At 69.4% G+C, this 57516-nt stretch carries 47 protein-coding genes and 1 pseudogene (2 of these 48 running past the window's edge); 20 read left to right on the plus strand and 28 right to left on the minus strand.

What is annotated here, in order from left to right; translation table 11 throughout:
* The 4 genes from ACFWNN_RS20515 to ACFWNN_RS20530 form a co-directional block, all read left to right on the plus strand.
* Positions 1-923, plus strand: the 3' portion of a protein-coding gene (locus tag ACFWNN_RS20515; protein WP_382441558.1) for an ATP-binding protein. 49 nt of this gene lie to the left of the window's left edge; 923 of the gene's 972 nt are visible here — the last part of the coding sequence; the start codon falls outside the window, past its left edge; it ends in the stop codon at positions 921-923.
* A 414-nt stretch (positions 924-1337) separates the two neighbouring features.
* Positions 1338-2897 (plus strand): DUF4153 domain-containing protein, encoded by a 1560-nt coding sequence (locus ACFWNN_RS20520; protein ID WP_382441508.1) that lies wholly within the window; start codon positions 1338-1340, stop codon positions 2895-2897.
* 100 nt (positions 2898-2997) lie between these two features.
* Positions 2998-6735: a Pls/PosA family non-ribosomal peptide synthetase gene (locus tag ACFWNN_RS20525; protein ID WP_382441509.1), complete on the plus strand. Its 3738-nt coding sequence runs from the start codon at positions 2998-3000 to the stop codon at positions 6733-6735.
* Positions 6732-7928 carry a M1 family metallopeptidase gene (locus tag ACFWNN_RS20530; RefSeq protein ID WP_382441510.1) on the plus strand — a complete coding sequence of 399 codons (1197 nt, stop codon included), beginning with the start codon at positions 6732-6734 and terminating at the stop codon, positions 7926-7928. Before ACFWNN_RS20525 ends, ACFWNN_RS20530 begins: the two co-directional genes overlap by 4 nt.
* Here the strand turns inward: ACFWNN_RS20530 and ACFWNN_RS20535 are convergent.
* From ACFWNN_RS20535 to ACFWNN_RS20555, 5 genes are read right to left on the minus strand one after another with little or no spacing between them, the layout of a single operon-like run.
* A complete protein-coding gene (locus ACFWNN_RS20535; RefSeq protein WP_382441511.1) occupies positions 7925-8227 on the minus strand; it encodes a hypothetical protein in 303 nt (100 codons plus the stop codon). The two genes, ACFWNN_RS20530 and ACFWNN_RS20535, sit on opposite strands and share 4 nt — an antisense overlap.
* Positions 8217-8855 carry an NUDIX hydrolase gene (locus tag ACFWNN_RS20540; protein WP_382441512.1) on the minus strand — a complete coding sequence of 213 codons (639 nt, stop codon included), beginning with the start codon at positions 8853-8855 and terminating at the stop codon, positions 8217-8219. Before ACFWNN_RS20540 ends, ACFWNN_RS20535 begins: the two co-directional genes overlap by 11 nt.
* A gap of 18 nt (positions 8856-8873) precedes the next feature.
* Positions 8874-10034, minus strand: a complete 1161-nt coding sequence (locus ACFWNN_RS20545) for an adenylosuccinate synthetase (protein WP_382441513.1) — start codon at positions 10032-10034, stop codon at positions 8874-8876.
* On the minus strand, positions 10031-11011 hold the full coding sequence (locus tag ACFWNN_RS20550) for a hypothetical protein (protein WP_382441514.1): 981 nt from the start codon (positions 11009-11011) through the stop codon (positions 10031-10033). The genes ACFWNN_RS20545 and ACFWNN_RS20550 overlap by 4 nt, the downstream gene beginning before the upstream one ends.
* A gap of 2 nt (positions 11012-11013) precedes the next feature.
* Complete coding sequence (locus ACFWNN_RS20555) at positions 11014-12021, minus strand: adenylate cyclase (RefSeq protein WP_382441515.1); 1008 nt, start codon at positions 12019-12021, stop codon at positions 11014-11016.
* Positions 12022-12594: 573 nt separating this feature from the next.
* Between ACFWNN_RS20555 and ACFWNN_RS20560 the strand changes: the two genes are divergently transcribed.
* Positions 12595-13680 (plus strand): mechanosensitive ion channel family protein, encoded by a 1086-nt coding sequence (locus ACFWNN_RS20560; RefSeq protein WP_382441516.1) that lies wholly within the window; start codon positions 12595-12597, stop codon positions 13678-13680.
* Here ACFWNN_RS20560 and ACFWNN_RS20565 read toward each other — a convergent pair.
* The gene (locus tag ACFWNN_RS20565; protein ID WP_382441517.1) at positions 13677-14024 is read right to left on the minus strand and encodes a MerR family transcriptional regulator; all 348 of its coding nucleotides are present in this window, start codon (positions 14022-14024) and stop codon (positions 13677-13679) included. The genes ACFWNN_RS20560 and ACFWNN_RS20565 overlap by 4 nt on opposite strands.
* 42 nt (positions 14025-14066) lie before the next feature.
* On the opposite strand from ACFWNN_RS20565, the gene ACFWNN_RS20570 reads away from it, so the two are divergent.
* Positions 14067-14747, plus strand: a complete 681-nt coding sequence (locus ACFWNN_RS20570; protein ID WP_382441518.1) for an alpha/beta fold hydrolase — start codon at positions 14067-14069, stop codon at positions 14745-14747.
* A gap of 100 nt (positions 14748-14847) precedes the next feature.
* Positions 14848-15123, plus strand: a complete 276-nt coding sequence (locus ACFWNN_RS20575) for a hypothetical protein (protein WP_382441519.1) — start codon at positions 14848-14850, stop codon at positions 15121-15123.
* A 51-nt stretch (positions 15124-15174) separates the two neighbouring features.
* Here ACFWNN_RS20575 and ACFWNN_RS20580 read toward each other — a convergent pair whose 3' ends face one another.
* Complete coding sequence (locus tag ACFWNN_RS20580; RefSeq protein ID WP_382441520.1) at positions 15175-18417, minus strand: S8 family serine peptidase; 3243 nt, start codon at positions 18415-18417, stop codon at positions 15175-15177.
* A 279-nt stretch (positions 18418-18696) separates the two neighbouring features.
* Positions 18697-19212 (minus strand): hypothetical protein, encoded by a 516-nt coding sequence (locus ACFWNN_RS20585; protein ID WP_382441521.1) that lies wholly within the window; start codon positions 19210-19212, stop codon positions 18697-18699.
* A gap of 174 nt (positions 19213-19386) precedes the next feature.
* Between ACFWNN_RS20585 and ACFWNN_RS20590 the strand changes: the two genes are divergently transcribed.
* Complete coding sequence (locus ACFWNN_RS20590) at positions 19387-20073, plus strand: hypothetical protein (RefSeq protein WP_382441522.1); 687 nt, start codon at positions 19387-19389, stop codon at positions 20071-20073.
* Positions 20074-20339: 266 nt separating this feature from the next.
* Here the strand turns inward: ACFWNN_RS20590 and ACFWNN_RS20595 are convergent, their stop codons facing one another.
* The gene (locus tag ACFWNN_RS20595; protein WP_382441523.1) at positions 20340-20759 is read right to left on the minus strand and encodes a cupin domain-containing protein; all 420 of its coding nucleotides are present in this window, start codon (positions 20757-20759) and stop codon (positions 20340-20342) included.
* A 71-nt stretch (positions 20760-20830) separates the two neighbouring features.
* Here ACFWNN_RS20595 and ACFWNN_RS20600 point away from each other — a divergent pair, with 71 nt between their 5' ends.
* Genes ACFWNN_RS20600 through ACFWNN_RS20615 form a run of 4 tightly spaced genes read left to right on the plus strand, consistent with a single transcriptional unit; the run spans position 20831 to position 24378 of the window.
* Positions 20831-22486, plus strand: coding sequence for an FAD-binding dehydrogenase (locus ACFWNN_RS20600; protein ID WP_382441524.1), 1656 nt, complete (start codon positions 20831-20833; stop codon positions 22484-22486).
* A gap of 57 nt (positions 22487-22543) precedes the next feature.
* Complete coding sequence (locus tag ACFWNN_RS20605; protein ID WP_382441525.1) at positions 22544-23023, plus strand: NADPH-dependent FMN reductase; 480 nt, start codon at positions 22544-22546, stop codon at positions 23021-23023.
* Positions 23020-23487 carry a flavin reductase family protein gene (locus tag ACFWNN_RS20610; protein ID WP_382441526.1) on the plus strand — a complete coding sequence of 156 codons (468 nt, stop codon included), beginning with the start codon at positions 23020-23022 and terminating at the stop codon, positions 23485-23487. The genes ACFWNN_RS20605 and ACFWNN_RS20610 overlap by 4 nt, the downstream gene beginning before the upstream one ends.
* A gap of 48 nt (positions 23488-23535) precedes the next feature.
* Positions 23536-24378 carry a helix-turn-helix domain-containing protein gene (locus ACFWNN_RS20615; RefSeq protein ID WP_382441527.1) on the plus strand — a complete coding sequence of 281 codons (843 nt, stop codon included), beginning with the start codon at positions 23536-23538 and terminating at the stop codon, positions 24376-24378.
* On the opposite strand, the gene ACFWNN_RS20620 is transcribed toward ACFWNN_RS20615, so the two are convergent.
* Together ACFWNN_RS20620 and ACFWNN_RS20625 are read right to left on the minus strand one after the other, a co-directional pair.
* Positions 24365-25372 (minus strand): hypothetical protein, encoded by a 1008-nt coding sequence (locus tag ACFWNN_RS20620; RefSeq protein WP_382441528.1) that lies wholly within the window; start codon positions 25370-25372, stop codon positions 24365-24367. The two genes, ACFWNN_RS20615 and ACFWNN_RS20620, sit on opposite strands and share 14 nt — an antisense overlap.
* A 57-nt stretch (positions 25373-25429) precedes the next feature.
* Positions 25430-27139: an FAD/NAD(P)-binding protein gene (locus ACFWNN_RS20625; RefSeq protein WP_382441529.1), complete on the minus strand. Its 1710-nt coding sequence runs from the start codon at positions 27137-27139 to the stop codon at positions 25430-25432.
* 190 nt (positions 27140-27329) lie between these two features.
* Between ACFWNN_RS20625 and ACFWNN_RS20630 the strand changes: the two genes are divergently transcribed.
* From ACFWNN_RS20630 to ACFWNN_RS20645, 4 genes are all read left to right on the plus strand, one after another.
* Positions 27330-28430 (plus strand): LLM class flavin-dependent oxidoreductase, encoded by a 1101-nt coding sequence (locus tag ACFWNN_RS20630; RefSeq protein WP_382441530.1) that lies wholly within the window; start codon positions 27330-27332, stop codon positions 28428-28430.
* Complete coding sequence (locus ACFWNN_RS20635; RefSeq protein WP_382441531.1) at positions 28427-28894, plus strand: GNAT family N-acetyltransferase; 468 nt, start codon at positions 28427-28429, stop codon at positions 28892-28894. Before ACFWNN_RS20630 ends, ACFWNN_RS20635 begins: the two co-directional genes overlap by 4 nt.
* Before the next feature lie 245 nt (positions 28895-29139).
* On the plus strand, positions 29140-31173 hold the full coding sequence (locus tag ACFWNN_RS20640; RefSeq protein ID WP_382441532.1) for a putative bifunctional diguanylate cyclase/phosphodiesterase: 2034 nt from the start codon (positions 29140-29142) through the stop codon (positions 31171-31173).
* Between the two features lie 66 nt (positions 31174-31239).
* On the plus strand, positions 31240-32067 hold the full coding sequence (locus ACFWNN_RS20645; protein ID WP_382441533.1) for a S1C family serine protease: 828 nt from the start codon (positions 31240-31242) through the stop codon (positions 32065-32067).
* Here the strand turns inward: ACFWNN_RS20645 and ACFWNN_RS20650 are convergent.
* The 3 genes from ACFWNN_RS20650 to ACFWNN_RS20660 form a co-directional block, all read right to left on the minus strand.
* Entirely contained in the window at positions 32064-33278 is a 1215-nt protein-coding gene (locus ACFWNN_RS20650) for an ATP-binding protein (protein WP_382441534.1), read from the minus strand. The genes ACFWNN_RS20645 and ACFWNN_RS20650 overlap by 4 nt on opposite strands.
* A 94-nt stretch (positions 33279-33372) precedes the next feature.
* A complete protein-coding gene (locus tag ACFWNN_RS20655) occupies positions 33373-34605 on the minus strand; it encodes a class I SAM-dependent methyltransferase (protein ID WP_382441535.1) in 1233 nt (410 codons plus the stop codon).
* Positions 34606-35856, minus strand: coding sequence for an FAD-binding oxidoreductase (locus tag ACFWNN_RS20660; protein WP_382441559.1), 1251 nt, complete (start codon positions 35854-35856; stop codon positions 34606-34608). It abuts the gene before it with no gap.
* A gap of 170 nt (positions 35857-36026) precedes the next feature.
* On the opposite strand from ACFWNN_RS20660, the gene ACFWNN_RS20665 reads away from it, so the two are divergent.
* Positions 36027-37562, plus strand: coding sequence for an acyl-CoA dehydrogenase family protein (locus tag ACFWNN_RS20665; RefSeq protein WP_382441536.1), 1536 nt, complete (start codon positions 36027-36029; stop codon positions 37560-37562).
* Between the two features lie 4 nt (positions 37563-37566).
* On the opposite strand, the gene ACFWNN_RS20670 is transcribed toward ACFWNN_RS20665, so the two are convergent.
* The 6 genes from ACFWNN_RS20670 to ACFWNN_RS20695 all read right to left on the minus strand — a co-directional run bounded on the left by ACFWNN_RS20670 (position 37567) and on the right by ACFWNN_RS20695 (position 46768).
* Positions 37567-40290 carry a hypothetical protein gene (locus ACFWNN_RS20670; RefSeq protein ID WP_382441537.1) on the minus strand — a complete coding sequence of 908 codons (2724 nt, stop codon included), beginning with the start codon at positions 40288-40290 and terminating at the stop codon, positions 37567-37569.
* Positions 40291-40501: 211 nt separating this feature from the next.
* On the minus strand, positions 40502-41653 hold the full coding sequence (locus ACFWNN_RS20675) for an acyl-CoA dehydrogenase family protein (RefSeq protein ID WP_382441538.1): 1152 nt from the start codon (positions 41651-41653) through the stop codon (positions 40502-40504).
* Between the two features lie 5 nt (positions 41654-41658).
* Positions 41659-43572 (minus strand): acetyl/propionyl/methylcrotonyl-CoA carboxylase subunit alpha, encoded by a 1914-nt coding sequence (locus ACFWNN_RS20680; RefSeq protein WP_382441539.1) that lies wholly within the window; start codon positions 43570-43572, stop codon positions 41659-41661.
* 2 nt (positions 43573-43574) lie between these two features.
* On the minus strand, positions 43575-45164 hold the full coding sequence (locus ACFWNN_RS20685) for a carboxyl transferase domain-containing protein (RefSeq protein WP_382441540.1): 1590 nt from the start codon (positions 45162-45164) through the stop codon (positions 43575-43577).
* A 138-nt stretch (positions 45165-45302) separates the two neighbouring features.
* A complete protein-coding gene (locus ACFWNN_RS20690) occupies positions 45303-46088 on the minus strand; it encodes an SGNH/GDSL hydrolase family protein (RefSeq protein ID WP_382441541.1) in 786 nt (261 codons plus the stop codon).
* Positions 46089-46288: 200 nt separating this feature from the next.
* Positions 46289-46768 carry a hypothetical protein gene (locus ACFWNN_RS20695; protein ID WP_382441542.1) on the minus strand — a complete coding sequence of 160 codons (480 nt, stop codon included), beginning with the start codon at positions 46766-46768 and terminating at the stop codon, positions 46289-46291.
* A gap of 121 nt (positions 46769-46889) precedes the next feature.
* Between ACFWNN_RS20695 and ACFWNN_RS20700 the strand changes: the two genes are divergently transcribed.
* Entirely contained in the window at positions 46890-47462 is a 573-nt protein-coding gene (locus tag ACFWNN_RS20700; RefSeq protein ID WP_382441543.1) for a TetR/AcrR family transcriptional regulator, read from the plus strand.
* A 37-nt stretch (positions 47463-47499) separates the two neighbouring features.
* Here the strand turns inward: ACFWNN_RS20700 and ACFWNN_RS20705 are convergent, their stop codons facing one another.
* From ACFWNN_RS20705 to ACFWNN_RS20715, 3 genes are read right to left on the minus strand one after another with little or no spacing between them, the layout of a single operon-like run.
* Positions 47500-48120, minus strand: coding sequence for a response regulator (locus tag ACFWNN_RS20705; protein ID WP_382441544.1), 621 nt, complete (start codon positions 48118-48120; stop codon positions 47500-47502).
* Complete coding sequence (locus ACFWNN_RS20710) at positions 48117-49244, minus strand: sensor histidine kinase (RefSeq protein ID WP_382441560.1); 1128 nt, start codon at positions 49242-49244, stop codon at positions 48117-48119. The genes ACFWNN_RS20705 and ACFWNN_RS20710 overlap by 4 nt, the downstream gene beginning before the upstream one ends.
* Positions 49244-50335, minus strand: a complete 1092-nt coding sequence (locus ACFWNN_RS20715; RefSeq protein ID WP_382441545.1) for a DUF418 domain-containing protein — start codon at positions 50333-50335, stop codon at positions 49244-49246. The genes ACFWNN_RS20710 and ACFWNN_RS20715 overlap by 1 nt, the downstream gene beginning before the upstream one ends.
* 364 nt (positions 50336-50699) lie before the next feature.
* Here ACFWNN_RS20715 and ACFWNN_RS20720 point away from each other — a divergent pair.
* Positions 50700-50933 (plus strand): annotated as a pseudogene (locus ACFWNN_RS20720) (hypothetical protein); the annotation flags it as partial.
* 1354 nt (positions 50934-52287) lie between these two features.
* Here ACFWNN_RS20720 and ACFWNN_RS20725 read toward each other — a convergent pair.
* The 4 genes from ACFWNN_RS20725 to ACFWNN_RS20740 are packed head-to-tail and all read right to left on the minus strand — an operon-like array spanning position 52288 to position 55828.
* Positions 52288-53310, minus strand: a complete 1023-nt coding sequence (locus ACFWNN_RS20725; protein ID WP_382441546.1) for an acyltransferase — start codon at positions 53308-53310, stop codon at positions 52288-52290.
* Positions 53307-54008 (minus strand): alpha/beta hydrolase, encoded by a 702-nt coding sequence (locus tag ACFWNN_RS20730; protein ID WP_382441547.1) that lies wholly within the window; start codon positions 54006-54008, stop codon positions 53307-53309. The genes ACFWNN_RS20725 and ACFWNN_RS20730 overlap by 4 nt, the downstream gene beginning before the upstream one ends.
* A 51-nt stretch (positions 54009-54059) precedes the next feature.
* Positions 54060-54713: a response regulator gene (locus ACFWNN_RS20735; protein ID WP_382441548.1), complete on the minus strand. Its 654-nt coding sequence runs from the start codon at positions 54711-54713 to the stop codon at positions 54060-54062.
* Positions 54710-55828 (minus strand): sensor histidine kinase, encoded by a 1119-nt coding sequence (locus ACFWNN_RS20740; RefSeq protein WP_382441549.1) that lies wholly within the window; start codon positions 55826-55828, stop codon positions 54710-54712. Before ACFWNN_RS20740 ends, ACFWNN_RS20735 begins: the two co-directional genes overlap by 4 nt.
* Before the next feature lie 120 nt (positions 55829-55948).
* Between ACFWNN_RS20740 and ACFWNN_RS20745 the strand changes: the two genes are divergently transcribed.
* Positions 55949-56455 (plus strand): hypothetical protein, encoded by a 507-nt coding sequence (locus ACFWNN_RS20745; protein ID WP_382441550.1) that lies wholly within the window; start codon positions 55949-55951, stop codon positions 56453-56455.
* Here ACFWNN_RS20745 and ACFWNN_RS20750 read toward each other — a convergent pair.
* Positions 56427-57516 carry the 3' portion of an erythromycin esterase family protein gene (locus ACFWNN_RS20750; RefSeq protein WP_382441551.1) on the minus strand. The gene runs 38 nt beyond the window's last position, so the window shows 1090 of its 1128 coding nt (coding positions 39-1128); the start codon falls outside the window, past its right edge — the gene reads right to left on this strand; its stop codon occupies positions 56427-56429. The genes ACFWNN_RS20745 and ACFWNN_RS20750 overlap by 29 nt on opposite strands.

Below are 57516 nucleotides of genomic sequence, written 5' to 3' on the forward strand. Positions count from 1 at the left end.
GCATCGTGATCGTGGTGTCCGGGTGTGTCTCGTTCGCCTACTTCCGGTACGTGACGGGGTGGTTGCCGGCCCAGACGACGCTGATGGCGTTGATCCTCGGGCTGCTGACCTCGCAGTTGCTGGCGCACGGCATGACTTCGCCGTTGCGGGAGATGACCTCGGCCGCTCGTTCCATGGCTTCCGGGGACTACTCGCGGACCGTGCGGTCGACCTCGTCGGACGAGGTCGGGCAGCTGGCGGAGGCCTTCACGGTGATGGCCGCCGACCTGGCCGCCGCCGACCAGCAACGACGTGAGCTGATCGCGAACGTGTCGCACGAGCTGCGGACGCCGATCTCGGCGTTGCAGGCGGTGCTGGAGAACGTGGTCGACGGGGTCGCGGTGGCCGATGCCTCGACCATGCGGACGGCTTTGGCCCAGACCGAACGGCTTGGGCGGCTGGTGACGGAGTTGCTGGACCTGTCGAAGATCGATGCCGGGGTTTTGTCTCTGAACCGGGAGACGTTGTCGGTGTCGTCTTTGGTGGCCGACGTGGTGGCAGAGGCCTCGGTGGCCGCGCCGTCGGCTTCCTTCTCGATCGACGTTGCCGGGGATCTGACTGTTTTCGCTGACGGGGAGCGGTTGCACCAGGTGTTGGTGAACCTGGTGGACAACGCGGCCCGCCACGGACCCACCGGGGGGTTGGTGTCCGTGGCGGGGTACGCGTCCGCTGCCGGAGTGGTGCTGGAGGTGCGCGACGAGGGGCCCGGTATCGCCCCGGCCGACCGGTCGCGGATCTTCGAACGGTTCACCCGAGGGGAGAGGGCGGGCGGTGGCGGGACCGGGCTCGGACTCGCCATCGCCCGGTGGGTGGTGGACCTGCACGGTGGCGTGATCGCCGTCGTGGACCCCGGATCGTGCATCCGGGTGACTTTGCCTCGTTGACCTTGGCTTTCTGAGCGTGCCCGGCCTTGGGTGGCCGTGGTGCGGTGATGACGCACGCCCTCGTTTGGGCTTTGGGAGAGAGACATGAGTGACTCGACGGGCTCGACGCCTTCTGGGAAGGGTTCGAGGCGGCCGAAGTACCGGAACTTCCGGAAGGTCGGGTATCGGCCGACTGCCGGAGGCGGGGAGCCGGCGGGTGCTGGGGGTTCGCCGGACCCCGTGGAGGATGCGGGTGCGGCGGGCGCGGCGGCTTCGTCGGACAGGCCTGGCGGAGGTGCCGAGGCAGGCTCGCGCAGGGGTACCCCTGGATCGGAGTCCCCCGCGACCCAACCTACTCAGGAGGTCCGACAAGATCCGTCGGACGAGGAGAAGGCTGAGGTCAAGAAGGTCGCGGACCCCGTCACCCCGGCCGCCGTGCCCACGCCTCCCCTGCAACCCGCCGAGGTCGTCACCGCCACCCTGCCCCCGGCCTCGCCCTGGCAGGCCCCTCCCCGCTACCCGGCGGCGGCCGCGGCCATGCAGACCCCGGGCCTGCCCTTCATGCCCTGGTGGCGTCCGCCCACCACGGGTGCGCCGTCGAAAGCCCTGATCGCAGGACTGGCCGCGGGCCTCGCCGGGGCGTTCCTGGCCGTGCCCAACAACGGCATCGGCTGGTTCCTCGCCGGTCTCGTCGGCATCGGCGGTGTGCTGTTCTACGCCGGCAAGCCGACCGTCGAGCGGGCGTTGTGGCTGGCTGCCTCGCTCGCGTTCCTGGCGATGGGGTTCCTGCGGGCCGCGGAGTGGGTGTTCGTGCTCAGCATGCTCGCCTCGTTGTTGTGCGGGTCGATCGCCATGGCGGGTGGCAGGACGGTCAAGGGGCTCGTGTTCGGGGCGATCGGCGTCGGGCTGGGTGGGCTGAGGTCCATTCCTTGGGTGGCCAAGGGGTTCAAGCGACGCGGGCCGGTCGGGATCCGGCCGTTCATCTCCGTCGGCGTGGCGCTGGTCCTGCTGCTGGTGTTCGGGTCGTTGCTGGCCGGGGCCGACAAGGCGTTCGGCGACTTCTTCGAGAGCCTCATTCCCGAGCTCGAGATCGGCGAGTACGTCCGGATGGCGTTCTACGGAGTCGTTGCGGCGCTGGGGGCGTTGGGGGCGTGCTACCTGGTGGCGGCGCCGCCGGAGATCGACGAGGACTCCGAAGGAAAGCCCGGGTCGTTGCGGCTCAAGGACTACGGGCTGCCGGTGGGTGCGCTGGTGTTGCTGTTCGCCGGGTTCGTGGGGACGCAGCTGGCCGTGCTGTTCGGTGGCGAGGCCTACGTCATGAAGACGGCCGGGGTGACGTTCGCCGAGTACGCGCGGTCCGGTTTCTGGCAGCTGCTGTGGGTCACCGTTCTCACGCTCGGGGTAATTGCCGGTGTCGCGCGGTTTGCGGTGAAGAACACGCAGCGGGAACAGTTGTGGCTCAAGGTTCTGCTCGGGGCCTTGGCGACGCTCACGCTCGTCATCGTGGCGAGTGCGTTGAGCCGCATGTGGTTCTACCAGCAGGCGTACGGGTGGACGGTGCTGCGGTTGCTCGTGGCGTCGTGCGAGGTGTGGCTGGCCGTGGTGTACCTGATGGTGATCGCGGGCGGGGTTTCGTTGCGCGCCAGGTGGTTGCCGAAGGCTGTGGTGGCCACGGGTGCGGCGTTCTTCCTCGCAGTGGTGGTGATGAACCCCGAACGGGTGGTTGCCGACTACAACGTGTCGCGGTTCGAGGCCACGCAGAAGATCGACACGTACTACCTGTCGCAGCTGTCGGAGGACGCCGTGCCCGCGCTCGTGCGGTTGCCGGAGAAGGAACGCTCGTGTGCGTTGCGGTACCTCAAAGACCGCAAGGCGTACAACGTCGAGAAGGACTGGCGTGAGTGGAACCTCGCGCGGCACCAGGCGGCGAAGTCACTCGAAAGTGTTGCGGTGACTGAGGTCACTTGTGAGGGCGGGTACTTCGAAGAGAGGTAGTTGGTTACAACACTGTAAAGTTGCTCGGCTACCAGTTGCCGAGAGGGTGAGAAGTGACGCTGAAGTGACGATCGCGGCTGAACCCGTTGTCCTCCCATCGATGTTCACCGCAGGGCAGGCGCCGACACCGCGCACCCTCCTGGACATCCTGCGCGCGAGTGCTGATGAGCACCCGAACGCGCTGGCCGTCGACGACGGCACCACCGCGCTGACGTACCGCGCACTGATCACGGAAGTACTGGAACTCAAGGAAAAGCTCGCGGCCGAGGGCGTCGGGGTCGGCGACCGGGTCGGCATTCGCGTGCCGTCCGGGACCGTCGACCTCTACGTCTCGATCCTCGCGACCCTCGCCGCCGGCGCCGCCTACGTGCCCGTCGACTTCGAGGACCCGGACGAGCGCGCCGAGCTCGTTTTCGGTGAGGCGCAAGTGAGTGCCGTGCTCGGCGAGGGCCGATCCCTTGTCCTGCACGGGACCACGCTCGGCGTTCCCGGAGAACCAGGGCTGGACAACGACGCCTGGATCATCTTCACGTCCGGGTCCACCGGCAAGCCCAAGGGCGTCGCCGTGACGCACCGCAACGCGGCCGCGTTCGTCGACGCCGAGGCGCGCCTGTTCCTCCAGGAGGAGCCGATCGGACCGGAGGACCGCGTGCTCGCGGGTCTGTCGGTCGCGTTCGACGCCTCCTGCGAGGAGATGTGGCTCGCGTGGCGCTACGGCGCCTGCCTGGTGCCCGCGCCGCGCTCGCTGGTGCGCACCGGCATGGACCTCGGCCCGTGGCTGGTCGAGCAGGAGATCACCGTCGTGTCCACGGTGCCGACGCTGGCCGCGCTGTGGCCCGTCGAGGCGCTGGACGACGTGCGGCTGCTGATCTTCGGCGGCGAGGCCTGCCCGCCCGAGCTCGCGGAACGGCTCGCGGTCGACGGCCGCGAGGTCTGGAACACCTACGGCCCGACCGAGGCGACCGTCGTGGCGTGCGCCGCGCAGATGACCGGTGTCGGTCCCGTGCGCATCGGCCTGCCGCTCGACGGCTGGGAACTCGTCGTCGTCGACGCCCAGGGCGAGGTCGTGCCCATGGGCGAGTCCGGCGAACTGGTCATCGGCGGCGTCGGCCTGGCGCGCTACCTGGACGTCGAGAAGGACGCCCAGAAGTACGCGCCGCTGCCCTCCATGGGCTGGGACCGCGCGTACCGCAGCGGTGACATGGTCCGCGCGGAGCCGGAAGGCCTCGTCTTCCTCGGCCGCGCGGACGAGCAGATCAAGCTCGGCGGCCGCCGCATCGAGCTCGGCGAGGTCGACGCCGCGCTGGCCGCGCTCGACGGCATCGCCGGTGCCGCCGCTGCCGTGCGCACGACGCGCGGCGGCAACCAGATCCTCGTCGGCTACGTCGTCGCGGACGGCGAGTTCGACCAGGAGGCCGCCGTCGAACGGCTCCGCACCGAGCTCCCGGCCGCGCTCGTGCCGTTGCTCGCGGTCGTCGACACCCTGCCGACGCGCACGTCCGGCAAGGTCGACCGCGCCGCGCTGCCGTGGCCGCTCGAGTCGATGGACACCGCCGGTGTGGTGTTCAGCGGCCTCGAAGGCTGGCTCGCGGAGCAGTGGGCGGCCGTGCTGGGCTCCGGCCCGGCGTCGGAGGGCGCGAACTTCTTCGCCTCCGGCGGCAGCTCGCTGGGGGCCGCGCAGCTGGTCTCGCTGATCCGCACGCGCTACCCGAGCACGTCCGTGCAGGACGTCTACCAGAACCCGACGCTGTACAAGCTGGCCCGCAGGCTGGAGTCGTACGGCGAGCAGGCCGAGGTGCGCGAGGTCGCGCCGACGCCACGCTGGACCGGCGTCGTGCAGACGCTGCTGATGGTCCCGCTGCTCACGATCGCCGGCGCCCGCTGGGTCGTCGCCCTCACCGCCCTGTCGAACGTCCTGGGCTGGACGTCGGTGTCGTGGTGGTGGGTCGCGGCCGGGTTCGCCGTGTTCCTCAGCCCCGCCGGCCGGCTCGCGATCTCCGCGGGCGGCGCGCGGCTGCTGCTGCGCGGCGTGAAGCCGGGCACCTACCCGCGCGGTGGTTCCGTCCACCTGCGACTGTGGACCGCCGAGATGCTGGCGCAGATGTCGCGCGCCACCGAGCTTTCCGGCTCGTGGGTCACGCACTACGCACGGGCGCTGGGCGCGAAGATCGGTGAAGGCGCCGACCTGCACTCGTTGCCGCCCGTCACGGGCATGCTGAAGGTGGGCCGCGGCGCCGCCGTCGAGCCCGAGGTCGACCTGTCCGGCTGGTGGATCGACGGCGACCGGTTGCGCATCGGCCGCATCCGGATCGGCGCGGGCGCGACGATCGGCGCGCGCAGCACGCTGTTCCCCGGCGCGCGGATCGGCAAGAAGGCCGAGATCGCGCCCGGCAGTGGCATCACCGGCTCCGTGCCGACCGGTCAGCGCTGGTCCGGCGTGCCGGCCACGCGCGAGGGCAAGGCGGCGCGGTCGTTCCCGTCCCGTCGTCCGACCCGCTCGCGCTTCTGGAACCTGATGTACGGCTTCTCGTCCGGCCTGCTGGGCGCGTTGCCGCTGCTCGCGGCTGCTCCGGCGGTGCTGTACGTGCTGCGCAGGCCCGTCACGCTGACTTCGGCGCTGTGGGACGTCCCGGTCGCGTCCGCGATCTGGTTCGGCTCGTACGCGCTGATCGTGCTGGTCGCCGTGCGGCTGCTGGGCATCGGCATGCGCGAGGGCCACTACCCCGTGCACAGCCGCGTGGCGTGGGCCGCGTGGACGACCGAGCGCCTGATGAACAACGCGCGCTCGGCCCTGTTCCCGCTGTACGCGTCGCTGTTCACGCCGGTGTGGCTGCGCCTGCTGGGCATGAAGGTCGGCCGCCGCGTCGAGGCCTCCACGGTCGTCGCGCTGCCGAAGATGACCCGAGTGGGCGACGGCGCGTTCCTGGCCGACGACACCATGGTCGCGTCCTACGAACTGGGCGGCGGCTGGCTGCGCATCGCCACCGCACGCGTGGGCAAGCGGGCGTTCCTGGGCAACTCGGGCATGACCGCGCCGGGCCGCACGGTGCCGAAGGGCGGGCTCGTCGGCGTGCTGTCGGCCGCTCCGAAGCGCGCCAAGGCCGGGTCGTCGTACCTGGGCATGCCGCCGATGAAGCTGCCGCGCGCCGCCGAGGTGTCGGACCAGTCGCGCACGTTCGACCCGCCGAAGCACCTGATGTGGGCGCGGGCGTTGGTCGAGCTGTGCCGGTTCGTCCCGGTGATGCTGAACGTCGCTTTGGTCGTGCTCGTCCTGTTCGCGTTGAAGGAGTTCGGGATCTGGGCCTCCGGCCTGGTGCTGCTCGGTGCCGGGGTGGCGGCGTGCCTGGTCGCCGTGATCGCCAAGTGGACGCTCGTGGGCCGCTTCAAGACCCGTGAGTACCCGCTGTGGTCGGCGTTCGTGTGGCGCAACGAGCTGGCGGACACGTTCGTCGAGGTGCTCGCGGTGCCGTGGCTGATCGGGTTCTCCGGCGGCACGCCGATCATGAACCTGTGGCTGCGCTCGCTGGGCGCTTCCGTGGGCCGCGGCGTGTGGTGCGAGTCGTACTGGCTGCCCGAGGCGGACCTGGTCCGGCTGGGCGCCGGGGCGACCGTGAACCGGGGCTGCGTCGTGCAGACGCACCTGTTCCACGACCGGATCCTGCGGATGGACCGCGTGGAGCTGGGCGCCGGATCCACTCTGGGCCCGCACGGCATCGTGCTGCCCGGTGCGTCCGTCGGCGACCACACGACCATCGGACCCGCCTCGCTCGTCATGCGCGGAGAGGATGTACCGTCGGGAACCCGTTGGCTGGGCAACCCGATCTCCGCGTGGACATGACCTTCTCCGTACATCATTACGCGCTAGAGCTTGACTACAAGCCGCACTCCGCGCGCCTCTCGGGGCGCGCGGTGTTGCAGGCTTCCTGCACCTCGCTGTCGTCGTTCGAGCTGTCCTTCGGCTCGCTGCGGATCTCGAAGGTGCTGGTGAACGGCCGTCCGGTGCGGTACTTCCACTCCGGCGGCAAGCTGCGCGTGCGGGCGGCCGTGCGCGGGGCGTTCTCCGTCGACGTCCGGTACTCCGGCACGCCGCACCCGATCTCGACGCCCGAGTGGGGCGACCTCGGCTGGGACGAGCTGACGGACGGGTCGATCGTGGCCTCGCAGCCGATCGGCGCCCCGTCGTGGTTCCCGTGCCTGGACGACCCGTCGTCGAAGGCCTCGTACCACCTGGAGGTCACCGCGCCCTCGCCGTACACCGTGGTGTGCAACGGCGTGCTGGTCGACGGCAAGGTCTCCGGCAGCACGACGCGGTGGACGTACTCGATGGCCGCGCCGATGGCGACCTACCTCGCGACCGTCCAGATCGGACAGTACGTCGAGGCGTTGCCGGGCGTGTGGGCACCGGCACGGCTGAAGCGCCTGGTGGCGCACGACTTCGGTCGGCAGAACGCGATGATCGAGCTGTTCTCGTCGCTCTTCGGGCCGTACCCGTTCGCGCGGTACGCGGTCGTGGTGACGGACGACGCGCTGGACGTTCCCGTCGAAGCGCAGGGCCTGTCGACGTTCGGGTCGAACCACGTGGACGGGCGCCGGGGTTCGGAACGGCTGGTGGCGCACGAGCTGGCGCACCAGTGGTTCGGCAACTCCGTCGGCATCGCCGCGTGGGAGCACATCTGGCTCAACGAGGGCTTCGCCTGCTACTCGGAGTGGCTGTGGTCGGAGGCTTCCGGTGGCCGGTCCGCGGATGCCTGCGCCGCCGCGGCACGCGATCTGCTGCGCCGGTTGCCGCAGAACATCGTCATCGGCCGTCCCGCGCGTGCCGACTGGTTCGACGACCGGGTCTACAAGCGCGGGGCGTTGACGTTGCACGCGTTGCGGCGCGAGATGGGCGACGACTCGTTCTTCGCGTTGCTGCGGGAGTGGTGTGCGCGCAAGCGGCACGGGGTGGCGACGACCGAGGACTTCATCTCGCTCGCCGGGCACCGCGACCTGCTGACGCGCTGGCTGTTCAAGGCCGAGCTGCCGCGCTAGTCGGCGGGGCGTCGGTGGCCGCACTCGATCTCGTTGCCGTCGACGTCCGTGACGTAGCTGACGGACCCGTTCGCATGGACCGTTATCGCTCCTGATCCGTAGTCGACCTCGAACGGTTCGTTGCCCCGTGTCGTCCCGGACCACATGCGGCCGCTCGTGAATCCGAACGTCCAGACCACGAAGGTCTCCCCAGGCAGCAACCAGTGGTCACTTCCGTACGGCTCCAGGGTCAGTTCCAGCAGTTCCTCGCCCTCGTTGCACACTCGAAGGCGCGCCACGGGCTCCTCGTCAGCCGGCATCGGACCACTTCCACACCAGCGGCGGCCGGCCTCCCTTGGGCAGCGCGGCCGCGTGCTCGCTGGTCCGGCCGAGGCCCGGCACGCGATCCATCGTGCGGCCCAGGTTGGCCGGGTAGGGCCGGTCTCCGGTCAGCGACTCGGTCACGTCGAGGGCCTGCGCGGTCGTGAACTCACGCCCCAGCAGGCCCGCGGTGAACTGCACGTCGCGCCACAGCTTGTCGGCGAACATCGGACGGCAGTCGGCGACGATCCGGTCGTGGTCGAACGCCAGCGGCGGCACGGCGGTCAGCGGCGCCCACGTCAGGTCCTCCACCTCACGCGGGCGGGTGACCGTGGCCCACAGCGCGATCGACAGCGTCGGGCCGCGCGGGTCACGGGACGGCTCGTCGAACGTGGCGAGCTGGCCGGTCGCCGTCACCGAGTCCTCGGCCAGGCCGAGCTTGCCGACGACGGCCCTGGTCGTGGCGTCACGCAGGCGTTCGCCCTTGCCCAGCAGCACCCCGGGCAGGGCGAGTTCGCCCGCGAACGGTTCGTGCGCGCGCGGTGCCACCCCCACGAGCACCGCGCGCGCGTCCGGATCGAAGCGCAGCACGATCACGTCCACCGACACCAGAGTCGACTCGATCATGGCCGCGATTCTCCCCCTTCAGATCCGGACCGGCGTGCGCACCTGGTAGTCGGCGCGATTCGGCCCCGCCCCCGTGACCTCCACGCCCACCCCCAGCAGATCGCTGAGGTACGCCACGGGGTCCACCAGCTCCACCAACCCCTCGATGGTGGCGACCTGCAGACCCGTGGCGTCCAGGTGCGTCACGGCCAGGCCGTCGATGCCGCCGCAGCACCTGACCGCGTACTGGAGCAGCTCGGCGTCGAGGTGGCCCGCCCGCCACGCACCCTGGAACTCCCCCGTCCCGTTGTGCGCCTCGGGGAACCTGGCGAGGACGCCGGCGTCCTCGGTCGGCAACGGCCCCGCGCCGTGCCGCGTCTGGTAGGTCCTGGTCACGCCGATCACGCGCGCCGGGCGCCCGTCGAGCAGCTCGCGGGCGTTGCGCGGGACGACCGTGGACCAGGTGGTGTGCGGGTGGAACCCGTAGGTCTCGTCGAGGAGCACGCCCTGGGCGCCCTCGAAGACGAGCCGTCCCTCCGGCAGTTGGTCGTTCGTGATCCGGACGGCGTCGGCGAACGCCCGGTAGAGCATCACCAGCTCGTCCACGCTGATGCCGTCGCCGATCAGCGGCTCGTAGAACTTGGCGAGCACGTCCAGGCGTTGCCGGAGCATGCGCGGGTTCAGGCAGTCGCCGACGCGGGGAGCCGGTCCCGGATAGCCGAGAACCTCTTGTCCCTCCACGACTTCGCCCTTCGTGTGGCCGGCGAGCAGGCCGTACCAGGCCGTTTCGCCGATGCCCTTGCCGCACGAGCCGTGCCGGCCGTCGCCGCGGGCGTTCTCGCGCGCCCGGTTCGCGGCCACGTGGAACGGCGTGGTGAGCAATGCGTTGGTGTCGATCGACATCAGCGAGAGCGGGTTGTCGACGCCGATCGCTTCGAGCTCACGTGACTCGGTGGCCAGCGCGATCGGCTCGACCAGGACGTGGCGGGAGAGCCGGGTCGGCACGCCCGCGAGCGTGCCGGACCCGAACTGGCTGAACGTGTGGTGCCGGCCGTCGGCGATGACGTTGTGCGCGGCCTGCGCGCCGCCGTTGAACCGCACGACTGCGCTGACGTCCCCGTTCGCGCACAACGCGTCGACCACCGCTCCCTTGCCCTCGTCGCCGAACCCGAGCCCGACGACGATCACGTGGTCGTTCACGACAGCGCCACGTCGTCGGGGCCGTCGATGCCGAGCGGCGCCGCGACGACCGCGCGCTTGCCGCTGCCGACCGCGACCAGCGCCTTGCCGACGGCGTCACGTTCGGCGGCCGACCCGACCTCGGCGAGGTCGACCAGCGCCTGGTCGAGGTCCACGACCTGCTCCTCCAGCCCGATCGTGGCGGCGATGAGCTCGCACACCGCGCCGGGGTCGTCCAGCTTGAGGAAGTTCTGGCCGAGGATCGCGCGCCAGTGGTCGCCGATGCTGTCGTCGTGGAAATACGACGACTGGTTGGGCAGGATGAAGTAGACGTGCCACTTCTTGGCGAGCTCGCGGTACACCGACACGGGGTCGATGTCCTGCTTGACGTCGTCGCCGATGACCCGGCGGATGTGCCTGGCCTCCAGCCGCGGCTTGTTCAGCTCGTCGCCGATGATGAACAGGTAGCCCTTGCGGCCGCGCTTCTGCCACGCGTCCGTGACGACATGCCGTGCGATGAAGTATGCCGCCAGCTCGTACGACTCGCTCTTCTGCCCGCCGCCGTTGCCTTCGAGGAAGATGTCGCGCAACTGCTCGTCCATGCGGTTGTCCGACTCGAACTGCCCGACCTGCAACGGCACCCGGTCGCTGTCCGCGTCCCCGATGCCACCGAACAGCAGCTGCGGGTCGGCGAGATATCCCTTGCGCTGCAACAACCCGTGCAGCTTGCCCAGCTTGCCCTGCATGATCATCGGCACGCTGCCCATCGAGCCCGTGACGTCGAACAGCACGGCGATCGGTGTCGAGTCGGCGTGGTCGGGCGAGTCGCGGCACTCGCGGTGGCCGACCTGGAACGGGTCGAGCGCGGGGGCGGCCTTCCAGCCCGACGCCGGCGTGGCCTTGACCGAGGCGGTGTAGCCGAAGTCGGCGATTCCCTTGGCTGCGCGGAAGGTCTTGGCCGCGGCGTAGGCGTTGTCGTCCCAGTTGCCGTGTCCCATGGTCATTCTCCTGTCTTGGGCATCGTGAACGGGCGGAAGGTCCTCGGCCCGTAAAGCTCTTCGAGCAGTTCGTCGTACTCGCGGATCAGGTCCTGGGGGTCCGGTCGCCTGCCCGGGTTGTCCTGCATGCAGCCCTTGGCGAACCTGCGTTGCCTGTCTTCGTTCTGGCGGAGGAGGTCCAGCATCAGCTTGTGTGCCATGTGGACGTCCGTGGCCGCGGTGACCGGGTCGTTGTTCTGGACTTCCGGTGGATACTCGATCGTCTTGCTGGTCGCCATCAGCCGTTCGTTCTCGCGCACCGCGAACGACCAGCCGACGAGCACGATCCCGTGTTGTTCCGGGTGCACCAGGACGTTGTCTCTGGTGACGGCGCCGTGCACCAGTCCTGCTTGGTGTGCACCGGCCAGCGCTTTCAGGAGCCTGCGGTGCATCCAGGCGTAGTCGCGCCCGTCCAGCCCGTCGGGGAACGCTTTGTGAACTTCTTCGAGCGTGACGAAGCCTTCTTTGAGCGGGTCCAGCACCGTGAACGCCCGGGAGCCCTTCGCGGTCTCGCCCGAGGTGTCGAGCAGCCGCGGGTAGAACGGGCGCAGCCACGCGTTGCGGTCGGTGAAGCGTTCGAGCGTCCGAAGCGCCTGCCACTCGCCGTGGATCAGCGGGTTGAGGCCTGGGTTTCGCACGACCTTGACCACGTACGGGCCGTCGGCCTCGTAGAGGTTGGCGATGCTGCCGACCGCGAACGGCTCCCCGATGCGGTAGGCGCCGGTCCGGGTGGTCAAGGTGACGGTGGTTGTGTTGATCCAGTCGTGGTGCAGGCGGGTCAGTTCGGCCTGGGCCGCGTGGGCGCGGGGGTTGGCCGGGCCCACGACGTCGGGGTGCAGGACCGAGGACAGCGCGCGGTACCGGCGCCGTGCTTCGCGGCGTCGATCCGGGTCCGTGGTGCGCGGGCCGAACAGCGCCTCGGGCGAGGTCGCGCGTTCGACCAGGTCCAGCGCCTCCGTCGTGGTGAGCATGGTTTGAGTCTTGCAGACTCAAACCTGGATCGCAAGTCCCTGCGGTTGCCGGTTCGCGATGCCGGTTTCGTTGGGATGTCGCGTTCCAGCGGGGTTGGTCGCGTTTTGTTGGTTGGGCTGCGGTTGCGAGAGTTGGTTGCGTGGGTCTCGACGAAAGATCTGGGGTGTGCGATTGGGGCTTGACTTCGGGGCCCTTGCGAGGTGCTGGTCGGCCGGAAAAGGCCGGGCTGAAAAGCGCCCGGCCGATCCGCGAGGGGTAGCACCTCGCACCCAAAGTCAAGCCCCAATCGCCTTGAGGGGCGTAACCGGCTCCCAGTCCTGTAGCAGCCCGTTCGGGCTCGCCTTCGGCTTCGCGTGCCGGGTTTCGTAGGTGGTTGGGGTGCGTTGACGGCTGCCGGTTGGGAGCGCGCGCCTGGCTTGCATTGTGGTCGCCTTGCGTTGACGACTGCGGTTGGTGGCGCGCGCCAGGCCAAGACGGTGGTCGCCTTGCGTTCGCGACTGCGGTTGAGAGGTGTTTCACGGTGTCCCCCTCCCCGGTCGGCGGGTACCCGGTGCCAAATCGGGAGGAGGCACATGCTTTTCGTGGTCATGGGCTGCTCGGTGGCCTTCGCGTTGCTGGTCGTGGAGGTGGTCCACCGGTTGGTGCGCCGGTTTGGTCACAGCGGGCGGATGTACCGGCCCGGTCAGGTCTTCGGTGCCCTGCTGGCCGCGCAGATCAGCCTCAGCGCCTATCCGGTGGACGCGCCGGTCACGTTGCACGTGCTGGGGATCGCGCTGATCCTGGCGGGTGCGTGGCTGTTGGCCTCGTTGATCAGCACGCTGGTGGACCTGTCGTTGTCGCGGATTCGCACTGACGTCACGGACAACCGGCACGCTCGGCGGGTGCACACGCAGGTCGTTCTGGTGCGGCGGCTGGTGTTGGTGGTCATCGGGGTGCTGGCGGTCGGGGCGATTCTGATGACGTTCCCCGGTGCTCGGGCGGTCGGGTCGACGGTGCTGGCCTCGGCGGCGGTTGTTGGTGCTGTGGCTGCGTTTTCTGCGCAGTCGTTGCTGGGCAACCTGATTTCGGGGTTGCAGATCGCGTTCAGCGACGCGGTGCGGCTCGATGATGTTGTTGTGGTCGAAGGCGAGTGGGGGCGGGTCGAGGACGTCACGCTGACGTACGTCGTGCTGCACCTGTGGGACGACCGGCGGCTGGTGTTGCCGACTTCGTACTTTCTGAAGACGCCGTTCGAGAACTGGACGCGCACGCAGTCCGCGTTGCTGGGGACCGTGGAGCTCGATCTCGACTGGACGGTGCCGGTCGAGGCGATGCGGCAGGAGATGCGGTCCATGCTGGAGGCCAGCGACCTGTGGGACGGGCGGGTGTCGGTCCTGCAGGTCACGCAGGCGACGCAGGGGTTCGTGCGGTTGCGCGCGTTGGTGAGCGCGGCCGACGCCGGGAAGCTTTGGGACCTCAGGTGTTTGACGCGTGAGCACCTGGTGGACTGGGTGCAGCGGCAGCACGACGGGGCGTTGCCGCACATCCGGACGCGCGCGCTCACGCAGAAGACCAAGCAGCAGCCCACCGGCGACCAGCACACGGACGCGCGGGTGTTCGGCGAGAGCCTGGACGGGGCGTTGCGGGAGCAGGCGTTCGCGGGACCCAAGGGCTCCTAGGCGGATCGTTCGAGGATGTCGGTGAGCAGACCGCGGCACCGGGCGATCTCGGCGGCCCGCTCGTCCAGGCGCGTCACCTCGGCACGCAGGGTCGCCAGCAGGTCGGAGCACGGATCCACGCGTGGCGAGGCGTCGATGACACAGGGCAGCAACCACGCGATGGTCGCGAGGGGCAGGCCGGCGTTGAGCAGCGCCTTGATCCGGCGCACGGTCTCGACATCGGCCCGCGTGTACACGCGGTAGCCGTTGGGCGAGCGCTCCGACGACAGGAGACCGCACTTCTCGTAGTGCCGCACCGAGCGGGCGGAGACACCGCACTCGGCGGCCAGTTCACCGATCAACACAGCTTGACCTTGACACTGATGTCAAGCCCTACGGTCGGCCGCATGAACGTGATCCTGCACGGTGCCCAGAGCACCGCGGCCGACTGGGCGCCGGTGAAAGCCCTGCTCACACCCGCCGAGGTGCCGAACAGGCGTGGCCGCGACGGTGTCCCGCTGCCGGCGGACTACAGCCTCCGCACCGAGATCGACGACCTGCACGCCGTGCTCGACCGGCACGAGAACCCGACGCTGATCGGGCACAGCTACGGCGGCCTCGTCGCGCTGCTCACCGCGCAGGAGCGGAACGACCTCAAGGCGCTCGTGCTGTACGAACCGGCGATCGGCATCGACCCCGAGGCCGTCGAGGACTACGCGAACGCCCTGGCCAGAGGCGACCGGGACCTCGCTCTGGAGATCATGGTGGTCCGGCTGGCGGGCGAGTCGTCGTTCCGCGAGGCGGCGCCCGACCTCTGGGAGGCGGCGAAGGGCCTGCTGGACACCACGCTGCACGAACTGCGGGCGGTCACGGGCTACCGCTACGAGCCGCCGAAGCTGGACATTCCGGTCACGGTCATCGTCGGTGAGCGCACGGATCACCTGTTCGGACCAGCCGCGCGGGACATCGTCAGAGACACGAATGGCACCCTGGTCACCATCGAAGGCGCTGGTCACGTGGCTCACCTGACGCATCTCGAAGAGTTCGTGGAGATCGTGCAACCGTCCCGCGAGGCCACTCCGTCCTAGATCCATGAGAAGACCGCTCGCCGTCGCGTTTTGCGCGCTGGCTCTCGGCAGCTGTGGTACGAACGGGTCTCCAGCCTTGCCCTTGGCGGAGGTGCCCGCGGTGTCCACGGTGAACCCGGACAAGAACCGGATCGAGCAGGCTAAGCGCGACGGCCACCTCACAGTGCCACTGACGATCGCCGTGCAGCAGGGACGCAGCGAGGAGGTCGAGCAGGCACTGAAGGCGCTGGGCGCGACCGTCGAGTCGCGGGATCCCAGAATCGGCTACCTGCGCGCCGAGATGCCGGTCGACAAGGTGGAAGACGCGTATCTGATCATCGGGGTGTCCGCGATCGACGTGGACGAACCGCTCAGCAACAAGTTGCCGGAACCGTAGAAAGCCCCAGAATCTCGTGGATTCTGGGGCTTTCTACGTTCCTAAAAGGACTTAGCTGACTGCCTGCACGATCACCGCACCACTGCCGATCACAGCGTTGTCGGCCGTGCGGACCTCGAGCTCACCGCGCAGCACGCGGCCGGCACCGGGCTGGGCCAGCGGCGTGATGACGCCCGTCGCGTTCCACGACGCACCGGCGGCGCGGTCGGCGTTGGCGTCGGTGACGGCCAGGGTGCCGAGCGACGACGCGGTGTAGACGTCGAAGTAGTCGTACTCCGTGGTGCCCGCGGGCACCGCGTAGCCGTCGACCACCGCGATCCAGTTGCCCGCGGCCGGGTTGGTGACCGTCACGGACTCCTCGGAGTCCGCGTCGGCCGACTGACCGGCGAGCACGCAGCTGCCCGTCGTGCAGTTGTACACGGACAGGTCGAGGTCGGCGGCCACGTCAGTGGTGTTGCCGATCGTGACCGTGAGCCGCGTCGAACCCGCCGTGACGGCGATCGGGTACTGCTGGGACGCCAGGTTGGCGATCGACGGACGGGCCGTCTTCGCGCTGCCGACGGCACCCGCCGCGAGCCGGCCGTTGAACGTGGCCTGCGTGTTCGTGACGGAGTAGGTGCGCTCGATCGGGGTGCCGATCGTCCCGGCCGCGATGACGTCCGGGTTCGGGCTGATCGACGTGCCGAGCACGGACGCGGTCACCGAGTACGGCGCCTCGTCGGCGTCGGAGGTGCGGCGCGCCTCGACCACGATCTCCCAGACACCGGCGATCGGGTTGGCGACCGTGCGGCTCGTCGGGGAGCCACCGGCGCAACCGGCGCCCGCGTCGGGGTTGTAGCAGTTGGTCGACGTGTTGCTGTCGAAGCCCAGACCCTGCGGGGTGTAGCGCAGGAAGCGGACCTGGCCCTTGCCGGCCTCGGCGCCACCGGCGGTCATGTCGACCTTCAGCGCGGTCGTGCCCTTGGGCACGTTCACGAAGAGGCTGGTCGACTGGTTGCGCGCGATCTTGCCCGACTTGGTGACCGAGAACTTGTTGGCGGCGGTGAAGTTCTCCGCGGCGAACACGGCGTTCATGGTCTGCGCGTCAACGCCGGGGGTCTCCGGGTTGTCGAGCTGCAGGACGGCGCTGTGCGCGCCGGCCGTCTTGGCCTTGACCTTGACCGGGAACTGGACCGGCGTGTTCAGCGGCAGGTTGACCTTCTTGGCCGCCGTGAACGTGCCGTCGTTGCCCTTCCACGAAACGTTGTACGTCTCGTCGTCGTGGCCGGTGGTGCGCGTCAGCGTGTAGGTGCGGGTGTACTCCTGGCCCGCCGTGACGCCTTCACGGTCGTGGATGCCGACACCGACGTTCGGGGTGGGCAGGATCTGTCCACTCTGGACGGTGTTGACCGCGACGGACGTGGTGACCTTGTCCGGCACCGAGTGCTTGTCCAGCAGCTTCCACGCGGCGTTGGTGTTGAACAGACCAGCGCCCTGCTCGTAGGCACCGAGGCTGTCCACGTAGTTCGCGCTGCGCTGGATCGCGTAGCGCAGCTCGGCGCTGGTGGGACGCTCGCCGTTGTGCGTGGCCTTGTACGCGCTCACGACCAGGGCGGCGGCACCGGTCGCCTGCGGGGCGGCCATCGACGTGCCGTTGAACTGCGAGTAGCCGGGCGGGAGGGCGTAGGTGCCCGCCACCGGGCCACCGTTCTGCCAGCGCGGCGTGGTGGAGATCGCCGAGCCGGGCGCGACGATGTTCGGCTTGAAGCCGCCGTTCTCCGACGGGCCGCGCGACGAGAAGCCGTGCAGGTTCTGCTTCTGCGCGGTCTTCGAGCCGTAGTTGGAGAGCCAGGTCTCCTTGGTGATGTACGAGCCGACGCTCACCGCGTTGGTGGCGATCGACGGGTCACCGACGGTGTTGGCGCCCGCGCCCGAGTTGCCCGCCGAGATGAACAGCTGGACGTTGTACTCGTCGATCGTGCGGTTGTAGAGCTCCGCACGCGCGTTGTTCGGGGCGTCGTAGTTGAGCGCCGGGAGGCCACCGATGGAGATGTTCACGACGTCGGCGCCGTTGCGCGCGGCGTAGAGGACACCGTCGATGAGGCCGGAGCTCGTGCAGGACGGGTTGGTGAGGCACGCCTTGATGGCGATCAGCTTCGCGCCGGGGGCCGCACCGGCCATCTTGCCGTCGAACATCTTGTTCGCGGCGGTGATGCCGGCGACGTGGGTGCCGTGCGCGGCGCCCGAGATGCCCAGGTTGACGTACGGGGTGCCCGCGTTGTCGTAGATCGAGCGGTCGGTCTGCACGACGAACGCGACGCGGTCGGTCACCGCGGTCGCGGGGTTGTCGACACCGAAGTAGCCGACGTCGTTCTTGACCTTGTAGTCGATCATGCGCTTGTTGTTGGTGAAGTCGCCGTCACCGTCGACGTCGACGAAGACCTCCTTCGTCGTGATGTCCTGGAGGACACCGAAGACGTCGGTGCGGTCGCCGTCGCGGTTGATGTCACCGCCGGTCTCGCTGTTGGCGAGGCCGAGGTCGCCCGCGGTCTCGGTGAAGCGGCCGAAGGAGTACGGGCCACCGGTCGCCGGCGCGGTCCACTCGCGGCCGCCGTCGGTGAACTTGCCGACCTTGCCGGTCTTGGTCATGGTGACCCAGGTGCCGTCACCGGAGTTCGTGGCGTTCGCGTTGTACCAGTCGATGATCTTGCGCTCACCGGTGGTCGTCGTCTGCAGCGCGGGCGTGTCGAGGTCGATGCCCGAGTCGATCACGGCGATCTTGGTGCCGCGGCCGTCCCACTTCGGGTTCGCGGTGGCGAACTGCGCCGCCTGCGTGTCCTGCGTCGGCATGTACGGGTTGGTGCGCGAGGTCTTCGAGTCCGGCGCCTTCTGCGGGGCCGGGGCCTCCATGCCCTGCGGACGCGGGTCGTCCACCGCGATCAGCCCGTCGACGTCGATCTTGTCGACCGACGCGAGCTTGGCCGCCTTCTCCGCGTTCTCACGCGGGATGGTCACCTTGACGTAGTCGACGTCCTTCTCGGTCTTCTGGACCGTGGCGCCGAGCGCCTTGAGGTCGTTGACCGCGGCGTCGGTCTTGCCGGGCTCGGCGGCGACCAGCAGGTCGACGGTCGGCTTGCCCTCCAGGCCGGCCTTCTCGACGAGCGCGCGGTCGTCCTTGTCCAGCTGCTTGTCAGCGGCCGGGGTCTGCTGCGGTGCGTTCTGCGCGATGGCAGGGGTGGCGGCGAAGCCGAACCCGGTAGTGCCCAGCACCGCGGTCAGCAAGACCGTTCCGGTGCGGCGTCTCCAGTTCTTCACGGCGCATGTGCCCTTCGTGGGGTAAAGAGTGCTCCGAAGTGCATCTCTTCGCGTGGCGAGGGGCAATCGTCGGACTGGACTATTTCCAGGATCCACATTGGACTGTTCAGTGGCTTGAAAGGGCGCACTTTTAGTGCTGCGCGTTTCATTTCCGCCGTGGAACGAGCAACCACCCTCCAGTCAAGAGCTGATAGAGGGGAATGTCAAGAGCTGCGTCAACGGTGAACGGTGTTGCTGTGTAACAGGATCCTTGCGACCAACGATGCAGTGATCGCGCTTTCAGCGCAATAGCGCACGCAATCTCGCCCGCAGACGACCGACGATGCTCTGGCCGGTGGCGAGGGCTTTGGGCTGCGCACCGCACAACGAGCAACCGGCGCGATGTGCTTTCAGCGCCTGCTGGAGTTCCGTCACGTGCCGTGCGGTCCGTTCGGGCACGGAGTCCTTTTTGACCGACAGCAGACTGAGCTCGGTCAGCACGTGCCTGCCGCGCCGCAGCCGGGCCTCCGGCGCGATGGTGTGGAAGAAGATCATGTTGCGGCTGCGCCTCGGTTCGACCGCCTCGACGTCGCACCACGCGATGTCGGTCTGCCGGTCGATGCCGTGCGACGTGATGCCCTCGTCGGTCAGCTTCGTGCCGAGGCTCGCCGTGCGCCACGCCACGGTCGCGCCCATCAGGAACCACAGGCCGCCGAACACGTAGGCGTACCAGGGGCCGTCCTTGGCGGCGAGCGGGCCGAGGGCGGCCACGGCGATGCCGAGGCCGAACAGGACCCATCTCCACCTGGTGTGCATGTCTCCATCCTGTTTACCCGATTTCCCGCACTCGCCTCTTCAACGCTCCGGAGAGGCGTGGTGTTGAACGGGTGGTGGAGCGGTGGCGGCGAACGGGTCGAGGAGTGGCCGTTGATCGGGTGGCCGATGGTCATTCCGCAGGACTGAGGGCTGTTCAGGCGCTACCTTGCGCGCATGGACCTCAAGCCGGTCGCCGACGAGCTCTACGGGCTGCCCCCGAAGGAGTTCACCGCGGCCCGCAACGCCGCGGCCAAGCAGACCGAGGACAAGGACCTCGCGAAGGCCATCTCGGACCTGCGCAAGCCCACCGTGGGCGCCTGGGCGGTCAACAAGCTCGTCCGGGACGCCCCTGAGGGCCTCCAGGAGGCGCTGGGGCTGTCCACGGCCCAGCTGACCATGCGGGAGCTCGGTCGCAAGCGCAAGGAGCTCACAGAGGCCCTCGTCTACCGCACGCTGGAGCTGACCGGGCCGCTGGCGGACGACGCCGTGACCCAGGTCCGCAACACGCTGACGGCGGCGATGGCCGATCCGGAGTCCGCCGAGCTGGTGCGCGCCGGGCACCTGACCAAGGGGCTGGAGTACTCGGGGTTCGGGTTCGCGGTGCCGGAACCGGAGCCCGCGCAGGACGGCGAGGACGCGCTGGCCCGCAAGCGCCGCGAACGGCAGGAGCGCAAGCGGGCCGAGGCGCAGCAGGCGCTGGACGAGGCCGAGCAGTCCCTCGGCGAGGCGCAGGCCGACCAGCTGGCCGCGCAACGGGCGTTCGATCGGGCGGCCGAACGGCTGGAGGACGCCAAACGGGTGACGTCCGGGGCCGAGAAGGCGCGCAAGGCCGCCGAGCGCAAGCTCAACGACCTGGGGTGATCGGGCGGTCACGCCAGAAGGCGAACCTGAAGACCAGCTGAAGGAATTGAGCCTGGTCACAGCGAAAGGCGACCGGAACACAGCGGTCCGGTTGTACGTTCAACAAGTGGTTGGCCGTCGGCGCTCGAGCTGGTCGCCAGGACCCTCTGACACCCCCAGGTCGGATTGTCCTTCCGCAGGCGGTTCGTGCTCGCGCCGCGGTCAACCCGCCGTCGACCGGCACTCCGGTAACCCCCCTCACCGGTAGTGGCGGTCGGCGGCATCCTCTACAGGTTGTACTGGTCGTGGCGCTCGTAGAACGCCCGCAGCTCGTCCGGGTCGAGGCCCTTGACCTTCCCGACCTCCAGGAAGAAGTTCTCCCGGGCGATCCCCGGCGCGAAGAGGATCAGCATCCGCACCGGCGCGTCGCTGTCGTTTCGAAACGCGTGTGGTCGGTGAGCCGGCACGTACAGAAAATCGCCCTCACCTGCGCGGATCCACTCGTCGCCGTCCAGCAGCGTGATCTCGCCTTCGAGCACGTAGAACGACTCGGAGAACGTCTTGTGGAAGTGCGGCCGGGCACCCGGCTGACGCGCCTCCATCCGCCACTCGAACAGGCCGAACTCGCCGTTCGTGACTGATCCGGGCGCGACAAAACGCGTGGTCCTCGTCGTGAAACCCACCTCGGACGCCGGTCGGAAGCTCACAGGCCCTACCCCCAAAAAGTGAAATTGACTCAGGTCTCGTGCGTGACCAGGGGTCGATCTAGACTCGCCCGATGGCACATGACGCGGATGTCATCGTCGTCGGCGCGGGCCTCGCAGGTCTCGTCGCGACCGCAGAGCTCGCGGACGCGGGTCGCAAGGTCATCCTCCTCGACCAGGAGCCGGAAGCGTCGCTCGGCGGCCAGGCCTGGTGGTCGTTCGGCGGGCTGTTCATGGTGGACACACCGGAGCAGCGTCGCCTGCGGGTCAAGGACTCGCACGACCTGGCGTTGCAGGACTGGATGGGCTCGGCGGCGTTCGACCGGGACGAGGACCACTGGGCCCGGCTGTGGGCACAGGCCTATGTGGACTTCGCCGCCGGCGAGAAGCGCTCCTGGCTGCACAACATGGGGGTGCGCTGGTTCCCGTTCGTGCAGTGGGCGGAACGCGGCGGGTACCTCGCGGACGGGCACGGCAACTCGGTGCCGCGCTTCCACGTCACGTGGGGCACCGGGCCGGGCATCGTCGAGCCGTTCGAACGGCGGGTGCGCGAGGGCGTCGCGAAGGGCCTCGTGACGCTCAGGTTCCGGCACAAGGTCACGAGCGTCGACGTCGTGAACGGCGTGTGCGAGGGCGTGTCCGGCGACGTGCTGGAGCCGTCGTCGGTGGCACGCGCGGAACCGAGCTCGCGGACGGTCGTCGGCGACTTCAGCCTCAAGGCGCAGGCCGTGATCGTCACGTCCGGCGGCATCGGCGGCAACCACGACCTGGTGCGCAAGAACTGGCCGGAGCGGATGGGCAAGCCGCCGAAGTTCATGCTGGCCGGTGTGCCGGACTTCGTGGACGGCTCGATGCTGGAGATCACGCAGAAGGCCGGCGGCGCGATCATCAACTCCGACCGCATGTGGCACTACCCCGAGGGCATCGCGAACTACGCGCCGGTGTGGTCGAAGCACGGCATCCGCATCCTGCCGGGGCCGTCGCCGCTGTGGCTCGACGCCGAGGGCAAGCGCCTGCCGATCCCGCTGTTCCCCGGTTTCGACGCGCTGGGCGCGTTGGAGCACATCACCAAGAACGGCCACGAGCACTCGTGGTTCGTGCTGAACAAGCGGATCATCGGCAAGGAGTTCGCGCTGTCGGGCTCCGAGCAGAACCCCGACCTGACCGGCAAGGACACCAAGGCCGTGCTCAAGCGCGCGCTGCCGGGGGCGACCGCGCCGGTCGAGGCGTTCGCGCAGAAGTCCAAGGAGTTCATCCAGGCCGGCACCGTCGCGGACCTCGCCCGCGGCATGAACGCGCTGACCGGTGACTCGCGGATCGACGCGGCCGCGCTGGAGAAGGTGATCGTCGAGCGCGACCGCCAGGTGACCGCGGGCCTGAGCAAGGACATGCAGATCAACGCGATCCGCCAGACCCGGAACTTCCTGACGGACAAGCTGATCCGCGTCGTCGAGCCGCACCGGCTGCTCGACCCGAAGGCCGGTCCGCTGATCGCGGTCAGGCTCTCGGTGCTCACCCGCAAGTCGCTCGGCGGTCTGCACACCGACCTGTCGTCGCGCGTGCTCGACCCGTCCGGCGAGGTGCTGCCGGGCCTCTACGCCGCCGGTGAGGCCGCCGGGTTCGGCGGCGGTGGCGTGCACGGATACCGCGCCCTGGAAGGAACCTTCCTCGGCGGCTGCCTGTTCTCCGGACGGGTCGCCGGGCGGTCGGCGGCCGACGCCGTCAAGTAGGTCCCGCGTGGTGGACGCGGGTTGACGGTCCCCCGGCTTGCGGCTGTGCTGGAAGGCATGACGCAGATCGGTGTTCTGGTCGGCAACCCGCGGCCCGCCTCGCGCACGGCGCAGGCGGCCCTGGCCCTGCGCGAGGCGCTCGCCGCGACGCTGGGCGTGCCCGTGGAAGGACCCGTCGTCGAGGCGGCGGAGCTCGCACCCGCCGTCTTCACCGAACCGGAGAAGATCAAGGCCGCGCTGGAGACGCTGGGGCAGAGCGACTTCCTCGTCGTGGCGACCCCGACGTACAAGGCGGCGTACACCGGCCTGCTGAAGGCCGTGCTGGACCAGGCACCGCCGGGCTGGTTGCGCGGCAAGATCGCGCTGCCGTTGCAGATAGCGGCCGCCGACAAGCACGCGCTGGCCGTCGAGGTGCACCTGCGGCCGGTGCTGGCCGAGCTCGGAGCCGTGGTGCCCCAGGCGTTCTTCCTCAACGAGGCCGCGCTGCCCGCCGACGTCACGGACTTCGACCTCGACGCCCTGAAGGTGCTGCGATGAAGCAACAGCTGCGCGACGCGCTGCGCCACCACGCCCAGGCCGTCACGATCGTCACGGCGCACGGGGCGGAAGGCCCGGTCGGCACCACCGTCTCCTCGTTCACGTCGGTCTCGTTCGAACCACCGCTGGTCGTCGTCTGGATCGGCGAGGGCGCGTCGGTGTGGCCGGTGCTGCGGACCGCTCCCCTGTTCGCCGTGCACCTGCTGGAGGCCGGGCAGACCGGGCTCGCCGACCTGTTCGCCACCAAGGGCGTCGACCGGTTCGGGGCGGGCACGCGCTGGCAGGCCGACGACGACGGCGTGCCGTGGCTGCTGGACGCGCCGGTGCGGCTGCGCTGCCGGACGGCCCGGCGGATCGCGGTCGGCGACCACATCGCGCTGGTGGGCGAACCGCTCGACATCACGCACTCGGACATCCCGACGCCGCTCGTGCGGCACCAGGGGCGCTACACCTCGGTTGCCTGACACTCGCGGTGTCAGGCAACGATCGGGATCGCTCGGGATACTCGCCGGATGGACACCAGGTCTGAGCTGGGCCGATTTCTGCAGACGCGGCGCGGGCAGCTGCAACCCGCGGACGTCGGCCTGCAGTTGTTCGACGAGCGCAGGCGGGTGCCCGGCCTGCGCCGCGACGAACTGGCCCGGCTCGCCGGGGTGAGCCAGTCGTACCTGACCCGGCTGGAGCAGGGGCAGTCGCTCAACGCGTCCGCCGAGGTGCTGGACGCGCTGGCGACCGCGCTGCGGCTGGACGACACCGAACGCCGGCACCTGCACGACCTGTCCGGACGCCCTCGCCAACGTCGCTCCCGCAGGCCCGCGCCGGAGAAGGTCAGCGAGGCCACCCGGCAGCTGGTCGAGGCGCTCGGCGACACCCCGGCGATCGTGCTCGGTCGCCGCAGCGACGTGTTGCTGTGGAACAAGTCCGGGCACGCGCTGTTCGCCGGGCACCTCGACCCGCACAGCCCCGAGCGTCCCGATGACCGGCCCAACAGCGCCCGGCTGGTGTTCCTGGACGCGCACACCCGCGACCTCTACGAGGACTGGCCGCGCAAGGCCAGGGACGTGGTCGGGAAGCTGCGGCTCGCGGCCGGCCGGTACCCGGACGACCCCGCGCTGGCCGCGTTGATCGGGGAACTCGCCATGCACAGCCCCGAGTTCACCGCCCTGTGGGCCGAGCACAAGGTCCGGGACTGGGACATCGCAAGGCATCGCATGCGGCACCCGCTGGTCGGCACCGTGGAGGTCGTGCAGCAGGCGCTGCCCGTCCCCCACGGCAAGGACCAGCGGATCGTGGTCGTGACGACCGAGGCGGGCTCGGCCTCGCGGGCCGCGCTGAGCCTGCTCAGCCGATCCTGACCTCGCGCAGGGTGAACCCGGCGTTCGGGCGGCCCTGCAGGAGGTCGAGCAGGCCGCCGCTGACCGTGTAGACCGCGCCGCGCGGGCCCTCGGTGATGCCGCTGGTGATCGGGTCGGCGACCTGGTCGGTGACGGTCACGCTGGCCGCGGTCCAGTCCCGGTTCGGGCGAACGCGCTGCACGACGGCGGCCGTGCCGGTCAGCAGGCCGCTGCTGACGGCGGCGATCGAGCCGTCCGGCAGCGTGCGCACCGAGGCGGTCAGCGCCACCAGGTTCGTGTTCAGCTGCACCGCGCTCGCCTGCTCCGGCCTGCGCAACGGGACGCGGACGAGGCTGCCGTCACCCTTCGACACGATGAGCTGGTTGCCGGACACGAGGGTGACCGAACTGGCGGCGATGTCGTCGAGGAAACCGGGCACGTCGAGGTTCGGGTTGCCCGCCAGCAACGGGCTGGTGAGCAGGACCGAGGCCTTGCCGCGGCGGTCGATCCGGTAGAGGTTCGCGCTCTGGGTGTCGACGGCGTAGGCGGTGCCGTCGCAGTCGACCACGACGTCCGCGATGAGGTGGTTGCCGCCGCTCAAGGCCGCGAGATCGGCGTACCACTGGCGTTTCCCGGTGCGCAGGTCGTAGCTCGCCACGCCCGCGGTCTTCAGCCTGGACTCGGGCGTGCTCTTCTTCGCGGTGCCGAGGTCGACGTCCGTCACCAGGACGCGGTTGCGGGCGAGATCGACCCGAATTCCTTGCGTGGACGTCAGCCTCGGGTCGTCGACGAGCGTGCGAACCTGGCCGTCGCGGCTCACCACCGAGACGGTGCCGGTGCTGAGCGACCCGACGAGGAACGTGCGGGAGCGGCCGTCGTAGTCGGCGGAGTGCGGGAAGACCCCGGGTCCCTTGGCGTCGATGACGGCCGGCTGGTGGGTCGCCGGTGCGGCGACGGCCACCGCGGGTGTGACGAGAAGAGCCGCAGTGAGCGCGGCGACGGTGCGGAGGTTCATCGATCTGCCTTTTCCGTTGGGGAGGACGAGATCGAGAGTGCAGAACCTCCCGCCGAGTTACCTGCCCCTGGCGTTGTCACCCAGCAGCCGCAGGAACTCCCGGGCCAGCGCGTCGTTCTGCCGGAACGCCGGCGCGTTGGTCTGCGGGCGCGCGAACGCCGCGTACGACTTGCCCGTCGTGAACGGCCCGACCGCGAACCGCGTCGGGTCCTCCTCGCCGTTCTCGTCGATCAGCCGCCCGGACGCCGACACCCGGACCAGTCCGGCCGCGTCCTCGGAGATCGCACCGGCCGCCCGCAACGAGAGCAGCACCGGGTCGACCGTGCGGCCCAGCGTGTGCGTGGGCAACCTGGCCTCGATCAACCCGTTGGCGCGCACCACGTCCGGCGTCGTCGCGCTGCCCGCCACGAACGCGCCCTCCACCGCCTCCACCCACATGTCCGCGCCGAGGAACCGCACGATTCCGGCGCGGGACAACGCGAGCAGCTCCTCCAGCCGGTCCGGTGGCGGGCCGGAGGCGAGGTAGCTGAAGTAGCCGTGCCACCAGCCGTCGAACGGCATGAGGTCGGCGACCTGGCCGTAGACCGACAGCAGCGCCAGGAACGCCCCCAGATCGGCGCTGTGCCGCGGATCCGAGCGCCGGGCCACGTCCGCCACGACGTACGCGCGCAGGTGCTCCTGGAACTCCTCGGCCGAGGCGAACGTCACGCCGTCCAGCGGCCGGTCGAGCCGTTCGAAGTCGACGCGGTCGGCGGGATCGGGCACCGCGAGCAGTTCCAGCGCCCGCATCTCGTCGCTGTACCAGGGCAAGGCGGCGAAGGCCGTGGCGAACTCGTCGAACGGCATCCGCACCGCGTCGGGGTGGCCGGTGAACAGCTCGTGGTAGTGCCCCCACGCGATCTCCTTGGCCATCAACGGCCACACGTCGTCCCGGAAGTCGAGCGCCGGTCCCCGCACCTCGTCCGCGACGAAGAAGCGCGGCAGCTTCGGCCTCGTCCCCTGCAACCGGTAGCCGGTCTTCGAGTGGTACGGCACGCCCCGCCGGGAGCCCACGTACAGCGTCGGTTCCGCGCCGGACGGCACGTAAGTGAGCCCGCCGGGCCCCTGCTCGTACCGGCCGCCGCGGCCTTCGGTCAGCAACACCATGAGGTCGACGAACGCGAGACCGAACCCGCGCAGCACGACGTCCCCGGTCACCGCCGAGAGATCCGCGTCGGCGGAGTAGAGCGGCGGCACGTACACAAGTCCGTGCTCCACCGCGTGTTCGGCGAGCTTCCGGTGCTCAGGTTCCAGCTCGGCGTCGAGATGTCCCAGCGCCAGCAACAAAACGTCGGCGTGCAGAACATCTCCGTTGTCGAGCCAGATCTCCGAACCGTCCACCTTCACCGCCGACGCCTGATGCACGGTCACCGAGATGTTCGGAGGCAGAGATTTCCTTGCGTGGTCGAAGAACCACGAGAGGTAGGCGCTCTGCACCTGCCGCGACGGGAACGCCGTCGGGTCTACGTCCGTCCACTCGGCGAGCGACGGACCAGGCCTGATCGGTCCGGCGCCGTCGAACGACGAGTCGGTGAAGACGGTGACGTCCTCGGCCATGGAGTTCATGCGCAGCAACGGGGATTGTGCGTGCCGCCACACCCGGCCGGCGCCTGGCGGGTGCGGATCGACGACGTGCACGGCCACCGGCAGCGTCGGCGACTGGGCGGCGATGCGTTCGAGCAGGCCGGCGGCACGAGGACCGCCACCGATGACGACGAGTGAGCGCATGCGCGTCTTTCCGTTGGAGGGCAACGAGAACTGGCCGCGCCCCTCAACGCGAACACCACCACGTTACCCCGCGCGTGCAAGCAAATCCCGCTCTGTGGACGTCGTTGCCACCGCCCGCGCCGAGGTGTGAACTCGGAAGCGCGCCCCTCAAACGCGCCCTGCTCCCACTACCACCTCTGGGGAATCGGTCATGCCAGTTGAGTTTCTCGGAATCGCCGCCACGGACGACGGATCGGAAATCTCACCGCGGACGTCCAGCGGCGCCTTCGACAAGGACTTCACGATCAGGCTCGCCAGGGCCCACGAGGAGCACGGCTGGGACCGCGTGCTGTTCGCCTACGGCTCCGGCGCACCGGAACCCGCGGCCGCGGCGGCGTACCTCGCGAGCAAGCTCGACAAACTGCAGATCCTGCTGGCGCACCGGCCGAACGTGTCCTACCCGACGTTCGCCGCCAAGACGTTCGCGACGCTCGACCACATCAGCGACGGCCGGCTGACCGTGCACTTCATCACCGGCGGCACCGACCACGAGCAGCAACGCGAGGGCGACTACCTCACCAAGGACGAGCGTTACAGCCGCACCCGCGAGTACATCCAGATCGTCAAGAAGGTGTGGCTCAACCACGAGGCGTTCGACCACGAGGGCGAGCACTACCGGTTCGCGGACTTCGTCAGCGACGTCTTCCCCGTGCAGCAACCCCGTCCCGGCATCTCCTTCGGCGGCTCGTCCCCGGCGGCGTACGCGGCGGGCGGCGCGGAGGCGGACATCTTCTGCCTGTGGGGCGAACCTCTGGCCGACACCGCGCAGCAGATCGAGTCGGTGCGACTGGCGGCGAAGGAGGCGGGCCGCGACGACGTGCCGCGCATCCAGGTGGCGTTCCGGCCGATCATCGCGCCGACCGAGGAACTGGCGTGGGAGAAGGCACATCGCACCGTCGAGCTGATCCAGGAGCGGAAGGTGCCCGGCGCGCTGAGCCGCGGGCGGTCGCTCACCAGGCCGGAGAACGCCGGTTCGCAACGACTGCTGGCCGTCGCGGAACGGGGTGAGCTGTTCGATCGTGCGTTGTGGACGCCGACCGCGAAGGTGTCCGGCGGCAACGGCAACTCGACCGCGTTGGTCGGCACGCCGGAGACCGTCGCGCAGGCGTTGCTGGACTACTACGACCTCGGCGTGGAGATCTTCTCGGCCCGCGGCTACGACCTGCTCAACGACACGATCGACTTCGGCCGGTACGTGATTCCCATCGTGCGCGAGGAAATCGCGAAGCGGGACAGGGCGAAGGCCGCGTGACGACTCTCGAAGTGCGCCGCGTCCGGCAGTCCGATCCGGTCGCGGCGCCATTGGTCGCCGAGCTCACGTACGAATACACGACCCGCTACGGGCCGAGCGGCGCACAGGAGATGCAACGCCCGGCGGACGTGTTCGAGCCGCCGAACGGACAGTTCCTGCTGCTCGTGGAGGCGGGTCAGGCCGTGGCGGGCGGCGCGTTCATGCGCTACGACGACGAGACCGCCGAGATGAAAAGGATCTGGACGCATTCCGCGCATCGCAGGCGTGGCTTGGCGCGAAGAGTTCTTCTCGAACTGGAGGCCGAAGCGCGAACGTTTGGATACAGCCGGATCTATCTCACGACCGGGCCGCGTCAACCGGAGGCGAAAGGGCTCTACCTGGCGACCGGCTACACGCCCCTGTTCGACGTTGAGACAGACCCCCTCACAATTGGCCCGCTCGCCTTCAGCAAGGTGATTCATTAGTTCTATCGAGTGAATTCGTGGCCGATCCGTCGATTCCCGACCGGGATTCGGGGTTCGGTTGGACAGGTGTTGAGTGATCAGTAAGCTTGTCTGTTGGACCCACACCCGGTGGTGGTCCGAGCGGGGCTGTCACCCGTTCGACCGAATCCGTCGGGAACGGGTTGCGCAGGCGTATCGATTGGCGTCCGACGATCGATCAGCAGATCACCCCGGTCCCCACGAATGGCCACCGAAGCTGAATGAACATGGTCGACAGCCGCGAGCCGGCCGTTGCATGGGCAGCGGCGATCTCCAACACCCTCGTCGCGAATCTGACGCGGGGCAAGCTCGTGCACCTGCTGGACGGGTACGTCGAGCGGTTGCTCGGTGCCGGGGTGAACGAGGCGCGGCAGGTCGGCCGGTCCATGGTCGAGCACGACTTCATCTCCTCCGCCACGCTGGAGGCCACCCTCGCGCACCTCGGTGAGCACACGGCGCTGACGCCGGCCCAACTGGCCGCGCTCGCCGCCGGGTACGCCGAGGGGCTGCGCGACCGCACGCTCGACCAGCAGGAGATCAGCCGCACGGCCGCGATCACCGCGATGCGCCGGGCCGAGAGCGCGGTCAGGGCCAGCGAGGCGAAGTTCCGGGCGATCTTCGAGAGCTCGGCGTTCGGCATCGTCGTGAGCGATCTCAAGGGCGAGATCATCGACGTCAACGAGGCCATGCTCGCGATGCTCGACTACAAGCACGACGACGTCCGCCAGATGAGCGGCCGCGACTTCGTGCACCCGGACGACCGCGCGGGGCTGCGCGAGCTGACCATCCAGCTGATCGCGTCCGAGCACGACAACGTCCGCGTCGAGAAGCGGATGGTCCGCAGCGACGGCGAGACGATCCAGACGCACATGGCGATCTCCGTGGTGCGCGAGGGCGACGGCACCCCGCCGTACCTCGTCACGATGATCGAGAACATGAGCGAGATGCGGGCGTTGCAGACGCAGCTCGTCCGGCAGAGCCTCAACGACGTGCAGACGGGCCTGCCGAACCGCGCGCAGTTCCTCGGCTGGCTGGAGGGCGCGGTCGGGTCGAAGGGTCCGGAGACCCTCGCGCTCGTGCAGGTCGACATCGACGGGTTCCGCGGCGTGAACGACGCGTTCGGGCACGAAGCCGGCAACCGGGTGCTGATGCACGTCGCCAGGCACTTGCGGTCGGTGTTCACCGAGGAGGTCGCGCGGGTCGCCCGGATCGGCGAGGACGAGTTCGCCGTGCTGGTGCGCGACCCCCAGGACGTGCGCAGCGTCGTGGCGCTGGTCGAGGAGTTCACGGCGTTGCTGGAGGAACCGATCTGGATCGGCCGGCACGGCGTCGGCGTCACGACCAGCATCGGCGTCGTGGCCCGCGCGGCCCGCGGCGGTGACGCGACGGACCTGCTGCGCGCGGCGGACGTGACAGTCGGCTGGGCCAAGCGCGACGGCAAGGCGCAGTGGGCGTTGTACGACCGCGAACGGGACGTGCACGACAAGGAGCGGTACGCGCTGGCGGCCTCGATCCCCGGCGCCCTGGAGGAGGGCCAGTTCCGCGTCGACTACCTGCCGACCTACTCGCTCGCGGACGGCTCGGTGCTCGCGCTGGAGGCCAAGATCGTCTGGGAGCACCCGGACCGCGGCGTGCTGTGCCCCGACACGTTCCTCGACCAGTCGTCGAACAACGGCATGATCGTCCGACTGGTGAGCTGGGCCCTGGAGGAGGCGTGCCGGCACGCGGGCGACTGGCACCTGGCGCTGGGCGAGCGGATGCCGGTGCTGTCGATCGACCTGCCGCCGCGCCTGTGCCAGGAACCCGAACTCGTCGCCGAGGTGGCCCGCGTGCTGGACCGCACCGGCCTGCCGCCGTCGTTGCTGCGCTTCGAACTGCACGAGCACCTGCCCGCGTTGCTGAACGACGAGCAGATGGAGGAGCTGACGATCCTCGCCGAGCGCGGCGTCGGCCTGGTGCTGGACCAGATGAACGGCGGCAACGTGGGCGTCGACCGCCTGCGCCGGCTGCCGCTGTCCGGCGTGAAGTTCACCGGCACCGTCGTGCACGGCCTGGACACCGGCGCGAACCGGCTGGAGTCGAGCGCCTCGGAGGCGTTGCTGGGCTGGGCGTCGATCCTGCGGCTGCCGCTCTACGCGGAGGACGTGCGCACCGACGCCGAGGCTTCCCGGCTGGCGGCCCTGGGCGTGACCGGTGGGCAGGGGCCGCACTTCGGGCCGCCGCTGCGCGCCTCAGAGGTTTCTTCGCTCCTTCTCAGCTAGTTCTTATCAGGGTTTTCCAGGGTTTCGGCACAGGTTGCTCACAAGGTCGGGGTCCATCGTGGAGTCATGACCGAGCAGAGCTTCCCCGCGATGAGCGGGTCACTGGTGGAACCGCAGCCCGTCGCCGCGCCGAAGTTCTGGCGGCGGACGGCCCCGATGCTGACGGCCGCGGCACTCGTCGCCGGCCTGTTCGGCGGCGTCACCGGAGCGGTGATCGCCTCTCCGGACACCCCCGCCGCCTCCTCGTCCGTCTCCGCGCAGACGATCTCCAACTCGTCCACACTGGACTGGAGCTCCGTCGCCTCCGACGTCCTGCCCTCCGTGGTGCAGGTGAACGTCGGCAACGGCCTCGGCTCCGGCGTGATCCTCTCCGCCGACGGCAAGATCCTCACCAACAACCACGTGATCGCCGCGGCCGGCGGCCAGATCACGGTGAAGTTCAACGACGGCCGCGAACTGCCCGCCACCGTCGTGAACGCCGACGCGACCTCGGACCTCGCGGTGTTGCAGGTGTCCGGTGCCTCGGGTTTGACCCCGATCAAGTGGGCGGACTCCGACTCGGTGAAGGTCGGCGACGCGGTGATGGCCATCGGCTCGCCGTCGGGCCTGCAGGGCACCGTGACGACCGGCATCGTGTCCGCGCTGGACCGCAAGGTGACCGTGCCGGGCGAGACCCGTCGCTCGCAGCCCGTGTCGTACCAGGCGATCCAGACCGACGCGTCGATCAACCCCGGCAACTCCGGTGGTGCGCTGGTGAACGCGGCCGGTGAGCTGGTCGGGATCAACTCGGCGATCTACTCGCCGGCGTCGAGCAGCGGTGAGGCCGGCAGCGTCGGGATCGGGTTCGCCATCCCGTCCAACACGGCCAAGCAGATCGTGGACCAGCTGAGCTAGCTGGTCCAGAGGGCCGAGATCGGCAGACAGGTCATACCGTCGCCGAAGCTGCCCGAGTAGTCCCCCGTGTAGAGCACGAAACCGGCGAGGAACCTGTCTCCGAGCCGCCGTTGCAGCAGACGAAGGCCGCGGAAGTCGTCAGTCCTGACGGTTTCCGCGGCCTTCACCTCGATACCGATCACCCTGCCCCTGTTGTCTTCGAGGACCGCGTCGACCTCGTACTGGTCCCGATCCCGGTAGTGGTGCAGCGTCGCGAACGTCTCGGACCAAGTCAGCTGGCGTGCGAGTTCACCGAGCACGAAGTTCTCGAGCAGGGCACCGTCGCCGGCACCCAGATGTGCGGCGATTCCGGAGTCCACGAAGAACACCTTCGGGGTCGAGACCGCGCGAGTGGCGATGTTGGCGGACCAGGCCGGGATCGTGCGCACGAGGTAGATCATTTCGAGGATCTCCACGTAGCGCTTGACCGTCGGCGCGCTCACCCCGAGACCTCCGGCAAGCCGCCTGAAGCTCACTGTCCCTCCGGACTGTGCGGCCAGCAGCGACACGAGTCTGCGCATGTCTTTCGCTTTGCTGACGCCGGCCACCTGCTCCACGTCCTGCATCAAGGTGGAGAGATAACCGTCGAAGTACCTCTGTCTACGACGAGAGGTACTTCGACGGAGTGCTTCCGGATATCCGCCTCGCTCGGCCCGAGCGAGATAGTCCGACTTTCGGAGTGTGGTCTGTGCAACGCGGAGGCCGTCCCCCTGCTCGAATGCAGCATCGACGAAGTCGTCCGAAGCACCGTCGATCTCTCCCTGGGAGAGCGGCCAGACTTCAACAACTTCGGCACGACCGCACAGCGCGTCCGGTAGTTCACGCATCGCCAACAGCCCTGCCGATCCAGTGAGCAAGAACTGCCCAGGTCGACGACCCCGGTCGACCGCGTGCCTGATCTCCAGCCAAAGGTCCGGCACCCGTTGCACTTCGTCTATCAGCACCAACCCCTCGTGACGAACGAACGCCGAGGGATCCGCCACCGCAGCAGCACGTGTCATGAGGTCATCGAGACACCGGGCCTCGCCTCCGTACTCGCGCAGCACATCCGCCGCCAGCGAGCTCTTGCCGACCTGAAGCGCGCCGTTCAGCACCACTACTCGGGTGTCTGACAACGCCTGCGCAACCAGCTCGGCCGCGCGACGTGGTCGGTACCTTGATCCTTCCAACACGGCCCCAAGGTACCGACCGACTTTGCATCTGCCGGGCACGCTGCTTTACATCTGCCGAAGATCACCCATCCGATACCTCAGTCCCGCCCGAAGATCAGGACAGCCAGTCCGGGCGCAACGGCATGTGCGACGTCGTCCCGTCCAGCTTCACCCCGAGCACCTGGTGCAGCTGGATGTTGTTGCGGTCGAACCCGAGCCGCGACGCCGCGAGGTACAGCCGCCACACCCGCGCCCGTGCCTCACCCACCTCGCGCACGGCCTCGTCCCAGTGCTCCTCGAGGTTGCGGCCCCACGCGGCCAGGGTCAGCGCGTAGTGCTCGCGGATGTTCTCCTCGTGCCGCACCTCGAACCCGGTGTCGTGCATCAGCGACACCAGGTGCCCCGGACCGACGAGCTCCCCGTCGGGGAACACGTACCGGTTGATGAACGGGCCGGAGAGCGCTTTCTCCTTGTTGTTCGGGCGGGTGATGCAGTGGTTGAGCAGGCGGCCGCCCGGCTTGAGCTTGCGGTACAGGGCGTCGAAGTACGCGGGCAGCTTGGCCTTGCCGATGTGTTCGGTGAGGCCGATGGACGACACCGCGTCGAAGCCCGTCTCGCGGACGTCGCGGTAGTCGAGGTGGCGCACCTCGGCCAGGTCGGAGAGGCCCGCGTCGACGATCGCCTTCTGCGCCCACTCCGCCTGGTTGCGGGAGAGCGTGACGCCGATGGCGCGCACGCCGTACTCGCGCGCCGCGTGCATGACCATGCCGCCCCAGCCGCAGCCGACGTCGAGCAGCTTCATGCCCGGACGAAGCCCCAGTTTGCGGGCCACCAGGTCGTGCTTGGCGAACTGGGCTTCCTCCAAAGTGGACTCCGCAGTCGGGTAGACCGCGCAGGTGTAGGCCATCGACGGGCCGAGGACCCACTCGTAGAACTGGTTCGAGACGTCGTAGTGGTGGGCGATGGCCTGCGAGTCGCGGGCCTTCGAGTGCCGCACGCCGTGCAGTCGGGTCTCCTGCGGCGGTGGGGCCACCTTGTGCGACAGGCGGACGCCGCCGAGGAACCGGACGAGCTCGATGCGTTGCAGCACCGGGAGGTGGCGCAACGAGAAGTCCGACAGCTGGGCGAGACCCGCGTGCACGTCGCCGAGGATCTCCAGGTGGCCCGTGACGTAGGCGCGGGCGAGGCCCAGCTCACCTGGCGCGGAAGCCAGGTAGGACAGGGCTTCCGGTGTTTTGATGTCGATGGACACCGGTGCCGCGGTCGGTCCCGCGGTGGTGCCGTCGTAGGCCTGGAAGCGGACGTCGCCGCCACCGGTGATGCGCTGGAAAACGGAGGCCAACCGCATTCATCGTCCCCTGACACACTTGGCGTACAGATCAGGCAGGCGGTTCGTCTGGTCGTACCGGGCCTTCACGGACCGGTAGTGCGAACCGTTGTAGTGCCGCCAGAACTCGTCCTCGGTGTAGTAGGAGTCCGAGTACAGCGACTTGTGGCCACCCAGCCGCGCCACCTCGCGCTCGATCAGCCGGTTGCGGTCACCCATCTTCTCCCCCGGGCGAACCGGGACCTCCGACCAGAACCCGACGTTCACGTACAACGTGTCCGCGTCCATCGGGTAGAGCGGCCAGCCGGTGGTGTCGCGCAGCCGCACCGGGCAGAGCCACACCGGCGCGATGCCGATCTCGCGGTCGAAGAAGTCGAGGAAGTCGGCGAGTCCACCGACCGGGATCTCCACGTCCTGGATCACCGGCTCGACGTCCACGCGCGGCCGCAGCTGCCGGTGCTTGGCCACCAGCCTGCGGTACACGTCCGAACGCAGGTACCGCTTCGGCCACATGCGACGGACGACGGGGTTCTGCGCGCCGAACGCCCTGGAGCACCAGAACCAGTCGGTGTCCCAGCGCCACAGGTAGTCGTGGATCGTCAGGTGGTCCGTGCGGCGTTTCTGGATCGACCGGTAGTAGATCTGGTTGCCGGTGTAGTCGGACGTGTACGGCGCGATGTCGGCGTAGTGCCCGAGCGTCAGGTACATCTCACCCCGTGAGAAGACCGTGCCGTCGACGAAGTCCGCCGAGCCGTCCTCGCAGACCTCCTGGATGACGGCGGCGCACTCCTCGAACGACCCGAACGGCACGTGCCGCAGCCGCACGTAGTTGCGCACCGGTTCGAGCTCGATCTCCAGCCGCAGCGCGTATCCGAGCGTGCCGTAGGAGTTGGGGAACGCGCGGAACAGGTCGTCGTCCGGCTTGGAGACGACGACCTCGCCGTCGCCGGTGAGGATCTCCAGCTCCCGCACGGACTCGTGCGGCAACCCGTTGCGGAAGGACGTGGACTCGATGCCCAGACCCGCTACCGCACCGCCGATGGTGATGGTTTTGAGCTGCGGCACCACTAACGGCATCAGACCGTGGGGAAGTGTCGCGGCGACGAGGTTCTCGTAGGTGGTCATGCCCTGCACCTGTGCGGTGCGTCCGACCGGGTCCACGGACAGGACCTGGTCGAACCTGCCGACGTCGAGTCCGCCGGCCTGGTCGGCCCGGAACCGGAAGAGGTTCGACGTCTTCTTCGCGAGCCGCACCGGCGCACCTTCGCGCATCGCGGCGTACTGCGCGCTCAGCGCAGACACGGCCGAGCTGTGCCCATGGTCACTCACGACTGCGACGTTATTCCTCGTCAGCGCCGTTGGCACGCCCAAAAGCCCGAATGGGCCAGCGATCTTTCATCGTGGACTGTCCGAGGTTACTTGCGAGTAGTAACGTGCGAGGCATGGCAACGCACGAGGTGACCAACCAGGTTCCGCCGCTGAGCGGTCACGACGTCGCGGACGATCCGGCCCTGCTCAGCTGGGTCGACGACGCCGAACTGCACGCTCTGGGCAGGCTCGCCGGCAGCCACGAGTGGCAGGAGCACGGCAGGCTCGCCAACACCCATCCGCCGGTGCTGCACACCCACGACCGGTTCGGGAACCGGATCGACGAGGTCGAGTTCCACCCGGCGTGGCACGAACTGATGAACGTCGCCGTTACGCACGGTTTGCACGCCTATGTCGACGGTGGGCATTTGGAGCGTGCGGCCAAGTTCTACGTGTGGTCCCAGGTCGAGGCCGGCCACGGTTGCCCGATTTCGATGACTTACGCGTCGGTGCCCGCTTTGCGCGTCGCGCCGGAGTTGGCCGAAAGTTACGAACCCCTTCTCACGGCACGGAACTACGACTTCGGGCTGCGCGCGCCGCTCGCGAAGCAGGGCCTGATCGCGGGCATGTCGATGACCGAGAAGCAGGGCGGTTCGGACGTCCGCGCGAACACCACGATCGCCCGGCCGGTCGCGGACGGCTACGTGCTGACCGGGCACAAGTGGTTCACGTCGGCCCCGATGTCGGACGTGTTCCTCACTTTGGCGCAGGCGCCCGGCGGCCTCACGTGCTTCCTCGTGCCGCGCGTTCTCCCCGACGGCACGCGCAACCGGTTCTTCCTGCAGCGCCTGAAGGACAAGCTGGGCAACAAGTCCAACGCCTCCGCCGAGATCGAGTACGACGAGGCGTTCGCACACCGGATCGGCGACGAGGGCCGGGGCGTCCGCACGATCATCGAGATGGTCAACATGACGCGCCTCGACTGCGTGCTCGGCACGGCGGCGGGCATGCGGCTGGGGCTCCGGCAGGCGGCGCACCACGCCGCGCACCGCAAGGCGTTCGGCGGCTACCTGATCGACCAACCGGCCATGCGCAACGTGCTGGCGGACCTCGCGATCGAGTCGGAGGCGGCGACCACGACCGCGATGTGGCTCGCGCAGCACCGGCCGCGGCTCGGGCTCGCGGTGATCAAGTACTGGGTGTGCAAGCGCGGGCCCGTGCACGCCGCCGAGGCGTTGGAGTGCCTGGGCGGCAACGGCTACATCGAGGACAGCGGGATGCCGCGGCTGTTCCGCGAGTCGCCGCTGATGTCGATCTGGGAGGGCTCCGGCAACGTCGCCGCGCTCGATGTGCTGCGCGCGATGCAGAAGGAACCCGAGTCGGTGCAGGAGTTCCTGGCCGAGGTCACCGGGGTGGACCGGCGGATCGACCGGGCGCTGAACGAGCTCGGCACCGCGCTGTCCGATGTGGACCAGTCGCAGGCCCGCCGGGTGGTGGAGAGGATGGCGTTGATCCTGCAGGGCGCGTTGCTGGTGAAGCACGGGCATCCGGCGGTGGCGGACGCGTTCCTCTCCTCGCGGCTCGGCGGGGACTGGGGAGTCGCCTTCGGGACGCTCCCCAAGTCCACCGACTTCGCCGCGATCATCGATCGCGCGGTGCCGAAGCTCTGAAGCCCTAGGCGGGGCACCCGTTCGGCAACCGAGGCGTGTCCGGACCGTAGAGATCGCCGGTCAGGAACACGCACGTCGGCTGCTGCTCGTAGTCGTGCAGGTCGGTGACCTCCAGGATGGTGAAGTTGCGCGACTCCCCCACCCGTGACTTCTTGAAGTCGGTCCGCCCGGTCGCCCCGTAGAACTCCAGCTCGCGGAACTCCGCCCCGATCGCCCCGCGGTGCGGTGTGCTGCTGGCCCGCCGCGAGTAGGCGCGCGTCACGGCGTCGAGGAACAGTCCGGCGGCGTCGTAGGCGACGCCCATGTGCTCCCCCGGCCACGGCTTGACCGGTCGGTCCTCAGCGGGCAGCGGCGACTCCTGGATCTCCTTGGCCAGCTTCGAGTAGCCCGCGCAGAACGCGTCCAGCGGCAGTCCTCCGCGCGCCGACGGATCGGGCTTGCCCGCCACGCACGCCTTGCCCGCCAGCACGATCAGCCCGGCCATGCTCACGTACGACACCCGCATGCCCGCCAGCGAGTCCTGCACGCGGCTGGCCTTCTGCGCGATGAACCGGATGATCGCGTCGTCGGCGACGATGCGCGGCAACCTGTTCTTGTCGTAGCAGTCCTTGCCGACCGCGCGCAGGAACTCGCCGAAGTCCTCCTCGCGGCCCGCGAAGAACACCAGCTCGGAGGAGTGGTCCTCGACGCACTGCGACGGCACCTCCTGCGGGCTGACGGTCCACTCGTCGGCCTGGAACTTCACCTGGTTGCGCGCGAGCTCCTGGCCCAGCAGGCCGACCAGGTCGGTGAGGTAGACGTCGTCCTGACCGAGCTTCGGGTGGTGGATCGTCACCTTGGTGGCACCGACGTGCTGGGCGTAGCGGCGCACCAGGTCCGCCTGCCGCGCGTTGCCGGGGATGAGCTGGAAGTAGGTGGCCGAGAGGTCCGGCAGCGACGCCTCGGTGAGGGTGGTGCCGATGGTCGGCACGCCGAGCGACCCGAGCGAGGTGATGACCTCCTGGGTCTGCTTGACGCTGCGGTCGAGGCCGATCACGCCGATGATGCTCGGATCCTCGTCCAGCAACGGGGTGATCATGTCGCGCAGCACGTCGTGGGCGCGTTTCATCATGCCGCCGCCGTTGGCGATCACGATGCGCAGCAACGGTCCGCTGCTCGACCTGTCGTTCTGCTGCCGTTGCTTGAGCAGCATGCCTTCGAGCTCCTCGGCGCGCGAGTGGTCGGCGTCCGGGTTGCTGTCCTTGTGCGTCAGGCTGGAGAAGTAGAGCAACGAGATGAGCGGGCGCGCGGGGTTGGTCTCGTGCAGCCGTTCGGCCTCGCCGTTCTGCGCGAAGACGGCCTGCTGCGTCCACCGCAGCCGTTCGTTCGAGCCGAAGACCTGGTCGCCGTTGTCGCTGTAGCCCAGGCATTCGACGTTGCCGTCGACGTCCATCAGCCGCGTCTGGACCCCTGGCGAGATCGCGGAGCCCACGATCGAGCAGTTCAGCTGGAAGTGGTTCTGCACGGTCACGAACCCCGGCACGAGCAGCACCAGGACGATCGCCGCGATGATCGCCTCCAGCCGCCGCGACTTGGCGAGCCACCGCACCGGGGCCGCCCGGAACGGCGGCGCGCCCTTCCACTTCTTCTTGTCGTGGCTGGGGAACGGCAACCTGATCATCAGGTAGCGGGCGTCCGGGGCGAGCATCTGCCGTTTGCGCGGCAGCTCCTCCCGCCACGTCGCGAGCGCCTCCTCCGTCTCGTCCGGGGCGACCGGCGTGACGCCGAGGCGTTGCGACAGCGCGGGTTGCACCGAGCTGGCCGCGATCACCAGCAACGGGTCGACCTCGCCCGTCTCGTTGCGGACGTCGTTGATCAGTTCCAGCAGCTCCCAGCCACCGTTGTCCTTGCTCACGCCGTCGAGCAGCACGGGGATGTAGGCAGTGCGCCGCCAGCCGGCCCTGCGCGGCAGCAACCGGGGTCTGCGCCGGTAGGAGATCCGCAGGTCCTCCAGGAACGCGTGCACGAGCAGCAGCTTGATCTGCTCCTCGTTCTCCGACTCGCGCCGGCCCAGCGTGAGGCGTTCGGCGAACCCGAGGAACTCGATGGAGTGGTTGGGCAGCGCGAAGTTCTGCCGCATGAACCACTTCGACTCGCGGGACAGGCCCGGCACCCGCTTGGCGAGCCACCGGAAGCCGACCTTGCTGCCGACCCACGCGACCAGCCCGAGCCCCAGCCGCGTCACCAGGCCGGGGATGAACGCGTCGACGGCCCGGTTGACCTCCTCGCCGCCCTGCGCGGTCTTGCCGGTCCACTGCCGCAGCAGCTCGATCACGCTCGCCCGGTCGTCCCGGCCGGGCTTGCGCGGCAGCCGCTTGCTGGTGAGCCAGTCGACCAGGCGGTAGTGGTCGAACCGGGTGAGCCGTTCCGAGCCGACGTGGACCTCGCCCAGCCGGTCGCTCAGCACGTCCAGCAACGGCAGCAGCGGCGGCGTCTCCCGCGTTCCCGAAGGCCAGTTCTTGGCGACTTCCGCCGTCACCGACGAGACGTCGACGTAGGCGTGCGGAATTGCCGGCCGGCCTTCGTCGAGCCGGTGTTCGAGAGCGCGCAGAAATGCCGTCGGACTGGCTTCGCTCTCCAGGTAGAGCAGCGGCAACGGCTGGTCGCCGACGATTTCCTCGGTCTTGCTCCGGTAGAAGAAGCCGGGCCGATCGCAAAGACCGCGAATGACCTCGAGAAGAACCTGCAAACCGGGAAAAACGGGCTCTGTCCGGCTGTCCGTCATCTGCACCCTCACACTCGTGCGGAAGGCAGACGACGCTAGCCGGACAGGCCGTTCGGGACCGGTGGAATGAAGTTTTTCCGCCGAGATGGACTAGGCCCTGTCCTGCAAGTCTCGCCGGGCGAGAGCGGCGGCCGAGGGCCCCCGTCTCTCACCTGACGAACTCGCAGGACAGTGCCTAAAAACCGAGCTCGCGGGCGATCAGCATCTTCTGCACCTCGGAGGTGCCCTCGCCGATCTCCAGGATCTTGGCGTCGCGGTAGAACCGGCCGACCGGGTACTCGTTCATGAAGCCGTAGCCGCCGAAGATCTGCGTGGCGTCGCGGGCGTTGTCCATCGCGGCCTCGGACGAGACGAGCTTCGCGATGGCGGCCTGCTTCTTGAACGGCTCGCCGCGCAGCATCCGGGACGCGGCCTCGTAGTAGGCGAGGCGCGCGGTGTGCACGCGGGCCTCCATCTCGGCCAGCTTGAACTGGATCGCCTGGTACGTGCCGATCTTGTTCCCGAACGTCTCGCGCTCGCGGGCGTAGCGGACCGACTCGTCGACGCAGCCCTGGGCGAGGCCGACCGACAGCGCGGCGATGGCGACGCGGCCCTCGTCGAGGGTGCGCAGGAACTGGGCGAAGCCGCGGCCGCGTTCGCCGAGCAGGTTCGCGGCGGGCACCCGGCAGTCCTGGAAGGACAGTTCGCGGGTGTCGGAGGCGCTCCAGCCGACCTTGGAGTACTTCTTCGACACCGTGAAGCCCGGGGTGCCGGACGGGACGATGATCGAGGAGATCTCCTTGCGGCCGTCCGGGAGGGTGCCCGTGACGGCGGCGACGGTGACGAGGCCGGTGATGTCCGTGCCGGAGTTCGTGATGAACGCCTTGGTGCCGTTGATGACCCACTCGTCGCCGTCGAGGCGGGCGGTGGTGGCGAGGGCGCCCGCGTCGGAACCGGAGCCGGGCTCGGTGAGGCCGAACGCGCCGAGCTTCTCGCCGGACGTCAGGGAAGGCAGCCACTCGGCCTTCTGCGCGTCGGTGCCGAAGCGGTAGATCGGCATGGCGCCCAGCGAGGTGGCGGCCTCGACCGTGATCGCGACCGACGAGTCGACGCGCGCGAGCTCCTCCAGCGTCAGGCACAGGGCGAAGTAGTCGCCGCCCATGCCGCCGTGCTCCTCGGGGAACGGCAGGCCGAGCAGGCCCATCTGCCCCATCTTCGCGACGATCTCGTACGGGAACTCGCAGCGCTCGTAGAAGTCGCCGATGACCGGCGCCACCTCGTCGCGGGCGAACTCCTCGACGGTCTTGCGCAGGTCCTCGTACTCGCTCGGGAGCCTGAAGTCCAACATCACTGTCACTCCTCGTGAGAGACGACGAGGGCCAGCACCTGGTCGAGTCTGACCTGCTGGCCTGCTTGCACGTTCACTTCGGCGAGCACGCCGTCGACCGGTGCGGTCACGGTGTGCTCCATCTTCATGGCCTCGACCACGAACAACGCTTGACCGGCGGTCACTTCCTCGCCCTGCTGCGCTCGAACCACGAGCACGGTGCCGGGCATCGGGGACTTCACCGGACCGCCGGAAGCCGCAGCCCCCTCGGCGGCGCCGACCAGGAACTCGGCCTCGACCAACGCCCAGGAGGCGCCGTCGTGGCCCAGCCACAGCACGTCGCCCTCGCGGGCCATCGCGTACCGGCGGGAGCCGACGAGCAGGTCTGCACCTTCGCGGCGGGCCTTGGCGCGCACGGGTTCTCCAGCGCCGACCACGACCTCCTCGCCGCGCACGCGCACGTCGACGTCGTTGATCCGCCAGGTCGTCCAGGCGTGCTCACCGACGCGCCAGCCGCCGGGCTGGTCCCACGGGTCGTCGCCGTGCGGCTGGAGCGAACGCTCCAGGCCGGCCGCGACGTACACCTCGTCGGGGATCTCGGCGGACGTCAGCGCGTCCAGCTTCCGTTCCACCAGACCGGTGTCCAGGGCGCCGGATCGCACGTCCTCGTCACGCAGGAGTGCGCGCAGGAACGGGATGTTCGTCGTGACGCCGAGCAGCACCATCTTGCCGAGCGCGTGATCCAGCTTGCGGAGTGCCTCTTCGCGGGTGCGGCCGTGCGCGATCACCTTGGCGAGCATCGGGTCGTAGTCCGAACCGACGACGAGTCCCTCGTACAGACCGGAGTCCACGCGGACGTCGGCCGGTTCGCTCAACGCCAGCACGCGGCCGCCGGTCGGCAGGAACCCACGCGCCGGGTCCTCGGCGTAGACGCGGGCCTCGACCGAGTGCCCGGTCAGCTCGACCTTCAGGTCCAGAGGTTCTCCGGACGCGACGCGGAGCTGCCACTCCACGAGGTCGACGCCCGTGACCATCTCGGTCACCGGGTGCTCGACCTGCAGGCGGGTGTTCATCTCCATGAAGAAGTAGTCGCCCGAAGCACCGTCCACGATGAACTCGACCGTGCCCGCGCCGACGTACCCGACGGACTTCGCCGCGTCGACCGCGGCGGAACCCATGGCCTCGCGCACCTCGGGCGTGAGGAACGGCGAGGGCGCCTCTTCGATGATCTTCTGGTGGCGGCGCTGGAGGCTGCACTCGCGCTCACCGAGGTGGATCACGGTGCCGTGCGCGTCGCCCAGGACCTGGATCTCGATGTGGCGCGGGTTCGTGATGAACCGCTCGATCAGCAGCGTGTCGTCACCGAACGAGCCGCGCGCCTCCCGCCGGGCGGACTCGATCGCCTCGCGCAGCGCCGACTCCTCGTGCACGAGCCGCATGCCCTTGCCGCCACCGCCCGCGGAAGGCTTGAGCAGCACGGGAAAACCGATCTCGCCGGCGGCCTCGACGATCTCGTCGTCGGACATGTTCTCGCGCGTGCGGCCCGGCACCACGGGCACGCCCGCCGCCGACACCGTGAGCTTCGCGCGGATCTTGTCGCCCATCGCGTCGATCGCCGACGCGGGCGGCCCGACGAACACGATGCCCGCCGCGTCGCAGGCCGCGGCGAACGCGGTGTTCTCGGCGAGGAAGCCGTAGCCGGGGTGGATCGCCTGTGCGCCAGTGGAAACGGCGGCGGCCACGATCTTCTCGATGGACAGGTAGCTCTCACGGGCCGCGGCGGGTCCGATCCGCACGGCCTCGTCGGCGAGCTTGACGTGCAACGCCTCGGCGTCCGCGTCGGAGTAGACGGCGACGGAACGGATCCCGAGCGACCGCAGCGCGCGGATCACCCTGACCGCGATCTCCCCGCGGTTCGCCACCAGAACGCTGTCGAACATGATCACATCCGGAAGACGCCGTAGGAAACATCGTCGATGGGGGCGTTGGCCGCGCTGGACAACGCGAGGCCGAGCACCGTGCGGGTGTCGCGCGGGTCGATCACGCCGTCGTCCCACAGCCGCGCGGTCGAGTAGTACGGGTTGCCCTGGTCCTCGTACTGCTGGCGGATCGGCGCCTTGAACGCCTCTTCGTCCTCTGTGGACCACTCGTCGCCGAGCTGGTCACGACGGACCGTCGCGAGCACGGACGCCGCCTGTTCACCGCCCATCACGGAGATGCGCGCGTTGGGCCACATCCACAGGAAGCGCGGCGAGTACGCCCGGCCGCACATCGAGTAGTTGCCGGCGCCGAAGCTGCCGCCGATGATCACGGTGAACTTCGGGACGCGCGCGCACGCCACCGCGGTCACCATCTTGGCGCCGTGCTTGGCGATGCCGCCCGCCTCGTACTCGCGGCCGACCATGAAGCCGGTGATGTTCTGCAGGAACACCAGCGGGATGGATCGCTTGTCGCACAACTGGATGAAGTGCGCGCCCTTGACCGCCGACTCGCCGAACAGGATGCCGTTGTTCGCGACGATGCCGACCGGGTGGCCGTGGATGCGCGCGAAGCCGGTGACGAGCGTCTGCCCGTACTCCTTCTTGAACTCCTGGAACTTCGAGCCGTCGACGACCCGCGCGATCACCTCGCGCACGTCGTACGGCGTCCGGGAGTCCGTCGGCACGACACCGTAGAGATCGTCCGTGACGGCCGGGGCCTCGGTCTGCGTGACGTCCCACGGCCGCTGCACGCGCGGGCCGAGCGTCGAGATGATCGACCGGACCATCCGCAGCGCGTGCGCGTCGTTCTCGGCCAGGTGGTCGGTGACGCCGGACGTGCGCGAGTGCAGGTCGCCGCCGCCGAGGTCCTCGGCGCTCACCACTTCACCCGTGGCGGCCTTCACCAGCGGCGGGCCGCCGAGGAAGATCGTGCCCTGGTTGCGGACGATGATCGCCTCGTCGGACATGGCCGGCACGTACGCGCCACCGGCGGTGCACGAGCCGAGCACGGCCGCGATCTGCGGGATGCCCTTCGCGGACATCGTGGCCTGGTTGTAGAAGATGCGGCCGAAGTGCTCGCGGTCGGGGAACACGTCGTCCTGCTTCGGCAGGAACGCGCCGCCGGAGTCGACGAGGTAGATGCACGGAAGGTTGTTCTGCAGCGCCACTTCCTGCGCGCGCAGGTGCTTCTTGACCGTGACCGGGTAGTAGGTGCCGCCCTTGACCGTGGCGTCGTTCGCGACGATCACGCACTCACGGCCGGACACCCGTCCGACGCCCGTGATGATGCCCGCGGCCGGTGCCTCGTCGCCGTACATGCCGTTGGCGGCCAGCGGCGACAGTTCGAGGAACGGCGAACCGGGGTCGACCAGCGTGTCGACGCGGTCGCGCGGCAGCAGCTTGCCGCGGTCGACGTGCCGCTGGCGTGCCTTCTCGGAACCGCCTCGCGCGGCGGTGGCGAGCTTGCTCCGCAGCTCGTCGACGAGCGCGGCGTGCTCCTTGGCGTAGCGGTCCGACGGCTCGGCGGCGCTGCGCAGGACAGGTGCGTCCATGCTCCCCAGACCTCAGGTTAGCGGGCGTTAACTTCTTCATGTTAGCGCCCGCTAACCTAGCGGTCCACCGGTACGGCTTGAGAGTGACCCGAACGCAGGTCAAGCACCTGTTCAGACACTCTCACGTTCCGGAATACCTCACCCGATGACGGCCCGAAGAGCGGGCAGGTAGCCGCTCGCGTGGCCGGCCCGGTTCGGGTGGTACGACTCGTCGACCGGCCAGCTCAGGCTGTTCAGCCACCAGCTGGACGAGCAGATCTCGTGCCCGGTGAACGCCCCGCGCACGTCGACGTAGGTGAACCCGGCCGCCCCGGCCCGCGCGCTGATGGTGGCGTGCAACGCGTCGCTGCCGGAGTTGATCGCGGCCCGCTTGGTGTCGCTCAGCCCGACGTTGCAGGAGCCCGGCACCTTGTAGATGCGCGGGTAGCCGAGCACGACCACGCGCGCCGACGGCGACTTCGCCTTGATGGTGCCGTAGACGTTGTTGAGCAGCCCGGGAAGCGTGTTCGCGGCGTAGATCTTGGCCGTGTTCACCCGATTGACGCAGTCCTGGTCGGACCCGAACGTGCAGGTGGTGATCACATCGGTGAAGCCGGCGTCGTTGCCGCCGACCTGCACCGTGACGAGGTTGGTGGCCGCCGTCAGGGTGTTGGCCTGGCTGATGACGTCACCGGTCTTAGCTCCCGAGCAGGCGACGCTCCTGAACGTCGCCGGGGCTGTCGCCGCCGCGTACAGGGCTGGATAGGCGAGCGGGCCGCGCTTGCAGGCGCCGCTGCCACCGTCGTAGCTGCCGGTCCCGAGCCCGGAGGCGTAGGAGTCGCCGAGCGCGACGTAGTTGGTCGGTGCGGCGCTCGCGGGGTTGGCGAGCGCGATGACGGCCGCGGCGGCGGTGACCACCGAGGCGATGAAGTGAGCAGGACGCATCGAAGACTCCCGAAGGGGCCGCAGGGTGTGATGCATTGCACGGCAATGGTTACTCACGGGTAAGGCCTGTGTGAAGTATTCGTCAATAGTCAACAATCAGGCTTTGCACCTGCGGAAATTCCACCCATCCGGGGCATGAAAAAAGCAGGAGCCCCGGATAGGGCTCCTGCTTCGTGGTGCGCCGGCCGTAGCGGCTGCGGTCAGACGCTGGCGTCGAGGTGATACGTCACGCCTTCGTGCGACGCCGCGTAATCACCCGTCGTGGCGTAGACGTCGATCGTGTCGCGGACGTAGTCGAGCGGCTGCGCCCGGAAGTGCAGGTCCGGCCACGCTTCACCCGGCACGACGAGGTCGGAGTGGCGGCAGTCGATGCCGCCCTCGGTGTCCCCGCACGTCCAGCCGTCACCCCGCGCCTGGACGTCGAGCTCGTCCGGCACGGAGAGGAACACGGTCACGCCCTGCTCGTTCTCGTCCCCGATGTCCGTGAGCCGCACCGAGAAGTCGAAGCCACGCCTGGAAGTCCAGTGCGTTCCACCCACGTCGACGTACTCGTAGGCCATGGGCGAGTCGCCCAGAATCATCCGGATGTCGATCGGCGCCGGCTCGGCGGCGTTCGCGACGGATGCGCCCGAGAAGGCGACCACTCCGGCGACAGCGGTGCACAGCAATGCCTTGATCATGGAACTCCCCCAGAGTTCAGATTGGTTCAACCACTCAGAGGACGCCCGTCGCCGCACCGGGTTGCTCCGGCCCTCGAATTGTGGGACCCGAGGTCAGGTAAACGCCTGCTAACCTCCTTCCGTGGTCGACAAACCCTCACGTCGGGACCAGATCCTCAACGCCGCGGCCGAGCTGTTCGCACGCCACGGCTTCCACGGCGTGGGCATCGACGACATCGGTGCGGCCGTGGGCATCTCCGGCCCGGCCCTCTACCGGCACTTCCGCAGCAAGGACGCGATGCTCGGCGAGATGCTGACGTCGATCTCCGAGCGGCTGCTCGACGGCGGTCAGTCCCGGGTGGACGCCGCCTCCGACGCGGACGAGGCGTTGCGGGAGCTCATCGGGTGGCACGTCGACTTCGCGCTGGACGACCCGGCGCTCATCACCGTGCAGATGCGCAACCTCGCGAACCTCACCGACCCCGACCGCCGTCGGGTGCGGGCCTTACAGCGGCGGTACGTCGAGGTGTGGGTGGAGACGATCCGGCGCACGGTGCCGGGCTTCGACGAGCCGACCGCCCGTGCCGCCGCGCACGCCGTGTTCGGGCTGATCAACTCGACGCCGCACAGCGCCCACCTCGACCGGGACCAGATGGCCGCGCTGTTGTCGAGGATGGCACTCGCGTCGCTGACGCCCGCGGTCGTCGCGACGTAGGCGACCTCGCCTCGCGGACGCCCGACACGGCCGCGACCTAGATCAACCCCCGCCGGTGCGCGGCCGACACGGCTGACGCCCGGTCCGGCACCTCCAGCTTCGCGTAGACGTGCTGCAGGTGCGTCTTCACCGTCGCCTCGCTGATGTGCAGCGCGGCCCCCACCTCGCGGTTCGTCTTCCCCCGCGCGACCAGCGCGAGCACCTCGCGTTCCCGGGCGCTCAACGCCGACACGGGCACCGGCGCGTGCACCTTGCGCACCAGCCGCGCCGCGACCGAGGGCGACAGGACCGTCTCGTCCCGCGCCGCCGCCCGCACCGCGCGGAACAGCTCGTCGCGGGGCGCGTCCTTCAGCAGGTAGCCGATGGCGCCGGCCTCGATCGTCGGCAGCACGTCGGCGTCGGTGTCGTGCGTCGTCAGCACCAGCACCCGCGTCGATGGCGCGCACGAACGGATCTGCCGGACGAGGTCCGCCCCGCTCGGAGCGGGCAGCCGGAGGTCGGTCACGGCCACGTCCGGGCGCACGGCGGCGATCACGGTCAGCGCCTCCGTGCCGCTCGCCGCCTCGCCCACGACCTCGAAGTCCTCCTGGGTGCCGAGCATGCCGCGCAGGCCGTCGCGGACCACCGGGTGGTCGTCGATCACCACGAGGCGGATCATCGCGCGTCCAGGGTGACGTTCACGGCGGTTCCGTTGCCGGGGGCCGACTCCACGGTCACGGTGCCGCCGAGCAGCGCCACGCGTTCCTCCATCCCGGTGAGGCCGAAGCCGCGCACCGACGGGTCGAAGCCCACGCCGTCGTCCATGACGTCCAGCACCACCACGTCCTCCATGTACGACAGTGTGACGTCCACCCGCTCGGCACGGGCGTGCCTGCCCGCGTTCGCGAGGGCCTCCTGGGCGGAGCGCAGCACGGCCACCTCGGTGTCCGCACTCAACGGCCGGGCGGAGCCGGTGACCGTGCAGGTCGCCACCACGCCGTGCTCGGAACGCCAGGCGTCCACGGCCCGTTCCACCGCCTCGCTCAGCCGGCCGTCCTGCAACGGGCCGGGCCGCAGCGCCTCGATCGACCGGCGCACCTCGACCAGGCTGTCGCGGGCCAGCCGCCGGGCGGTGGCGATGCGGCCGCGCACCGCGTCGTCGGCGGGCTTCAACGCCTCGGCCACCTCGAGCTGCGTCACGATGCCGGTGAGGCCCTGGGCGACGGTGTCGTGCATCTCCCGCGACACGCGGGCCCGTTCGGCGAGCACCTGGAGCCGGGCGTTCTCCTCGGACAACGCGAGGACGCGCTCGTTCATCTCGCGGCGGCGGATGACCTCGCGTTCCATCACGCGGATGATCCAGCCGACCAGGATCGCCATCGGGGTGGTCACGCCGAGGTTGATCAGGGCGGCCGCCTTGAGGTCGGTGCCCTGCGGCACCAGCCACAACCCGCCCACGACCACCGCGCCCGCATAGGCGAGCCAGCCCGGCAAGGTCAGGAACGCGAGGCCGTAGCAGGCGGCGACGAAGATCGTGAACACCCCGTCGTGCTTGAGCAACACGACGGTCCCGGCCAGCACTCCGGCGAAGTACAGGAGCATCAGCACGGTCCGCCGCTCCAGCCACGACGGGTGCGCGATCACGAACCACCAGTGCCACAGCACCAGCGCGCCGACGACGGCGAGCGGCACCAGCGAGACCGGCCGCGCCACCAGGTAGACACCCGTCGCCAGGGCCAGCAGACCACCCGGTACGAGGGCCCACACCTGGTTCCACCGGCGTTCCTGCTCCACCATGGACATCACGCCGAAGATCCTTGCAGCCTGCGCACACTGCTCAGCAACGCCTCGGCAGGTCCCCGCTGACCGCGGCGGCGCAGCAGGTCGGCCAGCAGCACCGACACGAGCCACGTCGCCAGCGCCACCAGCGCGGTCGCGGCGGATCCGAGGTGCGCGCCCAGCCCCAGCGTGTACGGCACGAACAGCAGCACGAACACGACGGACTGGAAGAGGTAGCAGCTCAGCGACCGCTCCCCGCAGGCCGCGATCGCCCGCACGACGGGGCTGTCGGCGCGCACCCGCAGCGAGATCAACGCGATCAGCGCCGCGTACCCGAGCCCGCCCGCGATCCCGGTGACGGCGTGCAGCGCGGCCAGTCCCGCCAGCCGCGACGGCTCGTCGACGTGCAGCACCCCCGCGACCGCGAGGCCGCTGGGCGCCCCGCCGAGCACCGCGATCGAGATGCCCCACCCGGCGACGTGCCGCAGCAGCCTCCGGTACCGGTCGGGCGAGGCGAGCACGTCACGACGGGCCGCCCACACGCCCATCATCGCGGCCGCGCCGACCCCGACGAGGCCGAACGGGACCAGCAGCCACTCCAGCGGCCGCATCTCCATCGCGGCCAGCGCGTCGGTCGTCTCGAACGACAGGAAGTACGACCGATGACCGTTCGGCGGCACCGAGTACGCCTGCCCCACGACCAGCGCGGTCACGCCCAGCCAGAGGGTGGCGGCCACTAGCAGCGTGCGGTCCTTCCACCTGGTCATCGCGATCACCGCGAACCCGAGCACGCCGTACAGGCCGAGCACGTCGCCGGGGAAGAGCAGCAGCGCGTGCAGGAACCCGAACGCGATCAGCCAGCGACCCCGCGACTTGGCCCGCTCGGGCGCCATCTTCGCGACGCCGTAAGCGAACAGGAAGGCGAACATCGGGTACGCGCGGGCGTCGACGAACGTGACGACGAAGAAGCTGACCACGTGGTCGGCGAACCCCGTCTCGACGATGTGCTGACGCACTCCGTACGGACGGCCGTGGAGGTAGACGGCCGAGTTCGCCAGCGCGATCAGCGCGAGCATCCCGCCGCGTGCCAGGTCAGGTGTGAGCAGCCGTTTCATACTGCAAGCGTGTCCTTCTCAACGGACGAGCAACATCATCCGTGTCGTGGGCCGGCATCATCCGATCGACGGATGGCGTACGCCTGACCTGGCGAACTGGCGATCAGCCGAGACCCTTCCGTAACCTGGCGCGACAATGGGCGCTCGCACACTCCTCCTCCGACTCCCGGCCTGGTTCCGGTTCACGGTGATCACGCTCGCGGTGTTCGTCTGCGGGGTGATCGCCTCCCGCCCGGCCACCGGCGACAGCGGGATCCCGCCCAGTGCCGACGTGATCGCCGCGGCCAACGCCGTCAACGCGTTCGTCTCGCCGTCCGCGACGCACGACCCGTACCTGAACCTGCCCGGCGACTTCGCCCGGGAGATGGGCCGCGACCCGAAGACCATCACCGCGCCGGACGGCACGCTCAGGGTGGTCGACAAGGACGGTGGCTGCTCGGGCCCGGCCGGGGACACGGAGTGGGACTTCAGCGCGGCGTGCCGGGCGCACGACCTGGGCTACGACCTGTTGCGTTATGCCGACCACAAGGGCGATCCGCTCGGTCCGCAGGCGCGCAAGGCGCTGGACGACCGGCTCACGACCGACCTGCACACCCAGTGCCGGCTGAACCCGCGCGGCGCCGAGCAGAGCTGCCACGCGGTCGCGACGACCTACGCGCTGGGCCTGAAGTTCAACTCGTGGCGGCAACGGTGGGGTGCGCCCGGCCACGAACCCGTGGTGGCGTGGGCGTTCGGCAGCGCGGTCGTGGTGTTCCTGCTGCTGGCCCGGCTGCACGGCCGTCGCCGCGACGCCAGCGCGCCGTTGCCGGAGGTGCTGCAGAACGCGGAGCAGGACAGGTACGCGACGTTCCTGCGGTTGCTGAGCCTCACGTTGCTGGTGCTCGGCGAGACGGTGGCGACGCTCGCGCACCTGCGCGGGTCCGGCACTCCGTGGCTGTGGGCGTTGCAGGCGGTGCCGTTGTTCTTCTTCGCCGGCGGGCACGCGAACCTGCGCAGCTGGCAGGAGCACCGGGGCGGGTTCGGCTGCTGGGTGTCGAGCCGGACGTCGTGGCTGCTGCGGCCGGTGCTCGCGTTCGTGCTGCTGTGGGTGGTGCTGTTCGCGGCTCTCAACCTCCTCGACGTGAAGGTCGACGCGTACAGCCGGTTGATCACGCATCCGTTGTGGTTCCTCGGGGTCTACCTGCTCGCGGTGGCGGCGGCGCCCGCGGCCGCGTGGCTGCACGAGCACTTCCGCCGCACCACGCCGTTCGTGCTGGTGCTGGTGACGACGGCGGTCGAGGTCGCGCGCACGTCGACGGACTGGAAGACCGGCGGGTACGTGAACCTGATCGTCGGCGCGTTGCTGATGCAGCAGATCGGGTTCTTCTACGCGGACGGCACGCTGACGCGGTTGTCGCGCCGGCTGCTGGCCGCCCTGGGTGCGGTCACGGTGCCCGCGCTGGTGTTCTTCAGCGACTACCCGCGGTCGATGATGGTGCTCGGCGTGGCGCAGGTGTGCCTGGCGCTGCTGGCCCGCGAACGCCTCACCACCTGGCTCGACGGCCGGTCGTGGCACGTCGTGGACTTCGCCCGGCGGGCGCCGATGACGGTGTACCTCGCGTACCTGGCGGGCGTCGGCGCGCTGGTCGGGCTGCTCGGCCTGACCCAGGCGCCGATCTGGCTGGTGCTCGCGCTCGTGCCGTTGATCCTGGTGTTCCACCGCTTCGAACGGCGCCTGATCCGGGTGCACCGGCTGGCGCACGAGTCGCACCGCACCCGCCTCGCCACGGCGATGGGGGTGTCGTTCGGGACGCTCGGCGTGCTCGGGTTCGTGGTGAGCGGCTTCCTCGGCGACGGGATGCTGGTGCTGCTGCCGGTCGACCCGTTGCAGAACCTCATCCACCTGCTGCTCGGCTGGTACCTGATCCACACGGCCCGCACCGGCAGCTGCGACACCCGTCTGCCTTGGCTGCTCACGGCACTGGCGTGCGTACCGCCGATGCTGGCGCTGGACCCGGCTCCTCCGGTGGTGGTGCTGCACGCCGTGGCGATCGGCCTCGCAGTGCTCGGAGCCATCCCCAGGTCACGACCGCGCACACCGGCAGCCACAGCAGCCGCTGCCACACCCAGTCCGGATGATCTGGTGGCTGCTGGAGCCCCGGCAACGGCCCCCACGCGCTGACCGCCAGCGTCACGGTGACCAGCGCGCTCTGGTGCGCGAGGAAGATCCCCAGCGCCTGCCGGTTCACCCACCGCACCGGCTTCGCGGTGCCGAGCCTGGTCAGCGCAGGTGCGATCGTGAGCACCAGGCCGATCTGCGCGAACGCCAGCGCGAGCGTCGCGTAGTTCGGCGGGTTGAGGTTCGACACGGCCTCGCCCGGAATGCCCACCGCCGAGACCGGATACCCGCCGACGGTCGTCAGCAACGCGTACCCGAGCACACCCGCCACGAGCAGCGGCGGCCCGGGAATGCTGCGGCGCCGGAGCGCGTACCCGAGCTGCCAGGCCGCCCACCACACGGCATACGGGACCACCAGCACGAGCGCCACCGGCACGAGCACACCCCACGAGTGCTCGTCCAGCTTGCGCACCAACGGTTTCATCGCCAGCAGCACCAGGTAGACGCCCAGGAACCACAACGGCGTGGTGACCAGGAAGCCGATGTTCCAGGCGGTGCCCTGGTCGACCCCGCGCAGGACCAGTCCGAAGAGGACGGCCGCCCAGCAGCCCAGCATCAGCGACGTGGGCACGGCGAGTTGCTTGAGACGCAGGAGAAACGGCGTCTTCGAGCAGGCCGCCGCGAACCCGCCCACGAAGAAGAACAGGCCGAGGGTCTGCAGCACCCACGAGACCGGGGTGAGCGACGGCAGGTGCTTGAGCGGACTGTCGATGTACATGCCGGTCGGGGTGTCGACCAACGCCGTGACCAGCCAGTGGCCGAGAACGACGGTGATCACCGCGAGCGCCCGCACGGCGTCGATGAACGGATTCCTCACAGCTGGTTCCCCGCAATCCCGACCAGCGCTTTCAGCGTCTCGGTGCCCGGTTCGTAGTAGGTGTCGTGCTTCCCGCCGGCGAACCGCAAGACCGTGGCGCCGAACGCGTCGGAAGCCGGATCCGTCCCGTGCCCGAGGTCGAACAACCGCACGTTGGGCACGAACCGCATCCAGTCCCCGGCCGACCGCAACGCCCACACCCGCGCCGAGGTCCCCAGTTCGGAGGCCGACCCGGCCCGCACCCCGGGACTCCCGGTGAACACGACGTCGGCGACGTCCAGGTCGTGCGCGGCCAGCCCGACCACCACCGACCCGTAGCTGTGCCCGATGACGTGGACCCGCACGTCGGAAGGCAACGCCCGCACGAAGTCGACCAGCGCGACGGCCCCCTGCCGGGCCAGCGACCCGGTGACGGCGTCCACCCCGAGTCCCTGCGGCGTCCGGTACCCGAGCCAGGCGATCACCGCGAGGTCGTCGCGATGAGCCTCGGCGTACAGGTTGGACGCCATCCGCCCGACCGTCCGGTCGAACCGGTCGACGTCCACGTCGGACCCCGGCACCACGACCACGACGTCCCGGGCGGTCGCGAGGTCACCGACGATCGCGACCCGGCGGGCGACGTCGGTGCGCCACTGCGCGATCGACGGCGCGACCGACGGCAGGGCGATCAGCAGGAGGAACAGGACGGCTCGGCGCATGTCCCGAAGCTAGGAAGACCACGGACCCCGGATCGTCCCGCCAGAGCGCCATTACCCCGGTACTACGAGCCCGCTCTCGTAGGCGGCGATCACGGCCTGGGCGCGGTCGCGGAGGCCGAGCTTCATCAGCACCCGGCTCACGTGCGTCTTCACCGTCTGCTCGGCGAGCACCAGCAGAGCCGCGATCTCGGAGTTCGACAGGCCCTGCGCGATCAGCACGAGGATCTCGGTCTCGCGTTCGGTCAGCGCGGACAGCCGCGCCGGCCGCACCCGTTCCGCCCGGCGGGAGCGCACGAAGTCCTCGATCAGCCGCTTGGTGATCGACGGCGCCAGCAGCGCGTCCCCAGCGGCCACCACGCGCACGGCGTTGAGCAGCTCACGGGCGGGAGCGTGCTTGAGCAGGAACCCGCTCGCCCCGGCCTGCAACGCCTCGTAGACGTAGTCGTCGAGGTCGAACGTGGTCAGCACCAGCACCTTCGTCGACGCGGAGCCGTCCATCAGCAACCGCGTCGCGGTGAGTCCGTCCATCTCGGGCATGCGGATGTCCATCAGCACGACGTCGGGTTCGACCGCACGTGCGAGCGCGACGCCCTGCACCCCGTCGCCCGCGGATCCGACGACCTCGATGTCGTCCTGCGCGTCGAGCAACGCGGAGAAGCCCTCGCGCACCATCTCCTGGTCGTCGACCACGACCACCCTGATCACTTGTCCCCCAAGGGAATCCTCGCCCGCACCACGAACCCGCCGTCCTCGGTCGACTTCACGGTCAGCGTGCCACCGTGCACCGCGACGCGTTCGCGCATCCCCACCAGTCCCTGCCCGCTGCCGCCGCCCCTCGACGGCCCGCCCGCGGTGTTGCGCACCAGCACGTCCAGCCGGTTCCCGTCGCGGTGCACGTGGACGGACGCCCGCGAGCCGGGCGCGTGCCTGGTGGCGTTCGTGAGCGCCTCCTGCACGATCCGGTACGCGGTGAGGCCGACGGCCTCCGGAACGTCGTCCACGTCCACCTCAGCCTCGTCGCCGGGCCGCACCAGCTCGGGGATGCGGCTGATGCCGGGCTGCGGTTCGCGTTGAGGGGCCTCGCCGTTGGTCCGCAGCACGCCCAGCAGGCGTTGCATGTCGGTGATCGCCTCACGCGCGGCCTCGCCGAGCTCCGCGAACTCCTGCTGGGCCTCGTCGCTCAGTCCTTTGAGGCGGTAAGGCGCGGTTTCGCACCTCACCACCACCATCGACATGTGGTGCGCCACGACGTCGTGCATCTCCCGTGCGATGCGGGCTCGTTCCTCAAGGGCGGCGTTGGAGGAACGCTCCTCCTCCAGCTCCCGTTCGGCTCGGCCACGCGCACCGAAGAGGTAGACGACCGCGGCGAGCATCGGCACGAACAACGCGAGGTCGGCGGCCTGCCGTTCGGTGACGGCGACCAGCACCGCGCTGACCAACGTGGCGGTGATCACGATCGGCCGCGAGTAGAAGGCGGCGACCGCCACGACGAGCGGGATCGCCGTCCAGTACTGGAACGCCGCGGCCCCGTCGCCCACGCACAGCAGACCGACCCAGTAGAAGCCCAGCGCGGCCACCCGCCAGGCGTACAGCGGCGAGCGGATCAGCAGCACGTACGGCACGACGGTCGACAGGAAGATGACGACCCACCAGCCGTCCGAGTCCTGTTGCCGCACGTAGTTGGCGCTCGCGACGATCCCCCACACGAACGCGTAGATGATCAGTGCGGCGTGGACCGGGACGCGCCACCGCCCGAAGGCCCTGGCGAGGACTCGGGTGCGATCGGGACCGAGAACGGTCCGGTACAACGCGCGGAACACCAGCCGATGCTAGGTCGATCCGCTGATTCGCACATTGACCTGCGGAGTGAGGTACCGGGGTATGACTCTGATCAAGATGGGGCATTGCGAACGCGTGACACCGCGCGGTAGGCAGTACCTGTGAGACCACCACAGGATCCAGATCGCTGGGCGCGGCTGACGGCCGTCGCCGGCGAGGCGCTGGCTGCCGCCAGGGCCGGGGAAGACGCTGTGGCGGTGGACCTCGTGACCGGGTACCTCAGCGGGTCTCCCGAGGGCAACGAGGAGATCCGTGAGCTGGTGCTGCTGCTGTTCGCCGAGTGCAGCAGCATGGTCAGCGCGCTCGGTTCCGGCGGCGCGACCCCGGTCAAGATGCAGGTGTTCGACGAGGAAGGCAACGAGGTCCAGATCGACGACGCCGACCCGCCCGTCCGCACGGCGATCCGCGCCCTGTTGGCCGAGGTGCACGGCGACCAGGACGCGGCTTCGGAGCAGATCGAGATCGCGCTGGCCAACGGCCAGCCGCAGGAGCTCGCGACCGTGGTCTTACAAGCCCTGCGGTGGACGTTGAAGCTGGCCATCGAGTGCGAGACGCGCGACCTGCCGATCGCGCCGTGGATCACCGCGTCGCTGGACGACCAACCCTGACGTGCAGCAGCGCGTCGACCCCGTTCATGAGGTGCTGGTCGAGCGGGAAGTGCGCCATCTTCAGCATCGGGTCGCCGCCGAGGTCGGTGCGGCGCGGACCCTCCGGCTTGTCGCTGGTCATGCCCCAGGTCGTGAACCTGGTCTGGAGCTGACCTTCCGGGGTTGCTTTGTCCGGTTCGCCCAGTCCGATGGAGTCGTTGCGGCCGAGCGTGCCGCCGAGGACGGTGTACCGGTCGCCGAGGATCGGGGCCACGAGCGCTCCGGCCGAGAACCACTCGATCCGTTCGCCGGCCATCTCCATCGACGAGTTGGTGCGCTGCAGGTGGGCGTTGTGGGCGAACACCAGCGTGGGTCCCTTGGCCGCCTCCTCGCGGCGGATCGCCAGCAGGTTGCCGGCCATCACGCCGTCGCGCATCTGGCACAGGCGGTTGAGGCGCACGCCCAGCGGGTTCGGTTCGGCGCACTCGCGGTGGTACTGGAGCAGGCTCAGCCCGGCGTTCAGGTACGTCTCGGCGCGCACCCACGCGTCGTCGGTGCTCTTGCGCTCGTGCAGCCGCTTGAGCATGCCGGTGCCGATCTCGCGGAACCTGATCGCCTCCTCCGACTGGCCCGGTGACTTCGTGAGGTCCATGACGGCCTCGTCCCGGCTCCACTTCTCGTCGTCGGTGCTGAGGTCGATCTCCTCGCCCAGGTAGTCGCGGGCGTGTTCGAGGTAGGGGCGCGGGCTGGGCGCGCTGGTCGTCTCGGTCTGGAAGTCGAAGCCGTGGAACGACAGCCGCTCGTGGTGCGGTTTGCCGGCGTTGTACTCGCGCATCCACTTCACGAGCTCGCGGTTGGCCGGCCAGTTCTCGCCGAACGTGTGGGAGAAGCCTTCCTTCATGACCACGTCAAGGTCGCCATCCGCGCCGTGCACGTAGTCGTTGACGAGCAGGCCCCGGATCCGGCAGCTCTCCAGGGCGATCGAGCGGTAGCCCAGGCCCACGAGCTGCTCGAACAGCTCGTTGCGGATCCAGCTGTGGGCGTGGTCGAGGTGGGTCGGCTCCCCGAACGCCAGCAGCTCG

The sequence above is a fragment of the Lentzea sp. NPDC058450 genome, assembly GCF_042721395.1.
GTDB lineage: Bacteria > Actinomycetota > Actinomycetes > Mycobacteriales > Pseudonocardiaceae > Lentzea.

Coding starts and splice junctions, on each gene's coding strand:
- ACFWNN_RS20525 (WP_382441509.1), top strand. CDS start 2,998: ATGTTCACCGCAGGGCAGGCGCCGACACCGCGCACCCTCCTGGACATC.
- ACFWNN_RS20530 (WP_382441510.1), top strand. CDS start 6,732: ATGACCTTCTCCGTACATCATTACGCGCTAGAGCTTGACTACAAGCCG.
- ACFWNN_RS20535 (WP_382441511.1), bottom strand. CDS start 8,227: ATGCCGGCTGACGAGGAGCCCGTGGCGCGCCTTCGAGTGTGCAACGAG.
- ACFWNN_RS20540 (WP_382441512.1), bottom strand. CDS start 8,855: ATGATCGAGTCGACTCTGGTGTCGGTGGACGTGATCGTGCTGCGCTTC.
- ACFWNN_RS20550 (WP_382441514.1), bottom strand. CDS start 11,011: ATGGGACACGGCAACTGGGACGACAACGCCTACGCCGCGGCCAAGACC.
- ACFWNN_RS20555 (WP_382441515.1), bottom strand. CDS start 12,021: ATGCTCACCACGACGGAGGCGCTGGACCTGGTCGAACGCGCGACCTCG.
- ACFWNN_RS20560 (WP_382441516.1), top strand. CDS start 12,595: ATGCTTTTCGTGGTCATGGGCTGCTCGGTGGCCTTCGCGTTGCTGGTC.
- ACFWNN_RS20570 (WP_382441518.1), top strand. CDS start 14,067: ATGAACGTGATCCTGCACGGTGCCCAGAGCACCGCGGCCGACTGGGCG.
- ACFWNN_RS20585 (WP_382441521.1), bottom strand. CDS start 19,212: ATGCACACCAGGTGGAGATGGGTCCTGTTCGGCCTCGGCATCGCCGTG.
- ACFWNN_RS20590 (WP_382441522.1), top strand. CDS start 19,387: ATGGACCTCAAGCCGGTCGCCGACGAGCTCTACGGGCTGCCCCCGAAG.
- ACFWNN_RS20600 (WP_382441524.1), top strand. CDS start 20,831: ATGGCACATGACGCGGATGTCATCGTCGTCGGCGCGGGCCTCGCAGGT.
- ACFWNN_RS20605 (WP_382441525.1), top strand. CDS start 22,544: ATGACGCAGATCGGTGTTCTGGTCGGCAACCCGCGGCCCGCCTCGCGC.
- ACFWNN_RS20610 (WP_382441526.1), top strand. CDS start 23,020: ATGAAGCAACAGCTGCGCGACGCGCTGCGCCACCACGCCCAGGCCGTC.
- ACFWNN_RS20615 (WP_382441527.1), top strand. CDS start 23,536: ATGGACACCAGGTCTGAGCTGGGCCGATTTCTGCAGACGCGGCGCGGG.
- ACFWNN_RS20620 (WP_382441528.1), bottom strand. CDS start 25,372: ATGAACCTCCGCACCGTCGCCGCGCTCACTGCGGCTCTTCTCGTCACA.
- ACFWNN_RS20625 (WP_382441529.1), bottom strand. CDS start 27,139: ATGCGCTCACTCGTCGTCATCGGTGGCGGTCCTCGTGCCGCCGGCCTG.
- ACFWNN_RS20630 (WP_382441530.1), top strand. CDS start 27,330: ATGCCAGTTGAGTTTCTCGGAATCGCCGCCACGGACGACGGATCGGAA.
- ACFWNN_RS20640 (WP_382441532.1), top strand. CDS start 29,140: ATGGTCGACAGCCGCGAGCCGGCCGTTGCATGGGCAGCGGCGATCTCC.
- ACFWNN_RS20645 (WP_382441533.1), top strand. CDS start 31,240: ATGACCGAGCAGAGCTTCCCCGCGATGAGCGGGTCACTGGTGGAACCG.
- ACFWNN_RS20655 (WP_382441535.1), bottom strand. CDS start 34,605: ATGCGGTTGGCCTCCGTTTTCCAGCGCATCACCGGTGGCGGCGACGTC.
- ACFWNN_RS20660 (WP_382441559.1), bottom strand. CDS start 35,856: ATGCGCGAAGGTGCGCCGGTGCGGCTCGCGAAGAAGACGTCGAACCTC.
- ACFWNN_RS20665 (WP_382441536.1), top strand. CDS start 36,027: ATGGCAACGCACGAGGTGACCAACCAGGTTCCGCCGCTGAGCGGTCAC.
- ACFWNN_RS20675 (WP_382441538.1), bottom strand. CDS start 41,653: ATGTTGGACTTCAGGCTCCCGAGCGAGTACGAGGACCTGCGCAAGACC.
- ACFWNN_RS20680 (WP_382441539.1), bottom strand. CDS start 43,572: ATGTTCGACAGCGTTCTGGTGGCGAACCGCGGGGAGATCGCGGTCAGG.
- ACFWNN_RS20685 (WP_382441540.1), bottom strand. CDS start 45,164: ATGGACGCACCTGTCCTGCGCAGCGCCGCCGAGCCGTCGGACCGCTAC.
- ACFWNN_RS20690 (WP_382441541.1), bottom strand. CDS start 46,088: ATGCGTCCTGCTCACTTCATCGCCTCGGTGGTCACCGCCGCCGCGGCC.
- ACFWNN_RS20695 (WP_382441542.1), bottom strand. CDS start 46,768: ATGATCAAGGCATTGCTGTGCACCGCTGTCGCCGGAGTGGTCGCCTTC.
- ACFWNN_RS20705 (WP_382441544.1), bottom strand. CDS start 48,120: ATGATCCGCCTCGTGGTGATCGACGACCACCCGGTGGTCCGCGACGGC.
- ACFWNN_RS20710 (WP_382441560.1), bottom strand. CDS start 49,244: ATGTCCATGGTGGAGCAGGAACGCCGGTGGAACCAGGTGTGGGCCCTC.
- ACFWNN_RS20715 (WP_382441545.1), bottom strand. CDS start 50,335: ATGAAACGGCTGCTCACACCTGACCTGGCACGCGGCGGGATGCTCGCG.
- ACFWNN_RS20730 (WP_382441547.1), bottom strand. CDS start 54,008: ATGCGCCGAGCCGTCCTGTTCCTCCTGCTGATCGCCCTGCCGTCGGTC.